Here is a 57,671-nt window from a genome sequence, read left to right as displayed (position 1 = left end):
ATATTCCTTGGCGTTTTTTCAATACTTGATCGGGACTCATAGGCACAGCCATTTCGATTTCGTAGATGTCCCATTCGGCCCAAGCGCCACGGTACAGCCATACCCAGCAGTCTTCCATGAACTTCTTGTGCTTAGAGCGCTCCAGTGCCGCTTCTATGGCGTCCCAGCACACTTTATGTGTACCATGAGGATCGGCAAAGTCGCCAGCTGCATAGATCTGATGTGGCTTGATCTCCTCTATAATCTCCTCAATAATTTTGATGTCGGCATCCGAAATAGGACTTTTTTGTACGGTACCTGTTTCGTAGAAAGGCATATTAAGGAAATGAGCCTGAGAGGTTGGAATTCCAACAAACCGGCAGGTGGCCTTGGCTTCTCCCCGCCGAATGATCCCCTTTACCTCACGGATCTCTGGGGTGTCGATCTCACTATCTTTGGTATGGCGTAGGAAATTCTTAGCTTCTTCGAAGAGTTTCTTAGTTTTGGTATTGGCAATATCGAAGTTTTGGTCAAAGTCTAAGGCAAACTCCATAAACCGAAGTGCTTCGTCGTCGGCAACGGCAATATTTCCAGAAGTTTGGTAGGCTACATGAACCTCATGACCTTGGTCTACCAGGCGCTGGAAGGTACCACCCATAGAGATGATGTCGTCGTCGGGGTGGGGGCTAAATATCAACACCCGTTTTTTGGCAGGCTCGGCGCGCTCTGGACGATTGCTGTCGTCGGCGTTGGGTTTTCCACCTGGCCAGCCTGTGATGGTGTGTTGCAGCTGATTAAATACATTGATATTAATTTCATAGCTAGAGCCATGCTGCGCTAGCAAGTCACTCATCCCATGGTCGTTATAGTCCTTGTCGGTAAGCTTTAGGATAGGCTTACGTAGTGTGGTGGACAAATGGCTAACGGCCTTCTTCACCATGGCGTTGTCCCATACTACGGTATCTACCGCCCAAGGGGTCTTCACTCTGGTAAGCTCGGAGGCTGCACTTTCATCAACTACAAAGGAAACATTGGGGTGTGCTTGTAAGTAAGAAGCGGGAACATGCTCCGTTACTGGGCCTTCTACAGACTGGCGAATAACCCCGGCTTTACGTTCACCCCATGCGAGCAAAACGATGCGTCGGGCATTTAGGATAGGGGTAATCCCCATGGTGATCGCCTTACGAGGAACCTTATGAAGGCCGCCGAATTCCATGGCTGCAGCTGCACGGGTAGAGTGGTCGAGGGTGATGAGCCGTGTACGGGAGTTGATGAGTGCACCGGGTTCGTTAAAGCCAACGTGGCCATTGCCTCCTATACCTAATAATTGGAAGTCCAATCCTCCTAAGGCGTTTATTTTATTTTCGTAAGAGGTGCAAAAATCGGGTATCGATTCTGCAGGTAAAGTGCCCGAGGGGAGATAGTAATTCTCCTTGGGGATATCTACATGGTCGAATAGTTGTTCTTTCATGAAACGGTGGTAACTATGTATGGAGTCGGGCTCCATAGGATAGTACTCATCCAGATTGAATGAAATCACGTTTTTAAAGCTAAGCCCCTCTTCTTTGTGCATGCGTATCAGCTGCGCATAGACGGTCTTGGGGGAGGAGCCAGTGGCTAACCCCAGCACGCAGGACTTGCCTTCTTTTTGCTTTTTACGAATCAAATCCGCAATCTCCTTGGCTACGGCACCAGAGGCCTCCTTGGAGTTGGCGAAGATCCGTGTCGCAATTTTCTCATAGGTAATGGGTTGTCCAATCGTACCACTCGTGGGATTATTGGCCGTTTGCATTAAGATGGTTTGCGGGTCAAGCACTTGTTCGTCCATAAATTTTGAGAGATGATGGTTGTATCTGAGATTTAAGAATAGTTTTTGCTCTATTTCAGCCATTTTTAGTGGTTTACCTTCTATGGGCTGAGAGATAAAAAGGTAATGGCAACACAAAAATACGATTCAATTCGAATATTATTAAAAAAATTTAAAAATAACCAGTCGGTACGCTAATTAATAAAGGCATATAGAGGCTCAATCTATTATATGGGGATGATAATCCACTGAGGTTACTATGAATAATTCTAAGGGGGAATTTTAAAACCCCAAGAAATGCATGTATTTTTGCACTTTGAAGTACCATATCATTTAACATCCCGTCAATCCCATGTCTACACTCACAAGCGTTGAACGTGACACAACTATTTTTGATCTGATCAATAAAGAGCAACACAGACAAGAGTCTGGTATCGAACTGATTGCTTCTGAAAACTTTACTTCCCCTCAGGTAATGGAAGCAGCAGGAAGTGTGCTTACTAATAAATATGCCGAAGGCCTTCCAGGGAAGCGTTATTATGGCGGCTGTGAGGTAGTTGATGAAATAGAGCAAATAGCCATTGACCGGTTAAAGTCCTTATTTGGAGCTACTTGGGCCAATGTGCAGCCGCATTCAGGAGCACAAGCCAATACGGCCGTTTTCTTGGCATGTTTGAATCCTGGCGATAAAATCATGGGTTTCAATCTAGCTCACGGCGGGCACCTTTCTCATGGGTCACCGGTCAACATTTCGGGTAAATACTTCCAGCCTGTATTTTATGGTGTAGAGGCCGAAACCGGGCTGATAGACTGGGATAAAGTAGAAAAGCAAGCTTTACAAGAAAAGCCTAAGTTGCTCATTTGTGGTGCTTCGGCTTATAGCCGCGACTGGGACTATGCACGGCTAAGAAACATTGCCGACCAAGTGGGAGCCTTGTTACTCGCTGATATTTCGCACCCTGCGGGGCTCATCGCCAAGGGGCTACTCAATGATCCCTTCGATCATTGTCATATCGTGACCACCACAACGCACAAAACCCTGAGAGGTCCTCGTGGCGGGGTCATTATGATGCGCAATGACTTTGAAAACCCATTCGGAATTACGACCGCCAAAGGTAAAGTACGGATGATGTCCTCACTTTTGGATTCAGGAGTATTTCCTGGAACGCAAGGGGGGCCATTAGAACATATTATCGCTGCCAAAGCCATCGCTTTTGGGGAGGCACTTACCGATGGCTATGCCAATTATGCCACTCAAGTAGCTAAAAATGCTCAGGCTATGGCTACTGCATTCATAGATAAAGGATATAAAATTATTTCGGGTGGAACCGATAACCACTTAATGCTAATCGATTTGCGCACCAAAAATGGTGTCGATTATGGATTGACAGGGCGGTTAGCAGAGAATACCCTTATTAAGGCGGATATTACCATCAATAAGAATATGGTGCCCTTCGATGATAAATCCCCTATGGTAACCTCCGGTATTCGGGTAGGAACGGCTGCTATTACCACCCGTGGTATGGTAGAGTCGGATATGGCACGTATCGTGGATCTTATCGACATGGTTTTGATGAACCACGATCAGGAGGCTAAAATAGCTTCGGCCAAAACCGAGATCAATACCTGGATGAAGCAGTTTCCATTATACGTTTAGAGCTTGAAAGGCGATATTAATTTGATAGACTGTGCTTTAAGTCGTACTTATTGCACAGTCTATACGTTTTTAGAGCGTAGGGTACGGCGGAAGTGGGACGATTGAGCCTGCTTGGACAGGCCACAATTTGGACAATGGGTTGATTTGTATGCTATTTGCTCTAAAGAATTGTGCGCTAACATGTTTTGACTTAATAAAGTTTTCATAACTTTGCACTCCAAAATTGAATTAATTGATATGAGCAAGAAAAATACGGATCCTTCCGGGCTTGAAATAATAGAAAACCCAGAAGTACTAGCCAGCCAGATTAACAAGGCTGAGGACTTCTTTGTAAAAAACCGGAAGGTAGTTGTAGGGTTAGGTGGGGCCATATTGTTGGCGATAGTGGCCTTTGGAGGATACCGGTATTATATAGATGGTCAGGAAGAAACTGCGCAAGCGGCTCTTTCGACAGTAGTTTACGATTTTGAAGCCGATTCTTTGCAAGCTGCCCTTAATGGGAGTGGAGGAAATGAAGGTTTGCTATCTATTGCAGATGGCTATAAAGGTACGGATGCCAGCAATTTGGCTAATTTTTATGCAGGTGTAGCCCTCTTGAAACAAGGTAAGTTCGACGAGGCCATCAGTCACCTGGAGTCGTTTAGCTCTTCCGACTTGCTGGTACAAGCGCGTGCGAAAGCCCTTATTGGGGACGCTTACATGGAGAAAAATCAGTTTTCCGAAGCGGTGGCCAACTATAAAAAGGCTTCCGATTATAAGACGAATCAATACTTTACACCCGTATATTTAATGAAACTCGCTTTGGCTCAAGAAAAAGCCAATGATTTTTCGAGCGCTTTAGCCAGCTATAAACGTGTAGTGGAAGAATTCCCATTATCATCTGAGGTGGTGAATGCCAAGAAATACATGGGATTAATAGAGGGACAAGTCGGCAAATAATGAAGTTTCATTAATGTCTCTATAAGGAAGGATAAAGCCGACGACGGTTTTATCCTTTTTTTGTTTTTTTAAACATTTTATTAGTAAAAAAATATGTCTACAGCCGATAAAAATTTAAGTGTCTTTTCAATTGACGACCTCCCCAATATTAGCAACAAGAAGTTTGCCTTAGTAGTGGCGGAGTGGAATTCAGAAATAACTGAAAAGTTGTATGAAGGGGCTTATCAAACACTGATAGCCTATGGTGCCTCCCCTGACCTGCTTGTAAGAGGGAATGTGCCAGGTAGTTTTGAGCTCTCTGTGGCCGCGCATTGGTTTGCCCAGCGTGCCGACATCGACGCCGTAATCGCCCTTGGGGTGGTCATTCAGGGGGAAACTAAGCATAACGATTATATCAACCATGCGGTGGCCCAGGGGATTACCAATGCCAGTATTGCCAATAATAAGCCAATTATTTTTGGGGTGCTTACTCCCAACACCATGGAACAGGCCGTAGATAGAGCCGGTGGGGTGCATGGTAATAAGGGCGACGAGGCGGCTATGACGGCTATCAAAATGGTAGGCCTCAAAGACAAGGTGCTCGCTTAAAAGGTAATTAGTATAACAAGGAAATCATAAAATCAATATCCCAATATGCAAGTCTGGAAATTTGGTGGAACTTCGGTAGGAAAGCCGGAACGCATGCATTCGATCCGCCAACTGCTGGTCGACGATTCAAGTCGTAAAATTGTGGTATTATCCGCCTTGTCGGGTAGTACCAATGCCCTTATCGCCATAGGTGAAGCCGCTAAGGCTAATGAAACCGACAGTGCTTTTGAGCAGCTCGAGGCGCTTAGGAAACACTACGATGCATTTTTAGAAGAACTTTATACCACCGAGGCCGGACTTGAAAAGGGGAAGAAGGTCGTAGAAAGTGAATTTGGATACATTCGTTCTCTGATCGGTATCAGGCCTTTCGCTCCTAAGCATGAGAAGGAGCTTGTAGCCGAAGGAGAGCTTTTGAGTACCAAAATGTTTCAAGCCTATTTGTCGGAACAAGGCGACTCTTCCGTATTGTTTCCAGCCTTGGAGTTTATGCGTATCGATGCCGATGGAGAGCCGGAAATGCTCGAAATTGAAACCAGGTTAACGGCTATGCTGGAGCAACATGCCGATAAGAAAATTATCGTCACCCAAGGATTTATCTGTCGTAACCCAAGGGAGGAAGTCGATAACCTCAAAAGAGGGGGGTCGGACTATACGGCTTCGCTAATTGGCGGGGCTATACGGGCCGAAGAAATTCAGATATGGACCGACATAGACGGGATGCATAATAATGACCCTCGGATCGTGAAAAGAACCTTTCCTATTCGAGAACTGACTTTCGAAGAGGCGGCAGAATTGGCTTATTTTGGGGCGAAAATATTGCACCCTAGCACCATTACGCCCGCTAAGCTGCGGCACGTCCCGGTAAGGCTCAAAAATACCATGCAACCAGAAGCCCCGGGCACTCTGATAGCCAACCAGTCGAGCGATCGGGAGATTAAGGCTATTGCCGCCAAAGATAATATCACCGCCATCTATATCCACTCTACCCGCATGCTCAATGCCTATGGGTTCTTAAGGAGGGTGTTTGAGATTTTCGAAAAGTATAAAACGCCTGTCGACATGATCACCACTTCGGAGGTATCGGTGTCGGTAACCATCGATAACGATACCAATTTAGAGGCCATTACCGCCGAACTACGCGAGTTTGCGGACTTGGAGGAACACGACCGGGATCAGAACATCATCTGTATTGTAGGTAACTTTAGTGCCGACAAAGAAGGAATTGCCATGAAAGTGCTCGATGCTATGAAGAATATCCCCATTCGAATGATTTCCTATGGAGCTTCCGAACACAACCTTTCCTTGTTGATCCACTCCAAGTATAAGGCCGAAGCTTTGAATGTTCTCAATGAGCGTTTGTTCTTTTATGAAGATGCCATGAAGGACATTTTTACGGCTCCCTGAGTCAATCGACGGGCTAATGTTTTAAACAATCACATTTAAATAGTCCGTAGCCCAGTGCTGCGGAACATCCACCATGTTACAAACAGCATTTATACGTGAACATACCGAGTTAACCATTGCTGGCCTACAAAAACGGGGCTTCCATGAGGCCCAGCAGGTGGTAGAGCTGGTATTGGAACTCGACAAAAAAAGAAGAGCCCTACAACAGGAGTTGGACGATGTGCTGGCCGCTTCCAATGCCAAAGCGAAGGAGATTGGAGGACTCATGAAGTCGGGGCTAAGGGAACTGGCTGAGGCTGCAAAGGCCGAAACAGCGGATTTGAAAGAAAGGTCTAAGAGCCTAGATGAGCAGCATAAAGCCGTGGAGCAGGAGCTTCATATTGAGCTAGTAAAGCTTCCTAACTTGCCACATGAGTCGGTACCCGAAGGACGTACTGCCGACGATAACGTGACCGTTCAAGAGGGCGGGGTTAAGCCCACCTTACCCTCAGGCGCTTTGCCTCACTGGGAGCTGATCAAAAAGCTGGGCCAAGCACAAGGACCCATCATCGACTTTGAGTTGGGAAATAAGATCACGGGAGCGGGCTTTCCGGTGTATAAAGGCAAAGCGGCTCGCCTCCAAAGGGCAATGATTGCCTACTTCTTAGACGAAGCCGCTAAGGCCGGTTATATGGAGGTACAGCCACCGATTTTGGTCAATGAGGATTCGGGCTTCGGTACAGGGCAACTTCCCGACAAGGAGGGCCAAATGTACCATGCTACCGCCGACGATCTCTATTTGGTACCTACTGCCGAAGTCCCCCTTACCAACCTTTTCAGGGACGTGATGTTGACCGAGGCCGACTTACCCATAAAGATAACGGCCCATACGCCTTGTTTCCGCAGGGAGGCAGGGAGCTGGGGCGCTCATGTACGGGGGCTCAACCGCTTGCATCAGTTCGACAAAGTGGAGATTGTACAGGTTGTAAAACCTGAAGACTCCTATGCCGCTCTAGATGCTATGGTAGCTCATGTGCAAAGCTTGCTCGAAAACCTTGAGCTTCCCTATCGGGTGCTTCGCCTATGTGCTGGCGATATGGGCTTCACTTCCGCTTTAACCTTCGACTTTGAAGTATGGTCGGCGGGGCAGGAGCGTTGGCTAGAGTGTAGCTCGGTGTCCAACTTTGAAACTTACCAGGCCACTAGGCTGAAACTACGCTATAAAAACGCCGATAAAAAGACCCATCCCTTGCATACGCTCAATGGATCGGCCCTGGCCTTGCCACGTATCCTTGCTGCTATGCTGGAGAATAATCAACAGGCCGACGGTACGGTGAAAGTACCAGCGGTACTCGTACCTTACTGTGGCTTCGAGGTGATAGAGTAGGAATGCATATTATTGGATTAACGACCAAGAGCCGGGGAGTAATTCCCGGCTCTTGGTCGTTAACCGCCTTGCTATGAGGAGCCTATAGGCTCCCGAAATATTTAATGCTGCTGTACCATAACATTGGACTCCCGGAAGGCCAGTCTGATAAAATAACCCGTAAGGACGATGATGCAGAGTTGCAAGCTATAATCCATCAGACTCGTCTGGGTGGCTACGATGTCGTTTAGAGAATGGTATTTGGGCATATCTAACCGCCACCAGATAGATGGATGCACGACGCACAAAATGTTGTAAATCAGAAGGAGGGCCACCTGCTTTTTGCTAGTCCAGTCGACCACGCCGTACATGAGCGGGATCAGGAATAGGAAGATATAATTGCTGTAAGCACTTTGTTGGACGATCATCATGGTGGCAAACAGCACCACCCAAGTGCGCGAAAGCATGTATTGAAAGCTTTTGTTTTGGAAGCGCAACGCCGTCCAGCTACCTAGGCCTAGGGACAGGAGCAATCCGATCCAATTCCAGAATTTCTCTCCAACGCCTATCTGGTTAGCGAACCAGGGGTTAATCACAGCGGGAATATTGGGTGCGCGAAGCGTTTTGGCTTCGTCTAAGGGCTGCATGAACTCCCAGCCTACCAGCGGGTATAAGATAGCCAAGGAAAGTAGGCCGATGGCGGCCATGGGTACAAGGAAACGGATTTTCTCTTTTTCTATAAGAAATAAGGGAAATAGGATTAGCACAAAAATAGCCTTGGTAGTCAACAAGCCTATCGCCAATATTACGGCATACCAAGTCACTTTTCCTGTACGTTTTTGTACCAAATAGGCCAATACGACAAAAAGCCACATCCATACATCCTCCTGTGCCCCTATAATACACAGGACCAAAGAACCTGGAAACAACAGGTATACCATGGCTTTGAAAAGGAGATTACCTTGAGTAACCAGTGGTCGGTAAAAAATAAAGGAAAGCCAGAGTGCTACTCCATCCATGAGGGCCATGGTCAGCACGATCATTTTGGGGTCGTACCAAAGCTTTAGGAATGCCCCTAAAAAGTAGGCATAAAGGGGGGAATAGGGCGACCAAAAGTCCCGGTAGACGATCTGACCCAGGGAGGCCTTACTGCCTTCGTCCCAGAACCCGTTGACATCGGAAGTGGTAGAGAGGCCGGCGATTAGGTACACGCCCACGAAGGGAAGCAGCCGAAATAAGAGCCAGCCAGCTGTAAGCACCACTTTGCTAGATTGCCCGTCGAGCCAGGCAGTGATGGCTTTACGCCGTACTAGCATGACGATGATCAGGAGGGTACAGGCCAAACTGATGGCTAATTTTCCATAGACGATGTTCATGTCAAGGCGGGTTTTGGATCAATATGTTGGTAGGTCTTATACAAGGCCCAAATCAAACAGGCGACATTTAGTACCTGAAGGGTATATTCGAAAAGGTAAGTGGGGTTGGCAAACATCCCAAAAGAAGTATAGGCCGGCTGCCCTTGGGTAACCCATACAAACGGTTGAACCACCGTAAGCCAGTTGAGGGCCACAAGAACGACGATATGTAGGGTTTTGCGAATGTCTATAATTTCGAATAACAGCACCATCAGGTAGGCCATTAAATAGGCTCCCATAGCGCTGGCTTGGAAGATCATCATGCAAATAAAGCTCGAGGTGAACACCGCTGGGAGTATTTCACTAATCGGTCGCTTACGGCCCTTATAAGCGAAAATAGCGGGAATAAAGGTAGTGAATAATAACCCAAACCAGTTGATTAGGGGCGTGTTCTTTTCGTTGATATGTACAAAGAGTTCAATGATTGGCCTGGTGATGGAAAACAAATTGGGGGTCATCAGCTGTTCGGTATGCTGAATAGGCATCAAAAAAAGGTCTCCAACCTGCCAGTACAGAAAACCCACCGCCGGTAGTCCTATGGCAGCCATCACCAGCAGCATTCGCATGGGCCTAGCCACCAGTATCAGCACGGCTGGTAACAGGAATATAAAAGTTACCTTGATGGTAAGCAGGGTGGCCGCATACAAGAGTCCGAGTTTGACTTCGATATTGGTCTTGTGATAAAGTGTGATACGCCATAATAATAACCCTGCCCCCCAGAACCATACCTCCTCTTGGCCGTCTACGAGGATGTACATAAAAGCCGCAGGCAACAAAAGGTAAATGATCGCATATTGCAGGGCATATTCGGACCGGCGCTTATAGGTCGTGTAGGTGAGCCATAGGATGGCGCCTTCCATCAGTACCATAAACAGGACAATGGCGCGGGAGTTGTGCCATATCCAGACGGGGATGCTGATGATGTAAGCGAATAAAGGCGCGTGGTAGGACCAAAAGTCGCGGTATACGAATCCTCCTAATTTGGCGGCTTCGGCTTTGTAAAAAAAGAAAGGGATATCCCCTCGTGGCTCTTCATGGATTACCAAGAAAATGGCGATCCAGGGGATTAACCTAAGTGCGACAAAGCCAAGGCTAAAAACCAATTTATCCTGAGATAATTGCCATTTTTTGAAACGTGTACGTTGGCTGATAGTCCAAAATAGGCCTAACGTTAGGCCTATATTGATGATCATCTTGATTAAGAAAACCGTATTGATTGACATTTTGATGGTGATACTGGCTGATGAAGATTTTAGCTTTAGTACTTAGAATGATATCACAAAACTAAACAAGTTTTTTTGGTTTGGCTCCATGGATTTAGCTTTTGGATCAAACCGATTTGGTATGCTTGCATACTACCTATTAATATTCTATTTTGTGACAGGATTTAAACGGTAAACATTCTGAACTAGTTTAGGAGATGGAATATATTTTGAATCAGGAACAAGTGGCCATTCAACAGGCCGCCCGCGACTTCGCCCGGGTAGAGTTACTTCCGGGTATTATTGAGCGCGATAATTCTCAAACTTTCGATAAAGATAGCTTAAGGAAGATGGGGCAAATGGGCTTCATGGGCATGATGGTCCCCGAGCAATATGGTGGGGGGGGAATGGATACCTTGTCTTATGTAATTGCCATGGAAGAAATCTGCAAGGTCGACGCTTCCGCTGGGGTGATCATGTCGGTCAACAACTCGTTGGTTTGTTGGGGAATAGAAGCATATGGTACTGAGGAGCAGAAAAGGGCCTATTTGCCCGACCTAGCCACCGGTACTAAACTAGGGGCCTTCTGCCTTTCGGAGCCCGAGGCGGGGTCCGATGCGACCTCACAGCATACCATGGCTGTAGAAATGGACGACCATTATCTGATTAACGGAACTAAGAATTGGATAACCAATGGTAATATATCGGAAGTATGCCTGGTAATAGCGCAGACCCACCCCGCCAAGCGGCATAGGGGCATCAATGTGTTCTTGGTCGATAAAGGGTTGCCGGGGTTCGTGGTAGGCAGGAAGGAAGATAAAATGGGGATTCGGGCCTCCGATACCCACTCTTTACTGTTTTCCGATGTGAAGGTGCCCAAAAGTAAACGAATAGGAGAAGACGGATTTGGGTTTAAGTTTGCCATGAACACCCTTAATGGGGGAAGGATCGGTATAGCGGCTCAGGCCCTAGGGATTGCGGCGGGGGCCTATGAGTTGTCGCTTCAGTACGCCAAACAACGGCGTACATTCGGCAAACCCATTAGTGAGCATCAGGGGATACAATTTAAACTCGCTGAAATGGCTACCCGCATTGAAGCGGCCCGACAACTCGTTTACAAAGCAGCCTGGATGAAAGACAGTGGGAAGAATTATATTAACGAGGCGGCTATGGCCAAGTTATTTGCCTCGGAGGTGGCCATGTGGGTGACTACGGAGGCGGTCCAAATCCATGGGGGCTATGGCTATGTGAAAGAGTACCATGTGGAACGCCATATGCGGGATGCTAAGATTACACAGATTTATGAAGGTACCTCCGAAATTCAGAAACTGGTGATCGCCCGTGAAATCTTAAAATAGGGCAAAAAAGGGGTTGTAATCTTCCTTTTCTTAAAACTTGGATTAAATTCAGGCCAAAATATCATTTTTTTTAAAAAATTGTCTTTTTTTACTTGTATTAGTTTTGTACAATTTATTAGATTTGTACAAAAATAGAACAAACCGGCAATTTCGCTATCAAATATATTAGAGCTATGGAAGATTATAACAAAATTATTGAGTCCTTGGGCGTTAAATTCGTTAAGGCACGTCATATCAGGATTTTACAGCCTATTACCATCAAAAATTTTTACGATGTACAAAATTCTCTTACAATTTTGTACGATGGTGAGGTGTCGTTTGGGGGTGAAGAACCTCAGAAAGTTGAGGAAGGAGATATGCTTTTTATCCCAGGTGGAAAGCATGCTACGGTTACCTATGGTAGTAGCCAATCGGCTAAGGCGGTTTCCAACGAAGAGTTTATGACCAACCGGGATAATTATATTGAAGCAGGACACGATCCGGCATTGATAGGGAAATTGCCCAATTCGTTCGGACTTATCTCCTTTGAAGCTAAGGTTTTTGATACCGTCAACTTCTTCACTTCTTTGGACGTTCCTCCATTCCTGATCAAAAGAGACGATCAAATTGCCACTACCATCAATCAAATCCTGGCCGAAGATATGCTTGATACCCCTGGTAAAGGCCGGATTATCAAGATTAAGACGGAAGAAGTTGTGATCGAGATTATTCGTTATATCCTCAAAAATAAGTTGTTTGTAGAGCAATTGGTTACCAACAGTACTTATTTTAAAGACCCTCGTTTGATCGACATTTTCGCTTATATCAAAGATAATCTAGGCGGTGACTTGTCCAACAAGGTGTTGGCCAATGTAGCCAATGTATCGGAGGACTATGTAGGGCAGTACTTCAAGATGTTGACTGGTATCAATCCACAGGATTATATCGAATACCAGCGTATGGAAAAGGCCGTAGACCTGTTGCGTACTTCTAAGAAGAGCATACGTGCTATCGGTTCCGATGTAGGCTATAAAGACACGGCTTATTTCTGCCGACGCTTTAAGATGATGTTCGGGATTCCCGCGGGCAAGATGCGCCGCAGAGAGTCGCTGATGAACGTCTAAGGGTTGTAGATATTAAAGCGAAGAGGCTGACCAGTACGATGGTCAGCCTCTTCCTATGTTTGGTATATTAACGCGATGGGGTTAGCTGTACGGCCGAAACCTTCCATTTGCCTGCTTCTTGCACACAGACGGTCATAAAGCTAAGCTCACCCATATAGTTATTGTTCTCAATAGAGGCTTTGACACGCCAAGAGCCAGTGACCACCCCAACGTTGTTGAGGTTTTTTGTTTGAAGTGCGGATAGCATGCCGCTGTCGATGGTTACATAGCCTTGTGCTATGGCTTGTAGGAGTGTTTCCCGGTCCACATGTTGGCCATTCATGGAGATGATACTAAAATCGGACGTCATTAAATTGCTGAGTTGATCGTTATTTTCTTCTAACATGGCTTGGAAGAATTCTTGGGTGCACGCAGTGGCATCTACGGCAGCTGGGAAGGATGCTTTTGCTTGGGCCATAACGCCCATCAGTAAGAAAAGGACTAAGAATCGTTTCATGTGCTTTAAGATTATTTGATTTTCTAAAGATAATGTTTCATTCAGATAGGTTGCATAGGTTTATTAAAAATGTGTTGCGTTAGCTTGATGAGCGCGTGGATGCAGCTCGGTACCTAGGGCGCTGTCGGATGAAAGTATAAAGGAACTATTGTAAAACGATGAAAGGGATATATTTGAAGACGATGGGGGCTATCCTCATAACGGTAATGCTGGGATGCTCCTCACCTCCCGACACATTAGGAGGGCTTAACCTCAAAGCCTGGCGTGCCGACCGGGGAGGGTGCAATAATGAACGCAGCCAACTCGTAGAAGCCTTTAAGGGAGAAGAGGAACAATTAAAAGGTCGATTTATTGACGATATAGGCGCCTTGCTAGGCCGTCCTGATATTCACCAGTTGGGAGAACGTAATATAAAACTGTATGTGTATTTTTTGGAATCAGGACCCCAATGTGGGGATATGAAGGTCAAATCCAATGCCCCCAAAGCTATTTTGAAGTTTAATGCCGTAGGCTTGCTTACGGAAATAACCTATCAGGACAGACCCCTCTAGTACTTATTCCAAAATGGGTCCTAGTATTATTCTTTTTTTTTAAATGGGAAGGGACTGACGGCGCCGTATTGTGCTGAGGCTCAATGTGTCAACAGAGGATACCGATTTAAGGAAGCGGTTGGCTTTAAAAATTGAGGATTATTTACAGAATTAACTAGTGACTTTAATGGTGGTTTTGAATCTAAAGAAAAATAACAATTGTACTTTTTCTTTTTGCTAATTTTTGAATTGGAATAAGAGAAAGCCTACTTATTGCGGCGTTTTTTAACGTTGCATTAGAAAAACTAAGTATTTTATAAGCATAATTACAAATTGAAGGGTTGAATTTTAAAAATACTATCTCTTATCATAATAGTATTTTTCCAATTAACTTCATTCCAGTAACCTATGGCATAGATTTTTACTGAGAAAAGAAACCGTTAAATAAGAATACGCATTTTTTACGATTTCTTATTCCAACTATTCTGGTCTGTTTTAACTCTAAGTGGTAGTTTTGTAATCAGCTTACACACGATAAAGAATATAACTAAGATGAAACATATATTAACTTTTATAATTGCTCTCGTATTATTTGGCCTTTGTTTGATCGAAAAAAAATCGAAAGAGAAGGCCATTGGAGCAGATAGCAAGCTTCCTTCCATGGCCTTGGCCAATTTGGATGAGGGAATAGCTCGAGCTGGCTCATCGAAACAATAACCGGAATTTTTGGCTTTTGTTTGATAAATTAATTACCCAAGCTCAGAGCTGGGCACCGCTATACACACACCAAGAAACTAAAAAAAGGTGCATCCAGCAATTTTGGATGCACCTTTTTTTTAATACCGTATTATTATTTAGTTGAATAACGACATGATATCGTCCTGAGTCAGCTTTTTAATGAATCCGGATTCCCCACCTACCAAGTCTTCTGCAAGATCTTGTTTACGTTGTTGAAGGAGTAAAATTTTCTCTTCAATCGTATCTTTACAGATCATTTTATAGGCAAATACTTTCTTTTGTTGGCCGATACGGTGGGTACGGTCAATGGCCTGTCTTTCCACGGCTGGGTTCCACCAAGGGTCCACGAGGTACACGTAGTCGGCTTCAGTAAGGTTAAGTCCCACGCCTCCCGCTTTTAGACTCATCAAGAATACCCTACAGCTTTGGTCGTTCTGAAAGCGATTGACCCTGCTAGCCCGGTCGACGGTCTGTCCATCGAGGTATTCATAGGTAATATGTACCTTTTCCAGATGGGTTTTGATGAGATCGAGCATGCCGAGGAACTGGCTAAAAATAAGTATTTTATGGTTGGAGGCGTTCTCTTCAATTTCCCTCACAATCTCCTCCAGCTTAGCCGATTCGCTACCATGGTCTTCGTCTCCCGACAATATGGCGGGGGAGTCACATATCTGACGCAACTTAAGGAGGGCTTCCAAAATTAGGAAACTACTCTTGTTAAGCCCTTCTGTGGCCAGCTTTTCTGCAATTTCGGCCCGGTATTTTTCTCTAAAATGATCGTAAACCTTACGCTGCTTCTTACCCATTTCGCAGAACAAAATCGTTTCTGTTTTGTCGGGTAAGTCGGTAGCCACTTCTTCTTTGGTACGCTTAAGCATAAAAGGATACACCAGCCGGCGTAGTTCTTCTGACTTTTCTTTGTCCTGATATTTGTCGATTGGCGTGGCATATTCCGACCTGAAAAAATCGGCATTACCCAGCATACCAGGGTTCAAGAATTCGAACTGGGCATACAAGTCGAAGGTATTATTTTCGACCGGGGTCCCTGTCATGGTCAATCGGTTGTTGGCAACCAATAACCGAGAGGCTTTGGAAGTAAGGGAATCGGGGTTTTTAATGGCCTGAGCCTCGTCCAATATGATGTAGTGGAAGGTCAGGTTACGAAGTAGCTGAACATCGCTACGCATGGTGCCATAGGTGGTCAGGATGACGTCATATTCCGTAAAGAAATCGATGTCCTTCCGGCGCGTCATACCACGGTGCACATAGAGTTTAAGCTCAGGGGTGAATTTCTCTGCTTCTGCCTGCCAGTTAAAGATCAGGGTGGTGGGCACTACTACCAGGTTGGTGGCGGTAGGATGCAGGTTTTTCTGCTGCTGAATGAAGGTAAGGATCTGCAAGGTTTTACCAAGACCCATATCGTCGGCTAAGCAGCCTCCCCAACGGAATTCGTCTAAGAAATTCATCCATTTATATCCCTCTTCCTGATAATGCCGTAAAGTGGCCTTGATGTTAGGAGGAAGAACGACATTCGGGATCTCTTTAAAGTTTAAAAGCTTTTGCTTTTTCTCTTTTAACTCGTTCGCAATGTCTTCGTCGTCAATTTCGGCAATTAGGGATTCTATTAGCGAGAAGTGGATCTTAGAAAGGTGTATGCCGTTGCCGTTAACCCGCCCAAACTTCAGTATGGGTTCCAGCTTCTTGATCCACTCTTCGGGAATTACCCCTAAGGTACCATCCTTAAGTTGAACGAAATTTTGCTTTTTGAGCAGGGCTTTTTTAGCGTCGCCCATGGATACGATCTGATCGCCAAAGCTGATTAAGACCTGCATATCGAACCAGTCGATTCCAGATGATGCCGTTACCTGCACTTTCCCGCGGTTGGGGTTAAAGCGCATTTTTTTTAGGTCTTTAAAGCCTAACAGATCATACCCCTTCTCTTGAATAGCTTCAACGAATTGATACAACCACCCATCTTTCATAACCTGGTCGAAGGGTACGTACAGGAATGAATCGTCGTCTTGGGCCGCAAAATCGGGATTTAGGCCCTTCAGCCATTTCCAAATTTCATTTTCTTGGCTATGATTCCGCTCTAAGACGGTTATTTTTCCGTCCTCGAAGCCCGCTTGGGTTCTCTTCTGATTATGATGAAATTCTAGGATCTCCTCTTCACTTCCCTCAGGACCTTTGTACAGGTAGGTAGGTACAATCAGTAGATTGGCGTCGTCCTCCTTGAGGTAAATCTGAGGTTTTTCAAATTCTAACGGTTTTTTAAGTAGCTCATGACGGGTCTGGAACATGACGTCAAATTGCTTGGTCACGGGGATGACCCACTCCGTGAGGAAGTCCTCGGAATGCTCTTTGCGTACTCTGATTTTATATCCGTTATTTCTTAGATAATGTACCATTTCGGCATCACTGAGCCCCGCCCAGCGATACAGAAGCTTGTTGCGGTATACGCCCAGCCAAAAACTGTCGAAGCTGGTTACTTCCTCTAAGTTTTGTGGGGAGCCTGGTACTATTTCGACTAGGGGGCGCAGGGTCACGAACTCGCTGTCCTCGGTGAGGGCAAAGAATAGCTTTGCGGGAGTCCGGTGAATGGATATGCTCTCTAGCTGGTTATTATTGGTTACGTTATCGTTCTCTGTGATGAATATCTTTTGGTCGGCCAGGTCATGAAAGATCCTTTGTACCTGTTTTCCCGTATAGTTTCGTGCATCCGACTTTTGCATCGGAGTCACGTCGTCATAGTTAAGGAAGGCATTATAGGTCCAGCCTTTTTTACGGGTAAATTTCTGAAGACCGTCTTCTAAGCTTCTGGAAAGTCGCACCAGGCGCGCTTCGGCCTCAGAAAGTACCGGAACTTCATCGGCAGAGTAATATTGGCTACTGCCTCCGGCAATGGTCCGGATGGTGGTTAGTTTGTCGGTTTTATCGTTATACTTCGCAGAAAACACTCCAAAACCAAAGTCCATGAGTTTGTCGACGCCCTTCGGCCAAAAGGAGAAGAAAGTCATTCGATCGTCTTCCTCAGAATTACCTTCGGGGTTAGATACTTCAAATTCGTCTGATTGATAAGGAAGAATTTGATAGCGTAACTCCGCCCAATCTTGGTATTTTCCCACCTTTTGGATGGATGGGTCAAGCTTGATTATGGACAAATCACCACTTTCGTCGATTTTGAAATCGAACTTATCCTTAAAATCGTCTTCCAGGCTGTAGCCATACTCTTCCAATAGCTTGGCCTTGTCCTCAGAAAAGTCGCGCATGACCTCGAAGGCACGATCGCCGAGTTCAGACCGTATCTTTAGCAGAGCCGCTAGTTTATGCTCACAGAGGGGCACCCATAGTTCTTGGTTGCAAGAGCAGGAGGTCTGTAAAACACGGGTTCCTTTCTGACGAATCAAGTTCACCTGAAAGCGCTGCTCTTCTACTACCACCTCGCATTCGGCATGGCCTTCTTTGGCTATATTAACCTCGACGTTATTGATCTGGTCACGGTTCTTCCAGGTTTCGTCCAATACCAAGCCTCTCAGTACATAATCCCGCAAGTCGGCCATTTCCACCTCTGTATCCTGCATTTCGTAGACGATCTGCTTGATAATGGGCATTTTGTCGAGGATATACAATATACTAGCGACGCGATGCTTGCACAGGCCTTGACTATTGTCGTTGCAGGTACACTCAGCTATAATTTGTGGAGTTAAAAAATCCCTAATTTGGATTTGGAAGTAGTGAATCGAGTAATCACTTTTGATCTTAAATTCGGCCGTACCGGTTCCAAGATATTCTAGTTTAGAAACTTTAAGTGCCCCACTACTATAAATAGACCGACCTCTTGAAAGTCGATCTTTATCCGCCCGCCGTATAAGGAAGTCCGACAGTTTTTCCTTCTTTTCGTTTTCCATTTACACAGTTGCCTTTAAAAAATGCAAAAGTACAGTTTGTTTCTGTTTTTTAGAAATTGGAAAGGGAATTATCTAATAAAAATGCCAGAAACGACCATATATATTCGTTTCTGGCTACTGGTATTTTCGGAAAAATTTTAACTGTAGTATTTATCCCAATTTAAATCCAATTTTTGGATAGGGTGAGATGTTCTTCCTCAAGGGAGATAGGGCTGCAAAGCGGGGCCTACATAGCCCAATAACTGACCCTCCTGAAGGCATTTCTGGAGGAGGGCACCAAAGTTAGGATAGAGCAAATGTTGGGTTAGCTCTTGGATTGGAATCCATTCCAGCGACAAGGCCGTGGTTTGGTCGGGGTTAAGCTCGGGTTCGCCTACTAATTCCTTGATAGCAAATACGGTATGCAAGGTGTGTCGGTTCACCTCGGTCCAAATCACCTCACCACAAAGCATCATAGGGCCTATTTGAACGGCTATGCCCAACTCCTCTTGCAATTCGCGTGCTAAGGCTTCGGGAAGGTTTTCTCCAGGGTCGGGGTTGCCTCCGGGAAGTGCCAGTACCTCGGTACCTTGGTACTGGTAGCGCATGGTTAACACTTTCTGGTCATGGACTATGACGGCTGACGGTCTTACTTTCATGGGGTTGTTAGTGTGATCTAATGTATCTGGTTATACCACTAGCTTTTCTATTAAAAGCATAAAAATGTGAATGATCTTAATATGTATTTCTTGGATGCGGTCGGCATATCCGAAATGAGGTACCCGTATTTCGATATCGGCCATTCCGGCGAGTGTACCACCGTCTTTGCCCGATAAAATAATGGTTTTCATGCCCCGTTCTTTAGCCGTTTTTACGGCCTCGATAATATTTGCCGAATTACCACTGGTGCTCAGTCCCAGAAAAACGTCCCCCTGTTGGCCCATGGCTTCTAGGTATCTTGAAAATATAAATTCATAGCCGAAATCGTTGCTTACGCAGCTGATATGACTGACATCCGATATGGCGATGGCAGGCAAAGCCCTTCTATTTTCTCGATAGCGTCCTGTAAGTTCTTCTGCAAAATGCATGGCGTCGCAATGAGAACCTCCATTGCCGGCAGAAATAATTTTTCTATTATTTTGAATGGCCTGGGCCATTAGCCTGGCTGCAGCTTCAATTTTCTCTGTCTGAATTGGATCTGAAAGGAAGGCATTCAATACTTTTTGGGCCTCCTGCAATTCATTTTGGATCATTTCTTGTAATGCCATCGAATTGATTATTTAAATTTTTACCGCTTTTAAAACATGAAACTTTTTTCCAGGCCCTCGGTGCTTGGTTACTAGGAATCCTGCTGCTTGAAGGGCTCTTTTTACGATGCCTTTCGAAGAGTAGGTGACTAGTACACCGTTTGGGGCTGTTTGAGCCGCAATGTTAGTAAAAATTTCGGTGGTCCAAAGTTCTGGCTGTGCCCGAGGATCAAAAGCATCATAAAATATGACTTCATATTGCCGCCTATGGCTTAGCTCTTGGAGGGTCCTGTTCTCTTTTCTAAAGGTAAAATAAGGCGAAAGGGGGATGTCTTCGCCCCAGCCGGCTTGGTGTAAGGCTAGGAAGTCCTCGGTGTTGGTAAGGCTCGGATAGTTGAGTTGCCGGGCTTCTGCTAGGGTAATGGGGTAAGCCTCCACGGTCGTATAATGAACGGGCGTCTGAGTCGTCTCGGCAAGCTGCCAGGCCAGTAGGGCATTGAGCCCCGTCCCGAAGCCCATTTCAAAGATAGAAATGGGATGCGGGGACGGTATTTTGCTTTGCAGACCCAGGTTGATATAGATATGTATCGATTCGGTTAGTGCTCCTTGAAGTGAATGATATTGTTGGTTAAATAGGGGGCTCATTAAAGAATGTGAGCCATCGGCGGTGGTAATTAGGCGTTCCAAGATTCAAATTAGTGATTTGCCTAAAAATACTTAAATCATTCTTTTTAGGGTAATCCTTGTGAAAAAAATATCACCATTGCGTTTGACAAGGAAATCGATCTTTCGGCCATCGCCTAGTTGTAGCAGTTTATATATTTCGCTAATATGAATTTCTCCTGCCGCTTGATCGTCGATAAAGAGGAGTTGATCCCCGGTCATTAGCCCTGCATGGTCGGCGGGGGAGTCGGCAGTAACGTGGTTTACATAGTAGTTTTGTAAGGTGCGGCCCTCCGCTACAATCTCTAAGCCACTCATGTCATGTTCAAACTTTTCCTTGATTTTGCTTTTTATGGGCTTCAGCACCATATATCCTTCTTTGTAATTCATGGTCACGGTGAAGCGCCTGAGGAGCTCGCAGCCAATATTGCCCTGCCGTTCCGAGCTGTTGTGCAACTTAGAGGCGAAAGCCAGGGAGTCGGGAAAGGAGGCTAAAATGTTATCGAGCTCAAATTTTCCGAGCCTGATGCGCTCCACCCGGCCTAGGTTGCCATTGATGACCCCATTAAGCCCTCTGCCCAACTGGGCCCGAATCACTTTTTCGGGCAAACGTAGTGTTTCATTGGGCATGTTATTGACCAGTAAGGCATGGCCAGCACCGGTATCGATGAGTACCCGGATGGGGCGCTCGCGCCCATCGGCAAACAGGGTGACGGCATCGGTAAAGGGCTTGGTATTTTCTATGACCAAGGGGTATTTTTCTCCTTTCGAGCGTTTGTACTTGTAGTGGTCATGCTTGGTAAGCAGTAGTTCCCGCTTGGCAAAGTCGATGGTGACTACAAAATTATTGAAAATCTCATACCCAAAAATCCCGTGTATAGGCACGCCAACATATTCGGACAACCGAAGGAAATCTTCTTCCAACACCACTATATTCTGGTGGTTGGCGCGTAGCTTACCCATGACGAGGCTATTGTCTATAGCCACATGTGCCGAAACTTTCTCGCCTTCTCCTGCCCCAGCCAAGTCGACCCTCCTAGTAAGTTGGAGCCTGTCGGGCCGAAGTACATGTGGGTCGGTGACAATAATGGAACTTACGCCGGTATCCAAGATAAACCGGAGGGAGTCTGTATCGTTTATTTTAAGATACAACAATATGAGATTCGAATGCAACTCAAAGGGTATTCGAGCAGTCTTACGGTCTTTTTCTAAGAAGTACCCGTATTTCTCTTCCGACACCTTGGGATTCGATTCCTCAGTTGTAGCGTAGGCGGTGGTCGCGAATAGTAGAATGGCCAGCCAGATCCATGTAAAAGTTCTCATTGCGGCTTACTTTTCGTCTTAAAATTTTGTTAGAGGCTTTACCTTATTTTTCGGCATAGTCGAAAGCCTTTCTAAGACTATGCCTCGCTGCCTGGCGATGGAGTCCATCGGCCAGAACGTAAATTTACGCTTTTCTACCTATAATAAACACAAAAAATTCTTTAAAAGTGCAAGTTTTTCAGAGATTTTTGATATAGTAAAATTTAAATAAGGTATCTCCTGAAATTATGATAATTTTGTTGTGCTGAAGGAGAATTTACCACAATAAAATTTAAATATGCGAAATAAAATAGTTGCCGGTAATTGGAAGATGAATAAAACGATGGAGGAAGCCGTGGCGCTGACCTCCGAGATCGTGAATATGGCTAAGGACGAGGTTACTGGCGATGCCCAGGTTATCCTATGTCCTCCGGCTTTGTATCTGACCACCATTCAGAAATATATAGCAGATGCCCCCAACTTTTCGGTAGCGGCACAGAATGTCTCAGACAAGCTTTCAGGAGCCTACACCGGAGAGATCTCGGCGCCTATGCTTCAGTCGATAGGGGTGAAGTATGTTTTGATAGGTCATAGCGAACGCAGACAATATTTTAATGAAACCGATGCCATTTTGGCCGAAAAGGTAAATGTGGCTTTGGCTCATGATATCGCTCCAATTTTTTGCTGTGGAGAGTCTTTAGAGCAAAGACAAAATGAAGATTATATTGGCTTCGTGAAAAACCAGCTTACCGCAGGGCTATTCCATCTGTCGAAGGAACAAATCCTCTCTGTAGTAATAGCCTATGAGCCTATTTGGGCCATTGGTACTGGTCTCACCGCTTCTGCCGAACAGGCTCAGGAAATGCATGCGGCGTTACGGAGCCATGTGAGCGAAAAGTATGGACAGGAAGTGGCCGACCAACTATCAATATTGTATGGTGGAAGCGTGTCGGCAAGTAGTGCTCCCGAACTTTTTGCAGCCCCCGATATCGATGGTGGACTTGTGGGTGGAGCCTCTTTGAAGTCTAGAGACTTTACCGAAATTATCAAGGCGCGCTAAGCGCTTGTTCGAAAAAGACAAAAGGCCAGAATACTTTAGAGGTATTCTGGCCTTTGGCATTTATAAGGGGTTTCTCCCTCGTGATAATTACCGGATCCAGTTTTGGAAATAGGTCATTTTATGGGCGATAAAGGATATTCCGAATCCCCAGAGAATAGCGCTGATGGTCATCCAGAGGAAGATGGCATTCTTGGGGACTTTAAACCCTACCGCTAACAGTGGACCAAAAATGGGGGTAAAGAGGGGAGGTGTTAAGAAGGCTATCCCTATAATTCCAAACTTCTTCCAGATTCGCACGGCCATTCTATTCGATTTTGTAAATCTCTTGTTGGGGGCTTTACGATACCTTTCAATGAATTGTTGAATCCACTTGCCTACATAGGTAAGTAAAAAAACCATTGCCATCATCCCGGTAGCCGAGGCGAGGGCGGTTTCAATCCAGTTAAGCTCCAAAACCACACCGGTAATAGGCCCCCCAAAAAACTTCAGGGCACTTGCAAAGGCTACGGACAGGTACTTAACAATTTCACTTTTCATGATACAGTACTATTAGCAATAAGTGAGAGGGCCAAGTCTCTAGTGGCGGCGTCGGTCTGAACATAATCCTCTATAGAAGGATCCTTCACGAAGGGGACCTTGGCCATGGCCGTTACTATAATATCAGAGATCTCTAAAAAACCGATCCTGTCTTCTAAAAACGCTTCTACGGCTATTTCGTTCGCAGCATTCAGAATACAAGCCAAGTTCCCTCCTTTTTTTAATGCCAAAAAGGCCAATTCAAGGTTTTGGAAGGTCTCCATGTCTGGTTTTTCGAAAGTTAATGTCGGGTAATCCAGGAAATTGAATCTTGGGAAATCTGACGGTAACCTGCGGGGGTACCCCAGGGCGTATTGTATGGGTAATTTCATGTCGGGAAGCCCCATTTGGGCCTTCATGCTTCCGTCGTCGAATTGTACCAAAGAGTGTATGATGCTCTGAGGGTGCACAATGACCTCGATCTGGCTGTCGGCTAAGTCGAACAGCCACTTGGCTTCTATGACCTCCAATCCCTTGTTCATCAGGGTGGCCGAATCGATGGTGATTTTCGCTCCCATGGTCCAATTAGGGTGTTTCAGCGCTTGGGCCTTCGTGACCCCGGCGAGGTAGGCCCTGTCCTTCCCTCTGAACGGACCACCAGAGGCTGTCAGTATAATTTTCTCAATAGAATTTTCGGCCTCTCCTACCAGGCACTGGAAAATGGCGGAATGCTCCGAGTCTACAGGGAGAATGCGTACCCCTTTCTCCTTGGCCAAGCGGGTAATCAGGGCTCCAGCAACCACCAGGGTTTCCTTGTTGGCTAGGGCAATATCCTTGCCCGCTTCGATGGCCCGAATAGTCGGTAACAGGCCCGAGTAGCCTACCATGGCGGTAAGAACAATATCGATACCAGGGTGCTCCACTACCTCAGCCAAGGCTTCGCTGCCACATAGGACCTTTATGGGCAATTCGGCTAAGGCGGAATAAACCAGTTGATATGCCTTTTCGGAGCCAATTACCACCGTTTTAGGCTTAAATTTCTGTGCTTGTTGTATCAAAAGCCGGGCATTGGAATGGGCCGTGAGGACTTCTACCCGAAATAAACTTCGGTTGGCGGCGATTACTTCCAGCGCCTGGGTTCCTATCGATCCAGTCGATCCAAGTATGGCTATTCCTTTTTTATTCATGTTTTGCTAGGCTCTTGAGTTTAATTTAGGCAGATAATAAGGGTTATTAGGCCAGGCCGCCGATACGGATTAGCTCATCGGCAATGGCTCGGTCGTTGGAGAGTCGGGGGACCTTGTTTTGTCCTCCTAGTTTCCCTTTGGAGCGCATGTAGTCGATAAAGGCATTGCTGCGTAGTTTTTTTATGACCAGGGGCTTGAGTATACTTCCCGTTATTAAGTCGTCGTAATAGGTATTTAGCTCGGCAAGTTTACGATCTAGGTCGGCAGCAAACTGTTCGGGATGTTCCGGTTCGCGGGCATATTCTATGAGCCATTCGTGGTAGGGAAGCCCCTCCGACGGGGTGACCATCGGGGCAACGGTACATTCTACTACTTCTACTCCGGGTTGTCTGGACATGGCGTATTGCAAGGCCTTCTCTATTTCTTCGCCAATAACATGCTCCCCAAAAGCCGATATAAAATGTTTGATACGCCCCGTTACAACGATCCGGTAAGGGTCTTTAGAGACAAATTTGACCGTATCGCCTATAGAATATCCCCATAGGCCGGCATTGCTATTGATGATTAGGGCATAGTTCTTGCCAATCTCAACTTCTTCTATAGAAAGCCGGACTGGTTTTTCGTCGTAGTAATTTTCTACTGGTATAAACTCAAAGAAAATTCCTGTGTTTAATAGCAGTAACATTCCCGGTTCATTTTGCATATCCTGGTAAGCCAGAAAGCCTTCGGAAGCGGGATAAAGCTCTATGGAATCGATGGGCTTTCCTATAGATTCGTAAAGCTTGGCGCGGTACGGCTCAAAATTGACCCCTCCATAGATGAACAACGAAAAGTCTGGAAAAACATCCTTGATAGGCCGACCGGTTCGGGCTATGATTCTGTCAAAATACATTTGTACCCATGGAGGTATCCCCGAAATCAACGACATGGGCTGGCCGAGGGTCTCGTCAATAATTTTTTCAAGCTTTTCTTCCCAATCTTCGATGCAGTTGGTGGTATAGGATGGGAGCTGGTTCGACTTGAGGTAGCCCGGCACATGGTGGTTAGAGATTCCCGACAGCCTGCCCGTGAGTATTCCTCCCGTTTCGGTTAGGGTAGGGCTACCCGACAAAAATATCAGCTTTTTGTCGAGGAAGGCCGAATTGTTGGTCTCAGCCACATAATTCAAAATGGCATTACGAGCCGAGTCGATATGGTTGGAGATCGAGTCGCGGGTAATGGGGATGTATTTGGTGCCTGAGGTAGTCCCCGAAGTTTTGGCGAAATACAAGGGCTTACCCGGCCATAGTATGTCGGGTTCTCCCGCTTTTAGTAACTCAATATAGCCTTTGAGGTCCTCATAATCGTGAATGGGGACGGCTTCTTTAAAGTCAGAATAGTTTTTAATATCTTTAAAGAAATGATCTTTACCAAATTTCGTTTTAAGACTGGTATGTACCAATTTTTGCCTCCAGTTTTCTTGAACTTGAAGACTATTGGCCATCCAAATTTTCTGTTGATTGACGATATATTGAGCCAAGGGTTGGCTTAAAAGTGCTTTGATTCCCATAGTAAAAACAAAGGTACGCAGGTTTTACAAATTCTTGGAACCATAGCTGCCTAAGGTCCTTATAATTTGATTAAAAGACCCGCTGTGCTAAATTTTTTAAATGCCTTTGTTTGTGGGTAATAATCTGTAATTTTGCGTACTTTTTATTCTGGACGAGTTAAAATATTTTAAGTATATATATGGGATTGTTTGATTTTTTGACAAGTGATATAGCCATTGACCTTGGAACTGCCAATACGCTGATTATTTATAAGGACACGGTGGTAGTAGATGAGCCTTCAATCATTGCGATGGATAAGTCCACCGGCAAAGTGCTTGCTATAGGGCATACGGCCATGCAAATGCATGAAAAAACCAATGAAAATATAAAAACGATCCGCCCCTTAAAAGATGGAGTGATTGCCGATTTTACAGCTGCCGAAATGATGATCAGGGGGCTTATCAAAATGATAGATACTGGCAGTCGGTTTTTTACTCCTTCGCATCGGATGGTGGTATGTATACCTTCCGGAATTACCGAGGTAGAAAAGCGTGCGGTAAAAGATTCCTGTGAACATGCGGGTGCCAAGGAGGTATATATGGTGCATGAGCCTATTGCGGCTGCCATTGGGATAGGGATCGATATCACCCAGCCCAACGGGGTGATGATCGTCGATATCGGTGGAGGAACGACCGAAATCGCCGTTATCGCCCTTTCTGGAATCGTATGTGAACAGTCCGTAAGGATTGCCGGGGATGTATTTACCCGCGACATCGTCGATTACATGCGTAGAGAACATAATTTACTGATCGGGGAGCGCTCCGCCGAACTCATTAAGATGGCTATTGGGTCGGCATCGCCCGAGCTGGAAGTGCCTTTGGAGGACTACCTCATCAGAGGGCGTGACCTGATGACGGGTATTCCTAAAGAAATACGCGTCACCTACAGTGAGATCGCTTACTCCTTGGATAAATCAATTTCGAAAATAGAAGAAGGGGTGATGAAGGCACTGGAGATTGCGCCGCCAGAACTCTCTGCCGATATATTCAAAAATGGGATATACCTGACTGGTGGTGGGGCCCTGATTCACGGCTTGGATCGCCGTATTGCCCAAAAAACCAAACTGCCTGTACATGTAGCTGAGGACCCATTAAAGGCCGTTGTACGAGGTACTGGTGAGGTTTTGAAAAATTTGGAATTGTACAAACCCGTTTTAATTTCGTAGTACTGCATTGTTCGTGGGGACAAAGGGCATATTGGTCCTTTGTCCCCACTGCTGATTCGCGTAGCCCATGCTCCAACTCGTTGATTTCATCATTCGAAATCGGTTTTTTCTGGTATTTATCTTGCTGGAGGTGCTCAGCATGTGGCTCGTTGTGCGAAATAATAATTATTGGGGCGCTACCTATTTCAATACCGCCAATAGTTATGTGGCCAAGACCCTCAACCTCTCCAATACGGTGCGGGAATATACCCGTCTAGGTGAAATCAATGCGGACTTGGCCCTAGAAAACGCCCAGCTGCGTGCTCAGGTGACCCTGCTCGCTCAGCAGAACCCATCTCATGCGCCTTCCGGTTATTTGCCCGATTCTACCTTCGCCGACCGCTTCTCGTATACCGTCGCTAAAGTAGTAGATAGTGAGACCCATTATCAAAACAATTTTATAACCATCGATAAGGGCAGCAAGGATGGCTTAGAGCCGGGAATGGGGGTAATTTCGGCTACCGGGGTGGTTGGGAAAGTGCAGACTTGTTCAGAAAACTACTCCATCATTACTTCTATATTGCACTCTCAGTTTATGGTCTCTACCAAACTTTTGAGAAGCGATGAGATCGGCTATGCCAAATGGTCGGGCAAGGTTCCGTCCCAAATCGATTTGATCGATATCTCGAAATATACCAAGATCATTAAAGGAGACTCCGCCGTTACTTCCGACCAAAACGCCGTCTTCCCAGCGGGGATTATGGTGGGGAGAGTAAGGACGATTGAAGTAGATCAAAATCAGACGTTTTATAATATTGTTCTAGACCTAGCAACCGATTTCGCCAATTTATCGTATGTATATGTGGTAAAAAATAATCAACTTGAGGAACAACTGGGGCTAAGACGTAGCATTGAAGAACCTAAATGAATTTACGCCAAATTATCCAAGCCAGCCAACTGGTACTTATTTACCTGGTATTGCAGATACTATTCATGCGCAACTTGGTGTTATTCAATTATGCCTTCTCTTTCGTTTATATAGGAATCATCCTGTTGCTACCTATCGAAACCGACAGGCTTTATCTTTTGCTGATTGGCTTTTTGGTGGGGATACTCGTCGATGTATTTTCAAATACCTTGGGGATGCATGCAGCGGCTACGGTCTTGGTAGCCTATTTGAGGCCCTTTCTGTTGCATTACCAAATGGAGAGTAAGGGGGACGATCGGCTGGAGATTGGCATTAGGTCCCAGGGATTCTTTTCGTTTACCGGCTATATGTTGCCGCTTATTTTTATTCATTCAGCAGTGTTGTTTCTACTGGAAATCAACGATGTTGGAATGATTCTTTATTCTTTGGTCCGTATCGTAGCGAGCACCGCGCTAACTTTCGTATTTATTTTAATACTGGAACTTTTTTCTAAACGTTAGTATGACATTATGGCGGGATTTGCCCCCGTTGGCTCGGTATTTGATGTAGGTACATTTAATTATTGCTGAAGTAGGTGTACCTTATTCTTCATCAAAATTCGGACGGAGGGACCGCCTGACCAACCATTTGTCAATTTTTAGATGCTATGGTTTGGAGCTGTTATTAATCTTTGTAAATTCAGCATTTCTATGATCGTTGCCATGTCAGAAACACCTGCCAAGAATGATAATACGGATGATCTTCGCTATAAGATTTTCAACCGGGAGTTCATGCCTCATATCGATTCGATGTATAACTTCGCCTTTCGTCTTACGATGGACGAGGATGATGCTAACGACTTGGTACAAGACACGTACCTCAAGGCGTTTCGGTTTATCAAGTCCTTCGAACAAGGTACGAATGCAAAAGCATGGCTGTTCCGGATACTAAAAAATAGCTTTATCAATGACTATCGTAAGAAGAGTAAGGAGCCTTCTAAAGTCGATTATCAGGAAGTAGAGACTACGTATAATTCTGAAGAAGCCTCCGACACCACCTATACCGTCGACCTGCGGGCCGATGCCGTTCAGGAGCTGATAGGGGATGAGGTAGCCAATGCCTTAAATGCCCTTCCGGTCGATTTCCGTACGGTGATTATCCTATGCGACATAGAAGGATTTACCTACGAGGAAATGGCCAAAATACTCGACATTCCGATAGGGACTGTTCGCTCTCGGTTACACCGTGCCCGTAATTTATTGAAAGAAAAACTAAGAAGCTATGCCAGTACAATGGGATATGATTCATAAGTTTTGAAACTTTTTATGTAAGCAATTCGGTTATAGGGTACAAGCGAGCATATATACCATTATTTATTATCCTATTGAGATGAATGAGTCAATCAAAACGCCTTCAGTGACAGATGAAGCGAGTACCCCCCAGATGAAGACGAAGTGTGAGCATCATGCCGAGTGTATGAAGGTGATTCAGGCTATTTTGGATGACCAGGCGACGGAGGCTGAGAAGGATCATTTTAGGGAGAATATCGATAAATGTATTCCCTGCATCGAGTCCTATAACCTCGAGAAATGTATAAAAACCTCCCTGGCGGATAAGATCGCGAAGAAGCCCTGTCCCAAAAATATATTGAATACAATTATTTCAAAAATAAACAGTTAAGACTGTTCGCGTGAAAGGTAAGCTTATCATTTTTTCTGCCCCTTCCGGCTCCGGAAAGACGACGGTAGTCCGTCATTTATTGAATAAATTCCCAGAATTACTCTCTTTTTCGGTGTCGGCCGCTACCCGTCCCAAACGGGAACATGAGGTGGATGGGCAGGATTATTATTTTATCCCCAAGCATGAATTTAGAACCAAGATTGGTCTGAACGAATTTGCAGAATGGGAGGAGGTATATGCCGGAAATTATTATGGCACCTTTAAGTCGGAAATAGAGCGTATCTGGGCCAATGGCAAGCATGTACTGTTCGACGTCGACGTAAAAGGAGGCCTCAAAATCAAAGAAACCTATCGGGACGATGCCTTGGCAATATTCGTAAAGGTGTCCTCAGAAGAAGAAATCATTCGTAGGCTAAGTGGTCGCGGAACGGAGGATGATAAGTCACTAGAGACCCGCCTGGGTAAGGTGCGTTACGAACTGAGCTTTGAGGATAAGTTTGACGTGGTTTTGGTGAACGACGACCTGGAACTGGCCTTGCAACAGGCCGAAAAATTGGTGTTGGATTTCATCTCGACTCCTTAAACACCACTGCTTATGAAAATTGGCCTTTTCTTTGGGTCCTTCAATCCCATCCATATTGGACATCTGATTATTGCCAATACCATGGCGACAGCCACGGACCTAGAACAGGTTTGGTTTGTGGTGAGTCCGCAAAATCCTTTTAAAAAAAGCAAATCCTTGTTGCACGAGTTTGATCGATTCGACCTCGTCGCCCGGGCTATTAGCGACAACAGCCTACTTAAGGCTAGCGATGTCGAGTTTCATATGCCCAAGCCTAGCTACACGATAGACACCCTGGTGAGGATTCAAGAAAAGTTTCCCCAGCATGAGTTTAGGCTAATAATGGGCGAGGACAATCTGGCCCAATTCCCTAACTGGAAAAACCACGATAAAATCCTCGAATATGTGGGGTTATATGTTTATCCAAGGCCAAACTCCAAACCTCATCTCTTCAAAGACCACCCCTCCGTACAGTTTATTGAAGCTCCCTTGATGGATATTTCGGCCACTTATTTGCGGCAACGAATTCAGTCTGGTCAATCTATAAAATACCTCGTTCCCGAGGAGGTGGAGCAACTCATAAAGCTTAAAAAGTTCTATATTTAGGATACAGGGAATCGGCTATCTATTTTTTTTCTTAGCCTCGAACCGCTTATAGGCGAACTCCAAAGCAAAACAGAACACCACAATTCCTAAGGAAATAAGAATCCCCGTACGGTTGGCACCAAATTGTTGAAGGATTAGGGTGAGTGCGGCTAGCAGCGTGAGTACAAAGCCGAGCAAGGGGATCCCCTTTTTGGCGGAGATCTTGTCGGCAAGCCGATAGCCCGTAAAGTTAACAGCCGAAAATATAAGCAAGAAGCCGACACTTCCTGCAGTTGAAATACTTTCTAAGTGAAGGGTATTGACGATGAGCAAGGTACATACCGCCGTAATGAATAGCCCGAGGGGTTGGTTCCATAAGTTACTGGTTAGCCCATGAGGAAGTTCATCGTCTTCGGCAATCTCATAGCTAACCCGGCTACCTCCATATAGGGAAGCATTGATGGCCGAAAAGGTGGAGATCAGGGCCGCTATGGTGATGATGGTGAACCCTGTAGTGCCTAGCATGGGTTTTGCGGCTTCTGCCAGCACATAATCTTCGGCTTGGGCTATTTTGTCGAATGGTAAAGAACCTACTGTAATAATAGCGATGACAACATAAAGGAAGATAACAAAAACGATGGAGTAGTAGTAGGCCTTTGGGATATTCTTTTCTGGCTCTACGATGTCGGGGGCTGCATTGGCTATGAGTTAAAAGCCCTCATAGGCCACAAAAATAACCATTCCTCCGGTCACAAGACTCAAAGGACTTTCCCAGCTCGAAATAGCCAACTGGGTTATATGATCGTTCCCAAATAGTCCATAGGCTCCTATAGCTACAAATCCTAGCAGTATCAATAATTTGATGATGACGGCGTAGGATTCTATTTTTCCTACTACCCTGATGCTGTAATAATTGATAAAGGTGGCCAAAATCACGACAGCACTCTGATAAATATGGCTGTCTATAACGGTATCCTTGGTGAGGCCCCATAGATTAGGAGCATAGGAACCAAAAGCCGAAGCGTATAGAGATAGCATAATGATATAACTCACCCAGAGCAGATTATTGATGCCTCCACTAAAAGTGCCCTTTCCGAAGCCTTGGTTTATAAATTTTACCGTCCCACCTCGGTCTGGAAAAGTCATAGAAAGCTTAACATAACTGTAAGAGGTGAGCAAGGCGATGCCTCCTGCAAACAAAAAAGCCAGGGGTGTCCCGCCCTGAGCCAAGGATACAGCCAAGCCCAAAACGGCGAAAATACCTCCACCGACCATACCGCCTATTCCTATAGAAATAGCATCTTTGAGGGTTACCTGATTCGATGTGCTCATATGGTGTCGATTCGGGTGCTTATTCGTGAAGAATTCCCTCTAATCCTAAAGTGGGGATCCGGACCATATGATCCTCCACAATGCTATCGGGAACGAAGATGAATTTTTTGTCGTAAACTTGATTGTCCACAAAAAAACTTACCCAGTACTGGTTGTAGAGGTGGAAGAGTGCCTCCATGATCGGCTCGACCACTACATGACCGCCGGGGGCGATTTCGGGGAAAAAGTGACGTAAGGTAGAGGTCTTCTTAGCCTCTTTACGCTGTTGCTCTGGGGCGCTATAGCCTTGGGAGGTAACGAATACGTTCGAAATAGGGACGTTTTTTTTGTTAATCAGGATCACATCCCATGTAGCTTGATTCAACTCATTGTATTGGCGAACGATCGCCACCTGGATCCCGTCGACTGGGTGAAATATGATGTCCTTTTTCATTCTGAATCTATGGCATCCCACTGCATCTCGAAGAGGATCCCCAATTGGTTTTTTAATATAGTACTGATTTCCGTTAAGTCAATTTCATGCCCCAATTCCCGCTGGAGGGAGGTTACCGCTTTATCGGATATGCCACAAGGGACGATATTTCCAAAATACGACAGGTCGGTGTTGACATTGAGGGCCAACCCATGCATAGTGACCCACCTGCTGGTTTTAACCCCTAAGGCACATATTTTCCGAGGGTTAATTTGTTCTACAGGGTCGAGCCATACGCCCGTAAGCCCCTCTATTCGACCTGCCACGAGCCCGTATACCGCCAGGGTTCGGATGACGGCCTCCTCCATAAAACGTAAGTATTTGTGGATATCGGTAAAGAAATTATCAAGGTCTAGTATAGGGTAGGCAATCAGTTGGCCTGGCCCGTGATAGGTGATGTCCCCACCCCGGTTAATCTTATAAAACGTAGCATGTTTCTGGGATAGGGTCGCCTCATCGAGCAAGAGATGCTCGGATTTTCCGCTTTTCCCCAGCGTATATACATGCGGATGTTGACAGAATAGCAGATGGTTCGGGGTTGGCCGTTGGTCTTCGGGTGCTAACCCCCTATTCCCAGTTTTTATAGAGATAGTATCGGCAAATATTTTTTCCTGTAAGTCCCAAGCTTGCTGATAGTCTATTACACCCAGGTCTTGAAAGGTTACTTTTTTATTTATCAGCGTATTCATTGATATCGGTTCGAAGTCGTATCCCCATGGGGTACACCAAAAATGTTATTTTATTTCAAAGTTAACAGGGACAAGCAGTAATGTCTAATTTTAATTGAGAACCTATGGCCACACATAACGATACCGGACGCTGGGGCGAAGAACGTGCCGCCGAGTTTATGGAGAAACAAGGGTACCAGATTATTGAAAAGAACTATACCTACCAACATATGGAGATCGATCTGATCGCAGAAAAAGACAAAATGTTGGTTTTTGTAGAGGTGAAAACCCGGAGCGGCACGGGCTTTGGAATGCCCGAGGAGTTTGTGAACTATACCAAAGCGAAGCTGATCATGAAAGCCGCCGAGCATTATATATTCGATGTCGACTGGCAGTACGATGTACGCTTCGATATTATCGCCATTCTGATCCTGCCCAATGGCCATCTGGATATTCGCCATGTGGAGGATGCCTTTTATTGAATAGTGGGTTATAATTAAGTGATTTTAGAAAAATAACTATTTGAAGATGAAGGGCTAATGATATTCTCTGTTTTTATAGGATAATCATAACAGGGCCCCATAGCTCCTACCTAAACCTGAATGGGTAAGTTTTGTTGGGGTGTTTGTTGGAAGCGTAGCGGATAGCTTCCCAAGACACCGTGCATCGAAAAGTTAAATGCTTCAAAGGGCCGTTTTACTCCCGCATTGATTATCAATTCACTGGCCCAAGGCCATATTATCGTAACAACTTTCATCGATTTTTATAAGCTATCAAATAATTTCCCCAAATTTACAAAGGCCTCATTTCAAATCGACCATATTGAAACGGCTATTCAGGAGGGGCTATTCAGGAGGATTTTGAATGGAATACAAATTTTATCCCCTATATTCAAAGATATGAATTAGAGGTACTTATGTTTTCTGAACAAGCTGGTCTTAAAAATTAACAGAGTAATTTTTCCTGAGTGGAGGACTTAAATGACTTCAGACATTTGAAACAGTACAATCGCTATGATTAAAACCGCCTTAAAACTATCATTCGTTTTTACGGTTATTTACAATGGACTTAACGCCCAACCCACTCAATCCCACAACCTCCATTTCGACGCGTTGGCTACTACCTGGGATGAGGGAATTCCGCTGGGGAATGGCATGGTAGGGGCGTTGATCTGGCAGAAGGAAGGGAAATTACGGTTTTCATTGGATCGGGCAGATATATGGGATTTACGTCCGATGGCCGGTTTGCATCGGGATGAATTTAGTTTCAAATGGGTGCAGCAGCAGGTGGCTAAGAAAGATTACAAACCCGTGCAAAACTATCTCGACGGCCCTTATGACCAGGAACCCGCTCCTTCCAAAATTCCGGGTGGCGCTTTGGAATTTGAAATCTCCCCCTCAGAGAAAGTTGCCTCTGTCCACTTAAGCTTGGCAGATGCACAAAGTACGGTGCTTTGGAAAAGTGGTTTGAAGCTAACGACTTTCGTACATGCCAAAGAGCCAGTTGGATGGTTTCGTTTTGAAAATGTTACAGAAAGCTTCGAGCCAGTCTTGGTAGCTCCGCAATACCAAGGAGCATTCGATGAAAATGCCCTTGCCAACTCCGTCGAAGGCAATGATTTGCGCAGATTGGGCTATAAACAGGGTACGATTGAAAAAGGCAATAACAGCATTACCTATACCCAAGAAGGCTACGGTGGCTTTGTATATACGATAACGGTCCAATGGAAAAAGCCTCAAAAGGGCATGATCGAAGGTAATTGGAGTATTTCTTCACAATATTTGGATAAGCCCCAACAAAAAACATCAGCCGAATATGTAGCCAGTGCATGGAAAAGAAGTTACCAAGCCGACTTGAACGCACACCAAAATTGGTGGAAGCAGTTTTGGGCCAAATCGGCCATCCGTGTGCCGGATGCGACGATCGAGAAACAATGGTATTTGGAACAGTATAAATTTGGCTCGGCAGCCCGTCGTGGTGCGCCGCCTATATCTTTGCAAGCCGTCTGGACCGCCGACAATGGTCGCATTCCACCATGGAAAGGCGATTTCCACCACGACCTGAACACCCAGTTGAGCTATTGGCCGGCTTATAGTGGCAATCATCTGGACGATGCATTGGGTTATTTGGATCACCTAGACGAGAATTTTGAAAATTATAAGCGGTATACCAAACTGTACTTTGGCGTCGATGGGCTGGCCGTACCCGGTGTTACCACCCTCGATGGTACGGAAATGGGCGGGTGGATACAGTATTCGCTCTCTCCGACGGTATCGGCGTGGTTGGCTCACCATTATTATTTGCAATGGCGCTACAGTATGGATCGTGAGTTGCTGGCCCATCGGGCCTATCCGTGGGTGAGTGAAGTGTGTAAATTTCTTGGGAATATTACCGAGCCCGATAGCAACGGGCTCCGTAAGCTGCCGATAAGCTCAAGTCCCGAAATAAATGACAACAGTTTGGACGCCTGGTTCGCTGAGAATACCAATTATGACCTGGCCCTGATGAAAACGGTATTGTCCGAAGGAGCTGAACTAGCCATTGAGCTGGGTAAGATGGAGGAGGCCGAAAAGTGGCAAAGCTTGTTGTCGGAGTTTGGTGAATTTGCTATTACCGAAAATCATGAACTGATGTTTGCCCCCAGTATGGCTTATAACCAATCGCATCGGCATTTTTCGCACCTGATGGCAATACACCCCTTGGGGCTTATTAAGTGGGAGGACGGGCCAAGAGCACAGACTATTATTAAGAATACGATCGAGCAATTGGATCGTGTCGGGCCCGATTATTGGTGTGGGTATTCCTATTCTTGGTTGGCCAACCTAAAGGCTAGGGCCAAAGATGGGGTCGGTGCAGCTAAGGCATTATCCACTTTTGCTAAGGCATTTTGTTTGCCCAATAGTTTTCATGTCAATGGCGATCAGACCAAATCAGGATTGTCCAAGTATACATATCGGCCTTTTACCCTCGAAGGGAATTTCGCTTTTGCGGCCGGGTTGCAAGAGATGCTACTACAGAGTTATGCCGGTTTTATTGAAGTATTGCCGGCTGTTCCGGCCGATTGGCAAAATGTTTCTTTTGAAAAATTGAGGGCCGAAGGGGCGTTTTTGGTGAGTGCTAAAAAACGAGATGGCGAGCTATCATGGATAAAAATTTGGGCCGAAAAGGATGGTGTTGCCGTATTGAAATTAGATGCTGCAGATTGGAAGGTCGAAAGTGCCCATGGTGTAAAAGAGAACGACTCCAACGAAGGTTTCATAGAATTGAACTGTAAAGCCGGGGGCTGGGCCATATTAAGCCTTTCCAAATAAGGGTATTCGATCCCCTAGGGCGACTGTTCGCCACCCATTATAGTGGCTGCCAGCATGATATAAAATTTTTATTTTAAATTTTGGAGTAGATTTAAGCGCTTTCGCTTTTTTACTGAATTCTTCGCGTATCCTGGCCCCTACCTATTCAACTGGGTTATTGATGGGTACGATCCTTCATTCAATCGACTTGCAGAACAAATTCAAAGGGTTTGATTATCAAAACCCTTTATTTGGTTGTATTTTTGCCATATAATATATAATAAAGTATATGGGCTATTCATTTCCTAAACGAGCCCTACATTCATTTATTAAAAGGTAGTCCATGAGAAAATCTATTTTTATCGCTTTTGGAGCGGGTATTTTACTGGTTTCCTATTTTAGTTGGGACGGGATATTCGGTTCTAAAGTCGACTATAATGCCGAGGTGAAGCCCATCCTTAACAAACATTGTATAGGTTGTCATGGAGGAGTAAAAAAAGCGGGGGATGTTAGCTTCTTGTTCGAAGAGGATATGTTGCAGCCCGGGAAGTCGGGAAAGCCTGCGGTGGTACGGGGCAATGCCCATGCCAGCGAAATGATACGACGCATAGAAACCAGCGACCCCGACGACCGGATGCCCAAAAATGCGGAGCCTTTAGCCCAGGAAGATGTGGACATTCTGAAACGGTGGATCGACCAGGGGGCCACCTGGGAAAGACATTGGGCCTATAAAAAGGTAGATCGTCCCGAGCTCCCCAGCCTCCGAAACCTCAGCAATCTTTTTGGCCTGCTAGACCTCAACACTTCGAGCTGGCCTCAAAATGCGATCGATTACTTTGTGCTCGACCGACTCCGGAAAGAAGGGCTGTCTCCTTCGGAGAAGGCGGACAAGGCCACGCTAATTCGCCGGGTTAGTTTGGACCTTACAGGCTTGCCGCCTACTCCCCAACAGGTGGCCGACTTTGTAGCCGACGACTCCGACGATGCCTATGAACGGTTGGTGGATGGCCTGCTGGCAGCTCCTAGTTTTGGGGAGCGCTGGGCCGCCATGTGGATGGATCTGGCACGCTATGCCGATACGAAGGGGTATGAGAAAGATGGTCCCCGGAATATTTGGCGCTACCGCGACTATGTGGTGAAGGCCTTTAATGCCGATAAGCCCTTCGATACTTTCACCATTGAGCAGCTGGCAGGGGATTTGCTTCCTGCCGAGTCGGCGAATTTGCCTTCTCGCGAAAATCTGGTGGCAACGGGTTTTCACCGCAATACGATGAATAACGATGAAGGAGGTACCGTCGATGAGGAGTTTAGGGTGGCCGCACAAATAGACCGGGTCAACACGACCTGGGAGGTATGGACCGGCACTACCTTCGCTTGTGTGCAGTGCCATAGCCACCCATACGACCCTATTTCTCATGAGGAGTACTATAAGTACATGGCGTTTTTCAATAACACCCGCGATGAGGATGTCCCCACCGAGTCGCCCGCATTGCGTATTTATCCATCCGACGACTCCCTGAGGGTCCAGGAAGTGCTTTCCTGGATAGAAGGTCATGATGCAGGCGTAAAAAAAGAATTTGCTGAGTTTCTATATGTCATGGAGCCTAAGGTGAATTCCCATGATTTTGACAGCCTGGTTAACGCCACCATGATAGATGGGAAATATTTAGGATTAAAACAAAGCAGTTCGGCTAGGCTGAAAAGAGTGACGCTTACTGGCAAGACTTCTTTAATGCTCTCGGTGAGTACCGGCGCCGAGGGACCTACCTTACAGGTACGGACTGGGGCGGTAGACGGGCCTGTGCGTGCCCAGGTGAGGCTTACTAAGCCCTGTCGCGATAGTGTCCTCATATTGCCTATGTCCCCGCAGGATGGGAAGCATGATTTGTATTTTACAATGACAAGCCCTAAGACCCCGGATCGGTGGGTGCAAATTAAGTGGGTGTCGTTCCAGCAGCCACTCCCAGGAGCTCAGGAGCCAGGTTATGAGCAGGTCCTTAGGCAGTACGTAAGCTTAGTGGCCAAGCGGGTAGAAGAAATGCCCATATTATGGGATGGAAAGGGGGATTTGGCTAGGAAGACTCATGTATTTGAACGTGGCAATTGGCTAGTAAAAGGACCGGAAGTGCAGCCTGGAGTACCCGGCTTGTTTCCCGACTTACCAGCCGAAGCTCCCAAAAATAGGCTTGGTATGGCTCAGTGGCTGGTAAGTCGCAACCATCCACTTACCGCCCGGGTCATTGTCAACCGATTCTGGGAGCAGATCTTCGGATACGGTATCGTAGAAACGGTTGAGGATTTTGGTTCTCAAGGGAGTCCTCCTACCCACCAGCAACTTCTCGATTGGCTGGCAGTAAGCTTTATGGAAGACGACGGGTGGAGTGTCAAGACCCTGCTAAAGAGAATTGTGCTTTCGGCCACCTACCAGCAGAGCTCCCAAACCAATCAGGAACAACTAGAAAAGGATCCCTATAATTATTGGCTTTCTCGCGGCCCACGGGTACGGCTGAGTGCCGAACAGGTCCGCGACCAGGCTTTGGCCATCAGTGGGCTATTGTCCAAAAAAATGTATGGTCCCAGTGTGATGCCACCCCAGCCCGATGGCATATGGCAGTCGCCCTACAGTGGAGAAAGGTGGCTATTAAGTGAGGGCGAAGACCGCTACCGCAGGGCACTCTATACCTACTGGAAGCGCACCTCGCCCTATCCCTCTATGACCACCTTCGATGCGCCAAGTAGGGAGTTCTGCCAATCGCGGCGTATCCGGACCAATACTCCTTTACAAGCCTTGGTAACGCTAAATGATCCCGTCTATATGGAGGCATCTGAGCGGCTGGCAACCCTGATGAATCAAAAAGGGAAAACGCCTCGGGAACAACTGAAGGAAGGTTATCAGCTTCTGACCTTTCAGCCTATAGAAGAACAGAGCCTGAAGGTGCTCGAGAAAGTATATCATCAGGCTTTGACGGCCTACCGCAAAAATCCCGCTGAGGTGGACAGCATTTTGGTCTATGGGGCCACAAAGACTCCGGAATTGGCGGCGTTGTCGGTGTCGGCCAATGTGATGCTCAATTTGGATACGGTGGTCACCAAGGAATAAGAATCAGAAGCTTAAACATTAATGAGGCTATTGCAATGGAAAAACTGATAAAGGAATTAGAATATAGGCGTGTAGAGCAGCAAACCCGTCGTCATTTTCTTAGGAACTGTGGCTTTGGACTAGGAGCCTTGGGACTCGGATCCCTATTGGGGTCCTGTGACTCGGGCGCCAGTAAGACTGCCCAGGTAGCGGGTGGTAAGGTTCCTCACTTTCGCCCTACAGCCAAGCGGGTCATATATATCCATATGGCCGGTGCTCCTTCTCAGCTCGAACTTTTCGATTATAAGCCTGAGCTCGTAAAATACGATGGGGTCGACTGCCCTGCCGAATTTTTGGAGGGCAAGAAATTCGCCTTTATACAAGGGGTTCCCAAGATGCTCGGGCCGCAGGGGAAGTTTAAACAATTCGGAGAGTCAGGAGCTTGGATGTCCGACTATGTCCCGTATATGCATGACTTAGCCGACGACCTTACCTTTATCAAGTCCATGCATACCGATCAGTTCAACCATGCTCCCGCTCAGCTACTGATGCATACTGGTGGGGCCCGGCTTGGTCGTCCTAGCCTGGGAGCCTGGGCGGCCTATGGCCTAGGCTCCGAGAATAATAACCTTCCTGGCTTTATAGTGCTCACCTCTGGGGGAAAACAGCCCGATGCTGGCAAAAGTATTTGGGGGAGTGGGTTTCTGCCCTCGGTATACCAAGGGGTACAGTGCCGTACCGGAGGCGATCCCGTCCTGTATGTGTCCGACCCCAATGGTATTAGTAGGGATATGCGTAAAAATACGATAGAGGCTATCAATGAAATTAACCGGCAGACCTATGAGCAGGTGCAGGATCCGGAGATCCTCACCCGGATCAGTCAGTACGAAATGGCCTTTCGAATGCAAATGTCGGTGCCCGAGGTGATGGATGTGTCCAAAGAGCCTCAATATATTCGTGATATGTACGGAGTGAAGCCTGGAGAGGGTTCTTTCGCCTTAAATTGCCTACTGGCTCGTAAGCTGATCGAGAATGATGTCCGATTCGTTCAGCTCTTCGACTGGGGCTGGGACGGTCACGGAACCAGTGCCGCCGATAATGTGGGGGGCGGCCTGCATGAAAAATGTCGCCAGACCGACCAGCCCGTAGCCGCTCTACTCCAAGACCTCAAAATGAGGGGCTTGCTCGAGGATACTTTAGTAGTATGGGGAGGGGAGTTTGGTAGGACGCCCATGCAGGAAAATAGAAATGGATTAGTAATGCCCTACATGGGTAGAGATCACCACCTCGATGCTTTTACGGTCTGGATGGCCGGAGGGGGTGTGAAAAAGGGCTTTACGCATGGTGAAACGGACGAATTGGGGTATTATGGCGTCAAAGATCGGGTACATGTCCACGACCTTCAAGCTACGATTTTACACCTGATGGGCTTTGACCATGAGCGGTTTACCTATCCTTTCCAGGGCCGTAACTTCAGGCTTACCGATACCGAAGGCAAGGTTGTTAAGTCAATTCTTGCTTGATATACCCAAGGAGCGTATAATAAATAGATATACTTAATAATTATTATCGATGGACTTTTCTTTTTTTCAGGATTCGGGATGGGCTACTTTTATCGGTCGATTTCACCCTATTTTGGTTCATTTGCCCATTGGGTTTTTGCTGATAGCGGCCTTGCTCGAGGTAGGCCGGCGAATGGGCCGCATACAGGTCAATGAAAGTACCATTTCATTTGTACTATTTTGGGCGGCAGTGGGTGCTACATTTTCATGTATTGCAGGCTATCTGTTGTCGCTGAGTGGAGGCTACGACGAAGCCCTGCTAAGCGACCATAAATGGCAAGGGATAGGCGTGGCCGCTTTTGCCTGGATCGCCTGGTTGGTGAAGTCCGACTTTATAGGCGAGCGAATTCCTTTTGGACCCTTATTCTATTTGCCAGCATTTGCCCTGGCCACTGTGCTCACACTTACGGCGGGGCATCATGGCGGATCACTCACCCATGGCGACGACTACCTGACCCAGTACACGCCCGAGCCATTCCGTACCCTGGCAGGAATGGAGCCTTTGAACACCAAAAAAGGAGAAATTCAGCCCATTGCAGATATTCAACAGGCCGTCGTTTACCAGGATATCGTACAACCCATCCTCGAAGCCCGCTGTACCCAATGCCATAATGCCTCCAAGAAAAAAGGAGACTTACGCATGGACGAATATGCCATGCTTGTGAAAGGGGGAGAGAATGGACCCATCATGGTAGCAGGAAAGGGTGGAGAGAGTGATATGATCAAGCGGTGCCTATTGCCCGAGAGTGACGACAACCACATGCCCCCCAAAGGGAAGCCGCAGCTGACTACCGAGCAGATCACCCTGCTCTCCTGGTGGATAGACCAAGGAGCTCCGGCCGACAAAAAAGTAGCCGAACTTACCGTGTCCGATCCCGTAAAACCCTTGTTGGCTGCCTTACAGTCGGGAGGTGCCGCTGCCGCCGGATCGGTAGCCGAAGCATCGGCCATAGACGGCCTGGAAGTAAAGGCTGGGGACCCTCAGGCCATTGCTAAGCTTACCCAGGCGGGTTTGATCGTGCGTACCATTTCCGCTGGACAAAACCTTCTAGAAGTGAGTGCCGTAAATGTACCCAGTTTTAATGACCAACAAATGGCCCTACTCATGCCTCTGGCCGATCAGGTTGCCTGGTTGAAATTGGGTCGTACGAGTTTGAGTGATAAGGGGGTAGCGCAAATAAGTAAATTAAAAAACCTCAATAAGCTACACCTAGAATATACGGGAATTACCGATGCCGGATTGGCCGGAATAAAGGCCCTGCCCAAATTAGAATATATCAATCTGGTAGGCACGAAAGTGTCCGATCAGGGTATTAAGTCGGCCGTAGAAATGAAAAGGTTGCGGTCCTTATATGTATGGCAAACGGAAGTTACGGATAGTGTCATAAAATTGCTAGCGAAGGAGCATCCTCAAGTTGTTATTAATAATGGCATGAGCGAGGAGTCTATCGCTGCCTTCGTGACGGCCGGGGATTCCATTTACTCTAAATTAGATCAGAAAAAAGCCCAGTAAACCCATTTCGAAAGGCTTTTTTAAACGAAAATAGTATGATGAACCGACGTAACTTTATGGCAACTACTTTGGCCGGAGGGGGCGCCCTATCGGCTTTGCAGGCCATGGGAGCGGAGACTCCTTTCGAAAACCATTCAGGTAAAAAGCTTTCCTTAAAAGTGCTGGGGACCAACTGGGGGTTCAAAGGGACCGTCGATGCGTTTTGTGCTGCAGTAAAACAGGAAGGCTACGATGGCATAGAGATGTGGTGGCAAAGTGGGCAAGAAAGGCGCAAAGAATTATTTGCTGCCATTAAGAAATACGATCTAGAAATTGGTTATTTATGTGGTAGCCATGATGCTGATTTTAAGAAGCACTTCGAGGCTTTTAGAAAGGGAGTAAATGAAGCCGCCACACAGTCGGAGCGCAAGCCACTGTATATTAATTGCCACAGTGGCCGCGATTACTTTAGCTTTGAAGAAAACCAAGCGCTTATTGACCATACCCTAGAGGTATCGGCCAAGACCGGCATCCCTATTGCCCACGAAACCCATAGAAGCCGCATGCTTTTTGCGGCTCATATTGCCAAAAGATTTTTGGAGGAGAATCCAGCCATGAAGATTACCCTCGATATCTCGCACTGGTGCAATGTACACGAAAGCTTGTTGGCCGATCAGCCTGAGGCCGTTAAGCTGGCATTGGAGCGGACCATTCATATTCATGCCCGAGTGGGGCACCAGGAAGGCCCGCAGGTGAGCGATCCTCGTGCTCCCGAGTGGGCTACGGCAATGAAGGCACATTTGGACTGGTGGGATACGGTAGTGGCCTACAAAATACAAAATAATGAGCCCCTTACGGTGCTCACCGAATTTGGGCCACCGGCGTATTTGCCCACGATGCCCTATACCAACTTACCCGTGGCCGACCAATGGGGTATCAATGTCCATATGATGCAGCTATTCAGGGAGAGGTATCTAAAATAACAGGGCAAACTCCTAACAGAACTTGTTAGCGTTTTCTTTCTAATAAGTCCAAAATCGATTGTAGGCCAGTAGCATCCTCTTGGGTGAAATCGGCCAGTCGGTCGCTATCCACATCCAGTATCATGGCTACTTCGCCCTTGGCGTCGAAAACAGGAAGTACAATCTCAGATTTGGATGCGGAGTTACAAGCGATATGGCCTGGAAACTGATCGACATCGGGCACCAAGATGGTTTGTTTTTGAGAGTAAGACGTGCCACAAACGCCCTTATTGGGCTTAATGCGCGTGCATGCGATGGGGCCTTGGAAAGGGCCTAGTACGAGCTCCCCCTCTTTGGCAATATAAAAACCTACCCAAAAGAAATCGAAGGCCTCCTTTAGAACCGCCGCTATATTAGCCAAATTGGCTATCAAATCGGGCTCGTCGGATATGAGTGCCTCTATTTGTGGGCGAATGGCCTCATATATATATTTGCGTGCTTCCCCCTTGGGGATAATCAGTACTTCTGCCATTGGAATGGAATTGTTTGCCTGTCAACAATGCAAGCTCAACAAAAGTGCCGTAAGGCAGGACATCTGTGAGGATTTAATAAGCGTGGATCTCAATTATATTCAAAAAGTACTGTAATTGTACTTCAATTCCCCATAAAAAGCCGTTATTTTGGTAGATAGTATGTACCAAAAGAAAGTTATTAAATGGCAGAGCACCATATCTTGCTGATGGATGGCCCCGATCATAAGGGGCTTATTTACCAGGTTACAAGAATTCTATTTGAGCACAATCAGAATGTCATTCGCAACGACGAATATGTAAGCCCTTCGGGTTATTTTTTTATGCGTACGGCCTTTAGCGGGGATGTGGTAGTAGCGGATTTGTTGCAGATACTTAAGAAGGAGCTTCCTGAGGGACTGAACCTGCGAATTAACCCGAACAAGAAAAAGGACATCGTGGTAATGGTAACCAAAGAGCACCATTGCTTGGGAGATTTGCTGATCCGGTATGCCTTCGACGAATTGGATGCCAATATACTAGCCGTGGTGAGCAATTATAATATCCTACAACCTCTGGTCAGCAAGTTTGGTATTCCTTTCCATTACATTACCCATGAAAATAGGACCCGGGAGGAGCACGAAGAAGCGATATTAAGGACGCTGGACGTGTACCGCCCCGAATTTTTGGTGTTGGCCAAGTACATGCGTATCATTACTCCAACTTTTGTGGATCAGTTTCCTAATCGGATTGTTAATATACATCATTCATTTTTGCCTGCCTTTATTGGGGCCAATCCCTATCGACAGGCTTATGAAAGAGGGGTGAAGATTATAGGTGCTACGGCGCATTTCGTCAATAACCACCTCGACGAAGGGCCCATTATTGCTCAGGATGTAAAGTCGGTGGATCACCGTCAGACGGCCTCCGATATGGCTACGCTCGGAAAAGAAACCGAAAAGAGTGTACTTTCAAAGGCCCTCAAACTGGTATTCAACGATCGGGTTTTTATTCATCAGAACCGTACCATTATTTTATAGGCACAAAAAAAAGCCCTTAGTCAGAATCACCGAGGGCTTTTTGTAATCTGATGGATGTTATTGAATATGTAATGATACAAAATAATATCCAAAAGATCAAATTCATTTTCAGGAGGTTATCCTGTTCTATTTAAACGGCGGCATAGGCTTTTGAAAGGTCTACTAGGTCGGCGTCGTTCACTTCTTTTTTGATATCGGCTACCTCTAAGAACCTTGCATATAGCTCGTCTACAGCCTGTTTTTCATAAGAAAAGCCCAATAGCTCCAGACGGTGTTTCAGGGCATGGCGACCGCTGCGGGCCGTCAGTACGATGTCCGATTTGTCGACACCCACGTCCTGAGGGTTCATGATCTCATAATTAAGATTATGCTTTAGGAAGCCATCTTGGTGTATTCCCGACGAATGGGCGAAGGCGTTGCGCCCAACGATAGCCTTATTGGCCTGTACGGGCATACGCATCATTTTGGATACCAGCTGGCTGGTAGGGAATATCTCTTGGGTGTTTACGCCCGTTTCCAATCCTAGTTCGGGATGCACCTTAAGGGCCATCACCACTTCTTCTAAAGAGGTGTTGCCGGCACGCTCGCCGATGCCGTTGAGGGTAACCTCTACTTGGCGGGCTCCCTGGCTGATACCCGCTATGGAGTTGGCAGTGGCTAGTCCTAAGTCGTTATGGCAGTGGATGGAGATAATGGCTTTATGGATATTGCTTACATTTTCGAAGATATATTTAATCTTCCCACCGTACTCATCGGGCAAGCAATAGCCCGTCGTATCGGGGATATTGACCACCGTGGCCCCGGCTCCAATAACGGCTTCTACCAATTGGGCTAGGAATACCAAATCGGCACGGCCGGCATCTTCACAATAGAACTCCACGTCTTCTACCTTGCTTTTGGCATATTTGGTAGCAGCAACGGCACGTTCAAGGATCTTTTCTCGGGTGGTGTTGAACTTGTGCTGTATGTGAATATCCGAGGAGCCTATGCCCGTATGGATACGGCCTCTTTGTGCGTATTGCAAGGCATCGGCTGCGGCGTCGATGTCGCCTGTTACGGCTCTGGACAACGCACAGATAATGGGTTCGCGAACGGCTTTGGAAATTTCGACCACCGAGCGGAAGTCACCAGGGCTCGATACCGGGAAACCGGCCTCGATCACGTCAACACCCAGCTTTTCGAGTTGCCGGGCTACAACGATTTTTTCATCGGTGGTTAACTGGCTGCCGGGCACCTGCTCGCCATCTCTTAAGGTGGTATCGAAGATTTGAACTCTCTGACTCATTGCTGGGTATGGTGAATATGTAATGGATAACTAATTTACGAAATTTATCAGGCAATATAAAACCCTTTCCTATTAAGAGAAAGGGTTTTGGGTCGAATCATCACAAGGCCTTTCTCTTCTTAAAAAAGATTTAGGAGGAGATCAGTCTGCTGAGATTCGGGATAATTCATAGTTTTATCTGTTTGCGAAATTTCGCTGCTTGCGATTTTCTTCTGCAAAGAAAGCATAAGTTTTATTTCAAACAAATAATATTTGGCAAAACTTCGATAAAATTAGAGCCGTTTTAATAATTCTTCTCCAGCAGCCTCGGTATTGAGGATTTTGTCGGCCGGGGTGTTGGCGTCAGCGATATCGCGGGTTCTGAATCCATCTTTCAGCAATTGGTCTACTGCCGCAATAATGGCATTAGATTCGTCTTTTAGCCCGAAGGAGATATCTAATAGTAAGGCAGCCGAAAGCACTGAAGCTAAGGGGTTAGCCACTCCTTTGCCGGTAATGTCGTGTGCCGAGCCGTGGATCGGTTCATAAACTCCCGTGCTGTCGCCTACCGATGCCGAGGCAAGCATGCCCATGGAGCCGGCTATTTGGCTGGCTTCGTCGGTAAGGATATCGCCAAATAGGTTGGCAGTTACCACTACGTCGAAACGCTTAGGGTCCTTGATGAGCATCATGGCGGCGGCATCCACAAAGATATGCTCTACGGTAACCTCAGGATATTCGGGAGCGATGGCCTGAACCACTTCTCTCCAAAGGCGGCTCGATTCTAAAACATTCGCTTTGTCAACTGAGCACAGACGCTTGCCGCGGGTCATGGCGGCTTCAAATGCACGTCGAGCAATGCGCTCTACCTCATATTTGCTGTATTCGGCTATGTCGTAAGCGGTATCTCCATCGTTCTTGCGACCTTTTTCTCCAAAGTAGATATCGCCAGTTAGCTCTCTAAAGAATAGTATGTCCGATCCTTTTAGGATTTCAGGCTTGATGGAAGAGGCGCTTAGCAACTCATCGAACAATTTAATAGGGCGTAGGTTAGCGTATAAGCCTAGTTCCTTGCGCATTTTTAGTAGTCCTTGTTCGGGGCGTACCTTAGCCGAAGGGTCGTTATCGTATTTGGGATGCCCTACCGCACCGAATAAAACGGCGTCTGAAGCGCGCATTTTTTCTAGGGTCTCATCGGGTAGCGGGTTGCCGGTGGCTTCTATGGCTACATGGCCTATGAGGGCCTCGTCGTATGTAAACTCATGATTGAATTTTTCGGCAATTCTTTCTAAAACTTTCTTACCTACTGCCGTTACTTCTTGTCCGATACCGTCGCCGGGTACGATTAATATGTGTTTTTTCATTTTTTATTCTAAATAGATACTGGTTGGTCGTGAACGTTAATATTGGGGAATCCCAAATTTAAATAATATTGAGCATTTTCTGGGTGGCCTTAATGGCCGACACCGTCTGGTCGGAGTCTAACCCGCGGGTCTTGGTCTCCTTGCCTTTGATGCTCCAGGTAATGATGGTCTCGCAAAGGGCATCGGTATTTCCTCCTGGCGGTATGCGCACTGCGTAGTCTAGCAGCATGGGGAGTTCGATACATTTTTTGCTATATACTTTTTTAACCGCATTCATAAAGGCGTCGTACTGCCCGTCGCCTTGCGCGATCTCTTCAAATAGCTCCTCTCCAAAGCTGATCTGGACCGTTGCCGAGGGCTTAAGGTTTTTAGAATGTGTAAGCACGTAATTTTGAACGACCACCTTCTCCTCGATAGCGCTGCTGTCGAGCACATCGGAAATGATATAGGGGAGGTCTTCTGGGGTCACTACCTCTTTTTTGTCCCCCAGCTCTATGATTCGTTGAGTGACTTTCTTAAGGTCAATGTCGGTGAGGGTGATGCCCAGGTCCTTTAGGTTGTTTTCTATATTAGCCTTTCCGGAGGTCTTTCCTAAGGCATATAGGCGCAGGCGTCCAAACCGCTCCGGCATCAGTTTGCTGAAATAGAGGTTGTTTTTCTTGTCGCCATCGGCATGGATTCCCGCCGTTTGGGTAAAGACACTTTCGCCGGTAATGGGCTTGTTGGAAGGAATGCGTATACCCGAGAAGTTCTCTATAAGTTTGCTGATCGAATAAAGGGATTTCTCGACGACAGAAGTTTCGATTTCGGGCATAAAATCCTTGATCACCGCTATTGCGCTGGCCAAAGGGGCATTCCCGGCTCTTTCCCCCATTCCATTGACGGTCACATGCAGCCCATGTGCTCCCGCCCTGATCGCCTCCATCACATTGGCCGTGCTGAGGTCGTAGTCGTTATGGGCATGGAATTCGAAATGGGTACCAGGATAGCGGTCCACTACGGCCTTGGTATATTCGTAAGACTCTTTGGGAGTCAATACGCCCAAGGTATCGGGGAGCAAAATCCGCTTCACGGGTTGGGTGGTCAGGAAATCCAAGGCCTCATACACATACTCCGGGGAGTTGCGCATGCCATTACTCCAGTCTTCCAGATACACATTGCAGGCTATTTCATGCGACTGCGCCTGGGCGATTACCTTCGCGATATCGGCAAAATGCTCTTCAGGAGTCTTTTTGAGTTGATATTTTAAATGATTCAACGACCCCTTGGTCAGCAGATTCATGACTTTGGCTCCGGCACCGAGCATCCATTCGATAGACTGGTTGCCGTCTACAAATGTGAGCACTTCTATCTTATCGAGATAGCCGTTGGCTTTGGCCCAATTAGTAATCTTCTTTACCGCCTCAAACTCCCCTTCCGATACCCTGGCAGAGGCGACTTCTATACGATCCACCTTCACCTCCTGAAGCAGGAGTTGGGCGATCGTTAACTTCTCGGATGCCGAAAAGGACACGGCGCTGGTTTGTTCCCCATCGCGCAGGGTCGTGTCCATGATTTCAATATAGCGTATACTCATAAGACTGCCGGCCGTCGGCCGCCGGCTTTCGGCACTCGTTGGTTCAGAACCGACACGCCGAAAGCCGAAAGCTGATAGCCTATTAATAAATTCTTTTTGCTTCGAACTGACTGATTTCCTCCTTCATTGACTGTAGATAGTCGATATCATCGAAACCGTTGGTCATATTATGCTTCTTGTAGGTGTTGATATCGAAGGACTCGGACTCTCCGGTGGCTAGGATAGTGATCTTCTGCTGCTCCAAGTTCACCTCCAGCTCCGCTTTTGGATCGGCTTCGATAGCCTGGAAAATTTTATCCAGAAACTCGGGACTCACCTGTACGGGCAGTATACCGATGTTTAGGGAGTTGCCTTTGAAGATATCGGCAAAGAAGCTCGATACCACACAGCGGAACCCATAGTCATAGATAGCCCAAGCGGCATGCTCCCTGCTGGATCCGCTACCGAAGTTGTGGCCTCCAACGAGGATTTTCCCCGTATATATTGGGTTGTTCAACACGAAATCCTCCTTAGGGGTATCGTCGCCATTATAGCGCCAGTCTCTAAATAGGTTGTCCCCAAAGCCTTCGCGCTTGGTGGCTTTCAAGAAACGAGCCGGGATGATCTGGTCGGTATCCACGTTTTCGATAGGAAGTGGCACCGCCGTACTTTTAAGTATTGTGAATTTGTCGTAAGCCATATATTTGGGCTTTCGGCTAACGGCTCTCGGCTTTCAACCGCTTAGCTGTTAGTCTACAGCGTTTAATGTTTTTATTAATTGATATAATTGCTTCTTTATCGACACAATTTCTACTTGAAAGGTGTCGTAAATTTCCATTGATAGGTATCCTAGGTCTTTAGCCAAATAGATAAGATATTCCACTTCTTGGCAAGAACCAAAAGAGATACCTAGATACCTAGCGAATTCCTTTTCACTTATTTTCGCACAGCCTTCGCAAATATTCGTCGGAATCGAGGTTGCAGCCCTTCTTATTTGAGAGGTTAGTCCAAACCTTTCATCATTTGGGAATTTATTGGTAAGGATGTAAACTTTAAGTACCAGATTATGACTCTGTTCCCAAACACTGTATTTCCTAAAATCTCTCATCGGAAAGGGAATTAAAAGATTTCTACTCTCATATTACCAATTTTCCTGCCGATCCGACTACTCTCTGCCGAATGCCGACGGCCGTTGGCCGACAGCCGCTACATCAACTCCCTTGGGTCCGTTACGACACCGGTTACTGCTGCTGCGGCGGCTACCAATGGGCTGGCCAATAGGGTGCGGGCTCCGGGGCCTTGGCGACCTTCGAAGTTCCGGTTCGACGTACTTACGGCATATTTGCCAGCGGGAATCTTGTCGTCGTTCATCGCTAGGCATGCCGAGCAACCTGGCTGACGAAGTGAGAAACCGGCCTCCGTAAGGATGTCCAAAATTCCTTCTTCTTTGATCTGTGCTTCTACCACATGGGAGCCAGGAACGATCCAGGCCGTTACATGGTCGGCTTTTTTGCGGCCTTTTACGATGGAGGCGAAGGCACGGAAATCTTCGATACGGCCATTGGTACAGCTACCGATAAACACGTAGTCGATTTTCTTTCCTAGCATGGAGTCTTTTTCATGGAAGCCCATATAGTTCAAAGACTTTTCGTAGGTTGCCTTTCCGCTGCCAAGGTTCTCTCCCGAAGGGATATTTTGAGAAATCCCTTGTCCCATACCCGGGTTAGTACCGAAGGTGATCATCGGCTCTATGTCGGCGGCGTCGAAGGTATATTCTTTGTCGAAGGTGGCTCCTTCGTCGGTCTTAAGGGTTTTCCAGTACGCCAAGGCTTCATCCCATTTCTCTCCTTTAGGAGCGAACTCGCGGCCATTGATGTAGTTGAAGGTCGTTTCATCGGGAGCGATCATACCACCCCGGGCACCCATTTCGATACTCATGTTACATACGGTCATACGGCCTTCCATGCTCATGTTTTCGAAGACATCGCCTGCATATTCTACAAAATAACCCGTAGCTCCCGCCGTGGTTAGCTGTGAGATAACATATAAGGTTACGTCTTTGGGGGTAACTCCCTTGCCTAAGGTACCATTGACACTTACCCGCATTTTCTTAGGCTTGGGCTGCATGATACACTGTGAGGAAAGCACCATTTCGACTTCGGAAGTACCAATACCAAAGGCAATGGCACCGAAGGCTCCATGGGTAGAGGTATGGGAATCGCCACATACGATGGTCATACCGGGAAGGGTAATGCCATTTTCGGGGCCTACAACGTGTACGATCCCATTTTGTGCGTGACCTAAGCCCCAGTGAGAAATACCATATTGCGCGGAGTTCTCTTCCAAAGCCTTCAGCTGATTGGCCGAAAGTGGATCTTGTACCGGCAAGTGCTGGTTGATCGTAGGCGTGTTATGATCGGCCGTCGCAAAGGTGCGCTCGGGGTACATAACGCCTAGCCCACGGTTTTTAAGGCCTAAAAAGGCTACTGGGCTCGTTACTTCATGGATAAAATGACGGTCGATGAAAAATACATCTGGACCATCTTGGATCTGACGGACAACGTGGGCATCCCACACTTTGTCGAACAGGGTACTTGCTTGATTACTCATATTTTTTCAGGTAAAATTTCGCCAATTGAAACTCTTTAGAAGCCTTTAACCCTCTACTAGCGCAGAGGACTTCTGGGCTCCTCAAGATTTTACAATACAAAGAACCGGATATTTGGGCGATTTAGTATAACGTAAAACGCTCAAAAAATAGCGATTTTGGTTTTTTGTATAATGATGGGCGGGAATGGGTATTTCTAAAAGCTGAAGTTTCCACCCGGTTAGGTAGGGTTAATCGCAGGATATGATAACCCTATTGGGTTGACTGCCAAAGGTATACCTCCTTGTGGCGTAGGAGAGGGGGGATATTCCCCCTTTTGCTTTAGCCCAATTACTGATTTCTGGAGTCCAGAGGGTCTCCATCTTTTCTTCTTTTCAAAATATATAGAATCACCACCAACGCTATTAGAATAAGGCCTATGGAGCTGATGATCGACGTGCCTTCCGGATTAAGATAGATTTCGGCCACGGTGAGTGCCGTCAGAAGCATCACCAACACCACCACAAATTCTTTATTTCCAAACATAAGCTATACTTGATAATCGGATTAAGGATGCAAAATTAAGGGTTATCGACTAGGAATTGGAAAAGACGCTGCAAATATTTAGCAGGGGAGCCTCTGGCCTTACCCCCTCTTCGGCGTTCTGCCATATTTTTAGTTATAGGTCTTTATAAAATGCGACACGCTTTCCGGCTTGAGGTAATAGCTGTTCATCAGGAAAGACAAGTCGACTTTTTCCCCCTTATATAGTCCATAATAGGATGGAACGTAGCTGTTGAGAGGGCTCCAGCTCCAAGAGGTGCAACAGGAGTTCCTGGAATTTCAGGCGCAGGAAATGATTTTTAAGGGCCTCCCGGGAGTGAAAATAGGGGAAGATGGATTGGATGTTAACCGAACTAAAACAGATGTTTACCAAAGCGACAGACTAAAACAATCTGAATGCCCCCGCTCCCTATTTTTTAAAATTATTCTGCCAACCTGTATTTGGCACATTTGCAAAGACATACAAGCCAAGACAAAACCCAAACTTCACAAAAGATCCTAACTGCGTTCGTTCAGAAATAATTATGTTTTATATCGTATGAGTCAGGTTAAAGCTGACATACTTACTATGAATAATAAGTATTATAATTACTTTTCGTATCATTGTAGTCAGGTTATAGCTGACTTTTAAACTATGAAACATAAGTTAATATCTACACAATCAAATGAGATTCTGACTTTCTTTAATCAGATGAATAAGGATTGTTTTGATTATTCTGAGGCTATGGCAGCCCTACCTAATTCCAGTGATAGTGCTTTAAAGGAGCTTCTTAGCGACATGGTAAAAAGAGGGCTTCTGATGCGCTTAAAAAAAGGATTATACTACATCATACCTTATGAGCAAGAGGCAGAAACTTTTATGCCTGACTGGCATTTAATCGCAAAACCTTTGACAAAAGGAGTTGAGCATTACATCGGTTACTATTCTGCTTTACAAATACATAATCTGATAACCCAACCCTCTTTAAAGGAACAAATCGTAGTTGCAAAGCAGATGCGGCCATCAGCCCTGACGATTAAGAACACATCTTTTCAATTCATATATCACAACGAGAAACACTTTTTTGGTTCTAAGAAAATTTGGATTGATAGTTTCAATAAAGTGGAGTGCTCCGATCTTGAAAAGACATTTGTCGATTGTCTATTCAAACCTGATTATGCAGGAGGTATTGTTGAAGTTGCTAGGGCAATATACACGTCTAAGGACAAAATAAATTTCGAAAGGCTCCTTGAATATACTGAACATTTTAAATCACAAGCTGTGATTAAACGATTAGGATTCCTTCTTGAAGTACTCGAAATAAAATCGGGCATCACTAAAAAATTACAAAAATCGAAAACAGCTTCTTACGTCCTGCTAGATACCGAACTTCCGAAATCAGGCAAGATGATAAGCCGGTGGAGTATTCAGCAGAATTTAGAAATTGAAACCATTAAATCTGCCATCTACACATGATCAAGCCTGGCGAAATACAAAAAAAAGCACGAGAAGTTGGTGTGCGAGATCAGCAGATTGAGAAAGATTACATCCTTTCCTGGATACTGCAAGGCATTGCTCAACATGAACAGCTTTCAACAACCATAATTTTTAAAGGTGGTACAGCATTGAAGCAGGTGTATTTCGAAGATTATCGTTTTTCGGAAGACCTTGATTTCACTTTGCTCGATAATGATATTTCGAATGAACATATCTTTGGATGGTTCTCTGAAGTTTTTGAATACATTCAAGAAGAAGCCAATATACCTCTTAAGGTCATTGACAATAGTGAACATGAAGATGGAGGAATTAACTTCTACATTGGTTATGTCGGACCACTAGGAGGAATAGGGGCAAATAAACGAGTGAAAGTTGATATTTCAAGAAGCGAGCAATTACAGTTTGAACCCGTTTTGCAAGGCACTTTCTTGGGTTACTCAGATCAGGAAGATCACCTGTTGCTCTGTTACCCACTTGAAGAAGTTTTAGTCGAAAAGTTGCGTTCAATAATGCAGCGAATGCAAGCAAGAGACTTTTACGACATTTGGTATTTATTAGAAATTCATGAAATGGATGATGCTTTATATTCGATTGAATTCAGAGCAAAATGTGAAAGTAAAAATATTGACTCGACCGATTTTCATAACAAACTTGCACAGCGATTGCCACAATATAAGGGTCGTTGGAAAGCGTCTATGGCTGATCAAATTCCAGATTTGCCTGACTTTGATCAAGTTGTTAGGGAGGTAATGCGTCACTTAAAGAGTTTAGTATTATGAGCTATGAAATTTTAAAGGATATCAAAAATGATCGTTTCTTTGGGGAATCGGTCATTAAAGAGCGACTGACCAAAAGCCTTCAGTCATTTTCCCCCTCCTTACCTCCTCTTGGTGTTCTGCCATATTTTTTTTTATGGGTTTTTATAAAATGGGACACGCTTTCGGCGATTATTGAAAACAATCACCATTCCTCGTATTTACTATCAGACTACTTGAGACGTAAATGTGGAATGATCGATCGTTTGTTCTCAACTCAATGCCTATAGGAACTCATCTAATCTATAATGTGTATATTATTGTGTACACATAAATATATATCCATGGTAATAGTTAGCACTAGAGAGTTTCGGCAAAATTTAAAAAAATATCTTGATTTGATAGATAATAATGAGCGAGTAATCATTCAGAGAGGGAGTGACAAAGTCTATGAGATTTCAAAGGATATAAAAAATGATCGTTTCTTCGACGACCCAGTCATTCAAGCACGATTGACCAAAAGCCTTCAGTCATATCAGGAGGGAAAAACTTCTAAACTTGATAATGAACAGTTGAAAGATTTATTGGGATTATGAATTTTGATATTGTCTTCACAGCTGAATCTCTAGAGGATCTTGGAAAGATAAAGAAAACGGGTAATAAAGCCCTTCTAAAAAAGCTCTATTCGTTATTACAAGAACTTAGGGTACATCCAGAATCAGGCACGGGTAAACCAGAAAAACTAAGGTATCACCAACAAAATGTTTGGTCAAGACGGATTGACAGTAGACACAGATTGGTTTACCTCATTGATGGCGATAAGATTGTGGTGTCTGTCCTTGGTGCGTATGGCCACTATAAGGATTGAGTATCGGTATTATTGATATTTACACCGAGTCATAGATCAAAGTTAGCTTCTCCCCTCCTTACCTCCTCTTCGGTGTCCTGCCAAATTTTTCTTTATAGGTCTTAATAAAATGCGACACGCTTTCGTAGCCTATTTCTGCGCCAATTTCCGATACATTTTTGGGGCTGTTGCGGAGCAGGAAATCGGCGTAGTCGAGGCGCTTGTTTTTGAGCCATAGGGCCGGAGAAGTTTGAAACTCTTCCTGGAAGTCGCGTTTGAATACCGACAGGCTACGGCCCGAAAGCTTGGCCAGTTCGGCCAAGGTAAGGGGCTTGAGGTAATAGCTGTTCATCAGGAACGACAGGTCGACTTTTTCCCCCTTATATAGTCCATATAAGATGGAACGTAGCTGTTGAGAGGGCTCCAGCTCCAAGAGGTGCAACAGGAGTTCCTGGAATTTCAATCGCAGGAAATGATTTTTAAGGGCCTCCCGGGAGTGAAAATAGGGGAAGATAGACTGGATGAATTTCTCGAAGTTGTCGTCCGACTGGAGCAGCAGAATGGGGTATTGGCTGAGGCGCTCCTCGCTGTGGGTGCTAAAGAGTTCGGGATGCAGGCTCACAAACTCCTTCAACAGTTTTTCGTCGAAAAAGAATACCAGACTCTTATAAGCCTCGTTGATGGACTCGGACATCAGGTAAAAACCCCGCTGAATAAATAGGATATCCCCCTTGGCCACATGGACCTCCTGGGTGGGGCTAGTGAATTTTTTCTCCCCTTCCAGCACCACAATGACCGCATGCTCCTCGAAAAATACATCGTATTTGGAAGGGTAAATTTCGTTGCGATAGGCCACAAAGGTCATGTCCTGAATCTTAAGGGATTCAAATTCCTGAGCGCTAATATCGGAGGGGACGCGAAGCATACCAGCAATTTACACCAAAAACTGAAACAAATCGGGTTGGTCGTTTAGGTATTCGCATACGATTTTGGCCTCGTCCATGCGGGCTAGCAAGGGTTGGAAGTCTTCGCGGCTTTTCAGCTCTATCCCTACCAAGGCGGGGCCTTGCTCCCTACTGGTCTTCTTGACGTACTCGAAGCGGGCCACATCGTCGTTGGGGCCCAATACGTTAAGGAACTCCCTGAAGGCACCCGATCGCTGGGGGAAGCGAACGATAAAGTAATGCTTCAGCCCTTCGAAGAGCAAGGATCGCTCTTTGATCTCCTCGGTGCGGGTAATGTCGTTATTGCCTCCGCTGATGAGCAGCACCACATTTTTGCCTTTTATTTCTTCTTTGATGTCGTCCAATGCAGCCACGGTAAGGGCTCCTGCCGGTTCGGCTACGATGGCCTCTTCGTTATAAAGCTGCAATATGGAGGAGCAAACGCGTCCTTCGGGTACTAGTATGATTTTTTCCAAGCTATGGCGGCATACTTCGTAGGTGATGTCCCCAGCACGGCGCACGGCGGCTCCGTCGACAAACTTATCGATATGCTCCAAAGTTAGCACTTGGCCGGCGGCTATGGAGTCGTGCATGGTAGGGGAGCCCAGGGGTTCTACTCCGACCAGCTTGGTTTGGGGAGAGAGCTGCTTGAATACCGTTGAAATGCCCGAGGCCAGTCCACCTCCACCAATGGCCATCAATAGATAGTCGATATTAAAATCGGCATCTTTAAAGATCTCCAGTCCTACGGTCCCTTGGCCCTCTATCACCTGGAGGTCGTCGAAGGGATGGACGAAAACGGCGTTGGTCGTATCGCGATAGACCATCGAGGCATGGTAGGCGTCGTCGTAGGTATCGCCCACCAGATGAATCTCTATCCATTCTTTCCCAAAGAGCCGCACCTGCTTCACTTTCTGAGCAGGGGTGGTGGTGGGCATGAATATGGCTCCTTTTACCTGCATTTTCTGACAGGCATAGGCGACGCCCTGGGCATGGTTGCCGGCGCTGGCACATACCA

The 57,671-nt window shown here is 46.1% G+C and carries 52 protein-coding genes and 1 pseudogene (2 of these 53 cut by a window edge); 27 read left to right on the top strand and 26 right to left on the bottom strand.

Annotated features, from left to right (window positions below; translation table 11 throughout):
- A protein-coding gene (nagB, locus tag CLV98_RS18355) for a glucosamine-6-phosphate deaminase (RefSeq protein ID WP_211320065.1) crosses the window boundary here: on the bottom strand, nucleotides 1-1,771 show its 5' portion. It extends 164 nt beyond the left edge of the window; only the first 1,771 of its 1,935 coding nucleotides appear in the window; it begins with the start codon at nucleotides 1,769-1,771; its stop codon lies off the left edge, out of view.
- A 367-nt stretch (nucleotides 1,772-2,138) separates the two neighbouring features.
- Here nagB and glyA point away from each other — a divergent pair, with 367 nt between their 5' ends.
- From glyA to serS, 5 genes are all read left to right on the top strand, one after another.
- A complete protein-coding gene (glyA, locus tag CLV98_RS18350) occupies nucleotides 2,139-3,443 on the top strand; it encodes a serine hydroxymethyltransferase (protein ID WP_109676635.1) in 1,305 nt (434 codons plus the stop codon).
- 237 nt (nucleotides 3,444-3,680) lie between these two features.
- Nucleotides 3,681-4,382, top strand: a complete 702-nt coding sequence (locus CLV98_RS18345) for a tetratricopeptide repeat protein (protein ID WP_109676633.1) — start codon at nucleotides 3,681-3,683, stop codon at nucleotides 4,380-4,382.
- A gap of 93 nt (nucleotides 4,383-4,475) precedes the next feature.
- Entirely contained in the window at nucleotides 4,476-4,970 is a 495-nt protein-coding gene (gene ribH / locus CLV98_RS18340) for a 6,7-dimethyl-8-ribityllumazine synthase (RefSeq protein WP_109676631.1), read from the top strand.
- Between the two features lie 45 nt (nucleotides 4,971-5,015).
- Nucleotides 5,016-6,374, top strand: a complete 1,359-nt coding sequence (locus CLV98_RS18335) for an aspartate kinase (protein WP_109676629.1) — start codon at nucleotides 5,016-5,018, stop codon at nucleotides 6,372-6,374.
- Between the two features lie 73 nt (nucleotides 6,375-6,447).
- On the top strand, nucleotides 6,448-7,740 hold the full coding sequence (serS, locus tag CLV98_RS18330) for a serine--tRNA ligase (RefSeq protein WP_109676627.1): 1,293 nt from the start codon (nucleotides 6,448-6,450) through the stop codon (nucleotides 7,738-7,740).
- A 101-nt stretch (nucleotides 7,741-7,841) separates the two neighbouring features.
- Here the strand turns inward: serS and CLV98_RS18325 are convergent, their stop codons facing one another.
- Both CLV98_RS18325 and CLV98_RS18320 read right to left on the bottom strand, forming a co-directional pair.
- Nucleotides 7,842-9,095, bottom strand: a complete 1,254-nt coding sequence (locus tag CLV98_RS18325; protein ID WP_109676625.1) for a hypothetical protein — start codon at nucleotides 9,093-9,095, stop codon at nucleotides 7,842-7,844.
- Complete coding sequence (locus CLV98_RS18320; RefSeq protein ID WP_109676624.1) at nucleotides 9,092-10,357, bottom strand: hypothetical protein; 1,266 nt, start codon at nucleotides 10,355-10,357, stop codon at nucleotides 9,092-9,094. Before CLV98_RS18320 ends, CLV98_RS18325 begins: the two co-directional genes overlap by 4 nt.
- Nucleotides 10,358-10,554: 197 nt before the next feature.
- Between CLV98_RS18320 and CLV98_RS18315 the strand changes: the two genes are divergently transcribed.
- Complete coding sequence (locus CLV98_RS18315) at nucleotides 10,555-11,694, top strand: acyl-CoA dehydrogenase (RefSeq protein ID WP_109676621.1); 1,140 nt, start codon at nucleotides 10,555-10,557, stop codon at nucleotides 11,692-11,694.
- Between the two features lie 173 nt (nucleotides 11,695-11,867).
- Complete coding sequence (locus CLV98_RS18310) at nucleotides 11,868-12,797, top strand: helix-turn-helix domain-containing protein (protein WP_109676619.1); 930 nt, start codon at nucleotides 11,868-11,870, stop codon at nucleotides 12,795-12,797.
- A gap of 67 nt (nucleotides 12,798-12,864) precedes the next feature.
- Here the strand turns inward: CLV98_RS18310 and CLV98_RS18305 are convergent, their stop codons facing one another.
- Nucleotides 12,865-13,293, bottom strand: a complete 429-nt coding sequence (locus CLV98_RS18305) for a nuclear transport factor 2 family protein (protein ID WP_109676617.1) — start codon at nucleotides 13,291-13,293, stop codon at nucleotides 12,865-12,867.
- Between the two features lie 158 nt (nucleotides 13,294-13,451).
- Between CLV98_RS18305 and CLV98_RS18300 the strand changes: the two genes are divergently transcribed.
- Both CLV98_RS18300 and CLV98_RS23480 read left to right on the top strand, forming a co-directional pair.
- A complete protein-coding gene (locus tag CLV98_RS18300) occupies nucleotides 13,452-13,844 on the top strand; it encodes a hypothetical protein (RefSeq protein WP_229203452.1) in 393 nt (130 codons plus the stop codon).
- Nucleotides 13,845-14,375: 531 nt separating this feature from the next.
- Entirely contained in the window at nucleotides 14,376-14,540 is a 165-nt protein-coding gene (locus tag CLV98_RS23480) for a hypothetical protein (protein ID WP_158281288.1), read from the top strand.
- 137 nt (nucleotides 14,541-14,677) lie between these two features.
- On the opposite strand, the gene CLV98_RS18295 is transcribed toward CLV98_RS23480, so the two are convergent.
- From CLV98_RS18295 to CLV98_RS18275, 5 genes are all read right to left on the bottom strand, one after another.
- Nucleotides 14,678-18,469 carry a DEAD/DEAH box helicase gene (locus CLV98_RS18295; protein ID WP_109676615.1) on the bottom strand — a complete coding sequence of 1,264 codons (3,792 nt, stop codon included), beginning with the start codon at nucleotides 18,467-18,469 and terminating at the stop codon, nucleotides 14,678-14,680.
- Nucleotides 18,470-18,666: 197 nt separating this feature from the next.
- Nucleotides 18,667-19,107, bottom strand: a complete 441-nt coding sequence (locus tag CLV98_RS18290; RefSeq protein WP_109676613.1) for an NUDIX domain-containing protein — start codon at nucleotides 19,105-19,107, stop codon at nucleotides 18,667-18,669.
- Nucleotides 19,108-19,137: 30 nt separating this feature from the next.
- Nucleotides 19,138-19,716 (bottom strand): D-sedoheptulose 7-phosphate isomerase, encoded by a 579-nt coding sequence (gene lpcA / locus CLV98_RS18285; protein WP_109676611.1) that lies wholly within the window; start codon nucleotides 19,714-19,716, stop codon nucleotides 19,138-19,140.
- A gap of 12 nt (nucleotides 19,717-19,728) precedes the next feature.
- Entirely contained in the window at nucleotides 19,729-20,382 is a 654-nt protein-coding gene (gene mnmC2, locus CLV98_RS18280) for a tRNA (5-methylaminomethyl-2-thiouridine)(34)-methyltransferase MnmC2 (RefSeq protein WP_229203451.1), read from the bottom strand.
- A gap of 30 nt (nucleotides 20,383-20,412) precedes the next feature.
- Entirely contained in the window at nucleotides 20,413-21,681 is a 1,269-nt protein-coding gene (locus CLV98_RS18275; protein ID WP_109676607.1) for an aspartyl protease family protein, read from the bottom strand.
- A 277-nt stretch (nucleotides 21,682-21,958) separates the two neighbouring features.
- On the opposite strand from CLV98_RS18275, the gene tpiA reads away from it, so the two are divergent.
- Nucleotides 21,959-22,720 carry a triose-phosphate isomerase gene (gene tpiA, locus CLV98_RS18270; RefSeq protein ID WP_109676605.1) on the top strand — a complete coding sequence of 254 codons (762 nt, stop codon included), beginning with the start codon at nucleotides 21,959-21,961 and terminating at the stop codon, nucleotides 22,718-22,720.
- Between the two features lie 87 nt (nucleotides 22,721-22,807).
- Here the strand turns inward: tpiA and CLV98_RS18265 are convergent, their stop codons facing one another.
- From CLV98_RS18265 to CLV98_RS18255, 3 genes are read right to left on the bottom strand one after another with little or no spacing between them, the layout of a single operon-like run.
- The gene (locus CLV98_RS18265) at nucleotides 22,808-23,257 is read right to left on the bottom strand and encodes a hypothetical protein (protein WP_109676603.1); all 450 of its coding nucleotides are present in this window, start codon (nucleotides 23,255-23,257) and stop codon (nucleotides 22,808-22,810) included.
- Nucleotides 23,254-24,423, bottom strand: a complete 1,170-nt coding sequence (locus CLV98_RS18260) for a 1-deoxy-D-xylulose-5-phosphate reductoisomerase (RefSeq protein WP_109676601.1) — start codon at nucleotides 24,421-24,423, stop codon at nucleotides 23,254-23,256. The genes CLV98_RS18265 and CLV98_RS18260 overlap by 4 nt, the downstream gene beginning before the upstream one ends.
- 46 nt (nucleotides 24,424-24,469) lie before the next feature.
- Complete coding sequence (locus CLV98_RS18255; protein WP_109676599.1) at nucleotides 24,470-25,972, bottom strand: GH3 auxin-responsive promoter family protein; 1,503 nt, start codon at nucleotides 25,970-25,972, stop codon at nucleotides 24,470-24,472.
- Between the two features lie 179 nt (nucleotides 25,973-26,151).
- Between CLV98_RS18255 and CLV98_RS18250 the strand changes: the two genes are divergently transcribed.
- The 7 genes from CLV98_RS18250 to nadD all read left to right on the top strand — a co-directional run bounded on the left by CLV98_RS18250 (nucleotide 26,152) and on the right by nadD (nucleotide 30,911).
- On the top strand, nucleotides 26,152-27,177 hold the full coding sequence (locus CLV98_RS18250) for a rod shape-determining protein (RefSeq protein WP_109676597.1): 1,026 nt from the start codon (nucleotides 26,152-26,154) through the stop codon (nucleotides 27,175-27,177).
- A 67-nt stretch (nucleotides 27,178-27,244) separates the two neighbouring features.
- Nucleotides 27,245-28,084 carry a rod shape-determining protein MreC gene (mreC, locus tag CLV98_RS18245; protein WP_109676595.1) on the top strand — a complete coding sequence of 280 codons (840 nt, stop codon included), beginning with the start codon at nucleotides 27,245-27,247 and terminating at the stop codon, nucleotides 28,082-28,084.
- Nucleotides 28,081-28,584, top strand: coding sequence for a hypothetical protein (locus CLV98_RS18240; protein WP_109676593.1), 504 nt, complete (start codon nucleotides 28,081-28,083; stop codon nucleotides 28,582-28,584). The genes mreC and CLV98_RS18240 overlap by 4 nt, the downstream gene beginning before the upstream one ends.
- A 201-nt stretch (nucleotides 28,585-28,785) precedes the next feature.
- Nucleotides 28,786-29,373: a sigma-70 family RNA polymerase sigma factor gene (locus CLV98_RS18235; protein WP_229203450.1), complete on the top strand. Its 588-nt coding sequence runs from the start codon at nucleotides 28,786-28,788 to the stop codon at nucleotides 29,371-29,373.
- Nucleotides 29,374-29,452: 79 nt separating this feature from the next.
- Entirely contained in the window at nucleotides 29,453-29,743 is a 291-nt protein-coding gene (locus tag CLV98_RS18230; protein ID WP_229203449.1) for a phosphohydrolase, read from the top strand.
- Nucleotides 29,744-29,753: 10 nt separating this feature from the next.
- Nucleotides 29,754-30,326: a guanylate kinase gene (gene gmk, locus CLV98_RS18225; protein WP_109676591.1), complete on the top strand. Its 573-nt coding sequence runs from the start codon at nucleotides 29,754-29,756 to the stop codon at nucleotides 30,324-30,326.
- Between the two features lie 12 nt (nucleotides 30,327-30,338).
- Nucleotides 30,339-30,911 (top strand): nicotinate (nicotinamide) nucleotide adenylyltransferase, encoded by a 573-nt coding sequence (gene nadD, locus CLV98_RS18220; RefSeq protein ID WP_109676589.1) that lies wholly within the window; start codon nucleotides 30,339-30,341, stop codon nucleotides 30,909-30,911.
- A 15-nt stretch (nucleotides 30,912-30,926) separates the two neighbouring features.
- On the opposite strand, the pseudogene CLV98_RS23950 reads toward nadD, so the two are convergent.
- The 3 genes and pseudogenes from CLV98_RS23950 to lipB form a co-directional block, all read right to left on the bottom strand.
- Nucleotides 30,927-32,222: pseudogene (locus CLV98_RS23950) on the bottom strand (APC family permease).
- A gap of 19 nt (nucleotides 32,223-32,241) precedes the next feature.
- Nucleotides 32,242-32,655, bottom strand: coding sequence for a hypothetical protein (locus CLV98_RS18210; protein WP_109676587.1), 414 nt, complete (start codon nucleotides 32,653-32,655; stop codon nucleotides 32,242-32,244).
- Nucleotides 32,652-33,383: a lipoyl(octanoyl) transferase LipB gene (gene lipB, locus CLV98_RS18205; RefSeq protein WP_109676585.1), complete on the bottom strand. Its 732-nt coding sequence runs from the start codon at nucleotides 33,381-33,383 to the stop codon at nucleotides 32,652-32,654. The genes CLV98_RS18210 and lipB overlap by 4 nt, the downstream gene beginning before the upstream one ends.
- Before the next feature lie 104 nt (nucleotides 33,384-33,487).
- Here lipB and CLV98_RS18200 point away from each other — a divergent pair, with 104 nt between their 5' ends.
- From CLV98_RS18200 to CLV98_RS18170, 6 genes are all read left to right on the top strand, one after another.
- Nucleotides 33,488-33,844, top strand: coding sequence for a YraN family protein (locus tag CLV98_RS18200; protein WP_109676583.1), 357 nt, complete (start codon nucleotides 33,488-33,490; stop codon nucleotides 33,842-33,844).
- Nucleotides 33,845-34,375: 531 nt separating this feature from the next.
- Nucleotides 34,376-36,673 (top strand): glycosyl hydrolase family 95 catalytic domain-containing protein, encoded by a 2,298-nt coding sequence (locus CLV98_RS18190; RefSeq protein WP_109676579.1) that lies wholly within the window; start codon nucleotides 34,376-34,378, stop codon nucleotides 36,671-36,673.
- Nucleotides 36,674-36,995: 322 nt separating this feature from the next.
- On the top strand, nucleotides 36,996-39,752 hold the full coding sequence (locus CLV98_RS18185; RefSeq protein WP_109676577.1) for a DUF1553 domain-containing protein: 2,757 nt from the start codon (nucleotides 36,996-36,998) through the stop codon (nucleotides 39,750-39,752).
- Nucleotides 39,753-39,787: 35 nt separating this feature from the next.
- Nucleotides 39,788-41,254 (top strand): DUF1501 domain-containing protein, encoded by a 1,467-nt coding sequence (locus CLV98_RS18180; protein ID WP_109676575.1) that lies wholly within the window; start codon nucleotides 39,788-39,790, stop codon nucleotides 41,252-41,254.
- A gap of 49 nt (nucleotides 41,255-41,303) precedes the next feature.
- Nucleotides 41,304-42,806, top strand: coding sequence for a c-type cytochrome domain-containing protein (locus tag CLV98_RS18175; RefSeq protein WP_109676573.1), 1,503 nt, complete (start codon nucleotides 41,304-41,306; stop codon nucleotides 42,804-42,806).
- Between the two features lie 35 nt (nucleotides 42,807-42,841).
- The gene (locus CLV98_RS18170; protein WP_229203448.1) at nucleotides 42,842-43,768 is read left to right on the top strand and encodes a sugar phosphate isomerase/epimerase family protein; all 927 of its coding nucleotides are present in this window, start codon (nucleotides 42,842-42,844) and stop codon (nucleotides 43,766-43,768) included.
- Between the two features lie 25 nt (nucleotides 43,769-43,793).
- Here CLV98_RS18170 and msrC read toward each other — a convergent pair whose 3' ends face one another.
- Nucleotides 43,794-44,279, bottom strand: coding sequence for a free L-methionine (R)-S-oxide reductase MsrC (gene msrC / locus CLV98_RS18165; protein WP_109676571.1), 486 nt, complete (start codon nucleotides 44,277-44,279; stop codon nucleotides 43,794-43,796).
- Nucleotides 44,280-44,486: 207 nt separating this feature from the next.
- Between msrC and purU the strand changes: the two genes are divergently transcribed.
- Complete coding sequence (purU, locus tag CLV98_RS18160) at nucleotides 44,487-45,296, top strand: formyltetrahydrofolate deformylase (protein ID WP_229203454.1); 810 nt, start codon at nucleotides 44,487-44,489, stop codon at nucleotides 45,294-45,296.
- A 130-nt stretch (nucleotides 45,297-45,426) separates the two neighbouring features.
- Here the strand turns inward: purU and CLV98_RS18155 are convergent, their stop codons facing one another.
- From CLV98_RS18155 to CLV98_RS24215, 8 genes are all read right to left on the bottom strand, one after another.
- Nucleotides 45,427-46,581 (bottom strand): 2-isopropylmalate synthase, encoded by a 1,155-nt coding sequence (locus CLV98_RS18155; RefSeq protein ID WP_109676567.1) that lies wholly within the window; start codon nucleotides 46,579-46,581, stop codon nucleotides 45,427-45,429.
- A 272-nt stretch (nucleotides 46,582-46,853) separates the two neighbouring features.
- Complete coding sequence (gene leuB, locus CLV98_RS18150; RefSeq protein ID WP_109676565.1) at nucleotides 46,854-47,924, bottom strand: 3-isopropylmalate dehydrogenase; 1,071 nt, start codon at nucleotides 47,922-47,924, stop codon at nucleotides 46,854-46,856.
- 58 nt (nucleotides 47,925-47,982) lie between these two features.
- A complete protein-coding gene (locus CLV98_RS18145; protein ID WP_109676562.1) occupies nucleotides 47,983-49,500 on the bottom strand; it encodes a hydroxymethylglutaryl-CoA lyase-like TIM-barrel protein in 1,518 nt (505 codons plus the stop codon).
- A gap of 82 nt (nucleotides 49,501-49,582) precedes the next feature.
- The gene (gene leuD / locus CLV98_RS18140) at nucleotides 49,583-50,179 is read right to left on the bottom strand and encodes a 3-isopropylmalate dehydratase small subunit (protein ID WP_109676560.1); all 597 of its coding nucleotides are present in this window, start codon (nucleotides 50,177-50,179) and stop codon (nucleotides 49,583-49,585) included.
- A gap of 48 nt (nucleotides 50,180-50,227) precedes the next feature.
- A complete protein-coding gene (locus CLV98_RS18135; protein WP_109676558.1) occupies nucleotides 50,228-50,587 on the bottom strand; it encodes a four helix bundle protein in 360 nt (119 codons plus the stop codon).
- A 98-nt stretch (nucleotides 50,588-50,685) separates the two neighbouring features.
- On the bottom strand, nucleotides 50,686-52,089 hold the full coding sequence (gene leuC, locus CLV98_RS18130; protein WP_109676556.1) for a 3-isopropylmalate dehydratase large subunit: 1,404 nt from the start codon (nucleotides 52,087-52,089) through the stop codon (nucleotides 50,686-50,688).
- Nucleotides 52,090-52,417: 328 nt separating this feature from the next.
- Nucleotides 52,418-52,612 carry an LPXTG cell wall anchor domain-containing protein gene (locus CLV98_RS18125; RefSeq protein ID WP_109676554.1) on the bottom strand — a complete coding sequence of 65 codons (195 nt, stop codon included), beginning with the start codon at nucleotides 52,610-52,612 and terminating at the stop codon, nucleotides 52,418-52,420.
- Nucleotides 52,613-52,829: 217 nt separating this feature from the next.
- Nucleotides 52,830-53,003 (bottom strand): hypothetical protein, encoded by a 174-nt coding sequence (locus tag CLV98_RS24215; RefSeq protein ID WP_374755197.1) that lies wholly within the window; start codon nucleotides 53,001-53,003, stop codon nucleotides 52,830-52,832.
- Nucleotides 53,004-53,264: 261 nt separating this feature from the next.
- Between CLV98_RS24215 and CLV98_RS18115 the strand changes: the two genes are divergently transcribed.
- From CLV98_RS18115 to CLV98_RS18100, 3 genes are all read left to right on the top strand, one after another.
- Complete coding sequence (locus CLV98_RS18115; protein ID WP_109676552.1) at nucleotides 53,265-54,086, top strand: type IV toxin-antitoxin system AbiEi family antitoxin domain-containing protein; 822 nt, start codon at nucleotides 53,265-53,267, stop codon at nucleotides 54,084-54,086.
- Nucleotides 54,083-54,886: a nucleotidyl transferase AbiEii/AbiGii toxin family protein gene (locus CLV98_RS18110; protein WP_109676550.1), complete on the top strand. Its 804-nt coding sequence runs from the start codon at nucleotides 54,083-54,085 to the stop codon at nucleotides 54,884-54,886. The genes CLV98_RS18115 and CLV98_RS18110 overlap by 4 nt, the downstream gene beginning before the upstream one ends.
- Nucleotides 54,887-55,454: 568 nt before the next feature.
- Nucleotides 55,455-55,730, top strand: a complete 276-nt coding sequence (locus CLV98_RS18100) for a Txe/YoeB family addiction module toxin (protein WP_109676548.1) — start codon at nucleotides 55,455-55,457, stop codon at nucleotides 55,728-55,730.
- A 58-nt stretch (nucleotides 55,731-55,788) separates the two neighbouring features.
- Here CLV98_RS18100 and CLV98_RS18095 read toward each other — a convergent pair whose 3' ends face one another.
- Both CLV98_RS18095 and ilvA read right to left on the bottom strand, forming a co-directional pair.
- The gene (locus CLV98_RS18095) at nucleotides 55,789-56,634 is read right to left on the bottom strand and encodes an AraC family transcriptional regulator (protein ID WP_109676546.1); all 846 of its coding nucleotides are present in this window, start codon (nucleotides 56,632-56,634) and stop codon (nucleotides 55,789-55,791) included.
- A 9-nt stretch (nucleotides 56,635-56,643) separates the two neighbouring features.
- Nucleotides 56,644-57,671 carry the 3' portion of a threonine ammonia-lyase IlvA gene (ilvA, locus tag CLV98_RS18090; protein ID WP_109676544.1) on the bottom strand. The gene runs 226 nt beyond the window's last position, so the window shows 1,028 of its 1,254 coding nt (coding positions 227-1,254); its start codon lies beyond the right edge, outside the window — the gene reads right to left on this strand; it ends in the stop codon at nucleotides 56,644-56,646.

The sequence above is a fragment of the Dyadobacter jejuensis genome, assembly GCF_003149085.1.
GTDB lineage: Bacteria > Bacteroidota > Bacteroidia > Cytophagales > Spirosomataceae > Dyadobacter > Dyadobacter jejuensis.
This window is presented reverse-complemented; position numbering and strand designations above follow the sequence as displayed.

Coding starts and splice junctions, on each gene's coding strand:
- CLV98_RS18255 (WP_109676599.1), bottom strand. CDS start 25,972: ATGGGAATCAAAGCACTTTTAAGCCAACCCTTGGCTCAATATATCGTC.
- CLV98_RS18190 (WP_109676579.1), top strand. CDS start 34,376: ATGATTAAAACCGCCTTAAAACTATCATTCGTTTTTACGGTTATTTAC.
- CLV98_RS18295 (WP_109676615.1), bottom strand. CDS start 18,469: ATGGAAAACGAAAAGAAGGAAAAACTGTCGGACTTCCTTATACGGCGG.
- lipB (WP_109676585.1), bottom strand. CDS start 33,383: ATGAATACGCTGATAAATAAAAAAGTAACCTTTCAAGACCTGGGTGTA.
- CLV98_RS18250 (WP_109676597.1), top strand. CDS start 26,152: ATGGGATTGTTTGATTTTTTGACAAGTGATATAGCCATTGACCTTGGA.
- CLV98_RS18095 (WP_109676546.1), bottom strand. CDS start 56,634: ATGCTTCGCGTCCCCTCCGATATTAGCGCTCAGGAATTTGAATCCCTT.
- CLV98_RS18100 (WP_109676548.1), top strand. CDS start 55,455: ATGAATTTTGATATTGTCTTCACAGCTGAATCTCTAGAGGATCTTGGA.
- tpiA (WP_109676605.1), top strand. CDS start 21,959: ATGCGAAATAAAATAGTTGCCGGTAATTGGAAGATGAATAAAACGATG.
- CLV98_RS18200 (WP_109676583.1), top strand. CDS start 33,488: ATGGCCACACATAACGATACCGGACGCTGGGGCGAAGAACGTGCCGCC.
- CLV98_RS18345 (WP_109676633.1), top strand. CDS start 3,681: ATGAGCAAGAAAAATACGGATCCTTCCGGGCTTGAAATAATAGAAAAC.
- CLV98_RS18110 (WP_109676550.1), top strand. CDS start 54,083: ATGATCAAGCCTGGCGAAATACAAAAAAAAGCACGAGAAGTTGGTGTG.
- CLV98_RS18125 (WP_109676554.1), bottom strand. CDS start 52,612: ATGTTTGGAAATAAAGAATTTGTGGTGGTGTTGGTGATGCTTCTGACG.
- CLV98_RS18230 (WP_229203449.1), top strand. CDS start 29,453: ATGAATGAGTCAATCAAAACGCCTTCAGTGACAGATGAAGCGAGTACC.
- CLV98_RS18185 (WP_109676577.1), top strand. CDS start 36,996: ATGAGAAAATCTATTTTTATCGCTTTTGGAGCGGGTATTTTACTGGTT.
- CLV98_RS18145 (WP_109676562.1), bottom strand. CDS start 49,500: ATGAGTATACGCTATATTGAAATCATGGACACGACCCTGCGCGATGGG.
- msrC (WP_109676571.1), bottom strand. CDS start 44,279: ATGGCAGAAGTACTGATTATCCCCAAGGGGGAAGCACGCAAATATATA.
- leuD (WP_109676560.1), bottom strand. CDS start 50,179: ATGGCTTACGACAAATTCACAATACTTAAAAGTACGGCGGTGCCACTT.
- CLV98_RS18235 (WP_229203450.1), top strand. CDS start 28,786: ATGTCAGAAACACCTGCCAAGAATGATAATACGGATGATCTTCGCTAT.
- CLV98_RS18335 (WP_109676629.1), top strand. CDS start 5,016: ATGCAAGTCTGGAAATTTGGTGGAACTTCGGTAGGAAAGCCGGAACGC.
- CLV98_RS18315 (WP_109676621.1), top strand. CDS start 10,555: ATGGAATATATTTTGAATCAGGAACAAGTGGCCATTCAACAGGCCGCC.
- CLV98_RS18310 (WP_109676619.1), top strand. CDS start 11,868: ATGGAAGATTATAACAAAATTATTGAGTCCTTGGGCGTTAAATTCGTT.
- purU (WP_229203454.1), top strand. CDS start 44,487: ATGGATGGCCCCGATCATAAGGGGCTTATTTACCAGGTTACAAGAATT.
- CLV98_RS18180 (WP_109676575.1), top strand. CDS start 39,788: ATGGAAAAACTGATAAAGGAATTAGAATATAGGCGTGTAGAGCAGCAA.
- CLV98_RS18135 (WP_109676558.1), bottom strand. CDS start 50,587: ATGAGAGATTTTAGGAAATACAGTGTTTGGGAACAGAGTCATAATCTG.
- CLV98_RS18175 (WP_109676573.1), top strand. CDS start 41,304: ATGGACTTTTCTTTTTTTCAGGATTCGGGATGGGCTACTTTTATCGGT.
- CLV98_RS18155 (WP_109676567.1), bottom strand. CDS start 46,581: ATGAGTCAGAGAGTTCAAATCTTCGATACCACCTTAAGAGATGGCGAG.
- CLV98_RS18300 (WP_229203452.1), top strand. CDS start 13,452: ATGAAAGGGATATATTTGAAGACGATGGGGGCTATCCTCATAACGGTA.
- CLV98_RS18170 (WP_229203448.1), top strand. CDS start 42,842: ATGATGAACCGACGTAACTTTATGGCAACTACTTTGGCCGGAGGGGGC.
- lpcA (WP_109676611.1), bottom strand. CDS start 19,716: ATGGCATTACAAGAAATGATCCAAAATGAATTGCAGGAGGCCCAAAAA.
- CLV98_RS18320 (WP_109676624.1), bottom strand. CDS start 10,357: ATGTCAATCAATACGGTTTTCTTAATCAAGATGATCATCAATATAGGC.
- CLV98_RS18240 (WP_109676593.1), top strand. CDS start 28,081: ATGAATTTACGCCAAATTATCCAAGCCAGCCAACTGGTACTTATTTAC.
- nadD (WP_109676589.1), top strand. CDS start 30,339: ATGAAAATTGGCCTTTTCTTTGGGTCCTTCAATCCCATCCATATTGGA.
- mreC (WP_109676595.1), top strand. CDS start 27,245: ATGCTCCAACTCGTTGATTTCATCATTCGAAATCGGTTTTTTCTGGTA.
- serS (WP_109676627.1), top strand. CDS start 6,448: ATGTTACAAACAGCATTTATACGTGAACATACCGAGTTAACCATTGCT.
- CLV98_RS18260 (WP_109676601.1), bottom strand. CDS start 24,423: ATGAATAAAAAAGGAATAGCCATACTTGGATCGACTGGATCGATAGGA.
- CLV98_RS23480 (WP_158281288.1), top strand. CDS start 14,376: ATGAAACATATATTAACTTTTATAATTGCTCTCGTATTATTTGGCCTT.
- CLV98_RS18115 (WP_109676552.1), top strand. CDS start 53,265: ATGAAACATAAGTTAATATCTACACAATCAAATGAGATTCTGACTTTC.
- CLV98_RS18290 (WP_109676613.1), bottom strand. CDS start 19,107: ATGAAAGTAAGACCGTCAGCCGTCATAGTCCATGACCAGAAAGTGTTA.
- leuC (WP_109676556.1), bottom strand. CDS start 52,089: ATGAGTAATCAAGCAAGTACCCTGTTCGACAAAGTGTGGGATGCCCAC.
- leuB (WP_109676565.1), bottom strand. CDS start 47,924: ATGAAAAAACACATATTAATCGTACCCGGCGACGGTATCGGACAAGAA.
- CLV98_RS18210 (WP_109676587.1), bottom strand. CDS start 32,655: ATGAAAAAGGACATCATATTTCACCCAGTCGACGGGATCCAGGTGGCG.
- glyA (WP_109676635.1), top strand. CDS start 2,139: ATGTCTACACTCACAAGCGTTGAACGTGACACAACTATTTTTGATCTG.
- CLV98_RS18305 (WP_109676617.1), bottom strand. CDS start 13,293: ATGAAACGATTCTTAGTCCTTTTCTTACTGATGGGCGTTATGGCCCAA.
- CLV98_RS18325 (WP_109676625.1), bottom strand. CDS start 9,095: ATGAACATCGTCTATGGAAAATTAGCCATCAGTTTGGCCTGTACCCTC.
- ribH (WP_109676631.1), top strand. CDS start 4,476: ATGTCTACAGCCGATAAAAATTTAAGTGTCTTTTCAATTGACGACCTC.
- CLV98_RS18265 (WP_109676603.1), bottom strand. CDS start 23,257: ATGAAAAGTGAAATTGTTAAGTACCTGTCCGTAGCCTTTGCAAGTGCC.
- CLV98_RS18275 (WP_109676607.1), bottom strand. CDS start 21,681: ATGAGAACTTTTACATGGATCTGGCTGGCCATTCTACTATTCGCGACC.